Source organism: Nonomuraea soli, from assembly GCF_013761175.1.
GTDB lineage: Bacteria > Actinomycetota > Actinomycetes > Streptosporangiales > Streptosporangiaceae > Nonomuraea > Nonomuraea soli.
On record NZ_JACDUR010000005.1, the window covers coordinates 1 to 55,428 of the forward strand.

A 55,428-nucleotide genomic window follows, 5' to 3' on the forward strand; every position below is an offset into this window, starting at 1 on the left:
TTGCATGTGTTAAGCACGCCGCCAGCGTTCGTCCTGAGCCAGGATCAAACTCTCCATAAAAGGATTATTCGAAACCCAGCAACAAATGCCTAGAATGTTCTAGACGAGGTGTTGCAAGAAATAACTCTTGCACTGGCTTTTAAACACACTGTTGAGTTCTCAAGAAACGGACGCATACTCTCTCAGAACTTCAGAGAGGCGCACACTTCGCGTCTCAATCTTACCAGACTTGGGCGCTTCTTGTCAAACCGCCCGCCTGGTGAGATTTCAGGCAACCCCGCTAACTTACTCCGAAACCCGGCCGTTGTCCAATCGTGCGGACACGCCCGAGACTCGGGTTCGATCAGAGGGATGTGCAGAGCTTATCAGCCCCACCGAGGCCCTTCGGCCCCGCGCGGTCGGCCCGTGCCGCCCTGCGAGGAAAACACTAGCAGCCCGCGGACCGTGCCTGTGACCAACTTAGGTAACAACACAGCCTTCCCCACGAAGATTCCCTCCAAACCAAAGCCGGCCCCCACCCGTAGGTGGGAGCCGGCCGGCAACAGGAGATCAGCCTGACGGGAGGGCCGCGATCTGGGCCTCCAGGCGGGCGATGTCGGCAGCGGCCTGCTCGGCGCGCGCCCTGATCTTCGCCACGACGTCGTCCGGCGCCTTCGACAGGAACTGCTCGTTGCCCAGCTTGCCGGCGGCCTGGGCGGCCTCCTTCCGCGCACCGGCCAGGTCCTTCTCCAGCCGCTTGCGCTCGGCCACCACGTCGATCGCACCCGCGGTGTCGATCTCGACGCTGACCCCGGCGGCGGTGAAACTCGCCGTCGCGTTGAAGCTCTCGCCCGGCGCCTCGAGACGGAGCAACGACCGGATCGCCGCCTCGTGCCCGGCGACCATCGTTCCGGCGAGGCCCAGCCTGGCCGCCACCTTCTGTCCCGGCTTCAGTCCCTGGTCGGAACGGAAGCGCCTCACTTCGGTGACGAGCTCCTGCAGCGCGAGGATCTCCTTTTCGGCACCGGGATCGGTCAGGCGCGCGTCGACGACCGGCCATGATGCCACCACCACGGACTCGCCGCCCGTGACCGCGCGCCACAACTCCTCGGTGACGAACGGCACCAGCGGGTGCAGCAACCGCAGCAGGGCGTCGAGTACATGCCCGAGCACCACCCGGGTGTGCTCAAGCCCTTCCTGGATCTGGACCTTGGCCAGCTCCAGATACCAGTCGCAGACCTCGTCCCACGCGAAGTGGTAGAGCAGGTCGGAGACCTTGGCGAACTCGAAGTCGTCGAAGGCCGCGTCGACCTGACCGGTCACGGTCTGCAGGCGGGACAGGATCCACCGGTCGGCCGCGGTCAGCGGCGCCCCTTCGAGCGAGCCGACCGACGCGCCGTTCATGAGCGCGAAGCGGGTGGCGTTCCAGAGCTTGTTGCAGAAGTTGCGCGAGCCCGCCGCCCACTCCTCGCTGACCGCGACGTCGGAGCCGGGATTGGCGCCGCGCAGCAGGGTGTAGCGCGTCGCGTCGGCGCCGAACCTGTCGATCCAGTCGAGCGGGTCGACCACGTTGCCGAAGGACTTCGACATCTTCTTGCCGTACTGGTCACGCACCATGCCGTGCAGCGCCACCACCCGGAAGGGCGGCCGGCCGTCCATGGCGTACAGGCCGAACATCATCATCCGGGCGACCCAGAAGAACAGGATGTCGTAGCCGGTCACCAGGACCGAGGTCGGATAGAACCGTTCGAGCTCGGGGGTCTTCTCCGGCCAGCCGAGCGTCGAGAACGGCCACAGCCCGGAGGAGAACCAGGTGTCGAGGACGTCGGGGTCCTGGACGTAGCCCTCGGGAGCCTCCTCGTCGGGCCCGACGCAGACGACCTCACCTTCGGGCCCATACCAGACCGGGATGCGGTGGCCCCACCACAACTGCCGCGAGATGCACCAGTCGTGCATGTCGTCGACCCAGTCGAAGTAGCGCTTGGCCAGCTCCGGCGGGTGGATCCGGGTGCGTCCGTCGCGCACCGCGTCACCCGCGGCGGTGGCCAGCGGCTGCACGTTGACGAACCACTGCAGCGACAACCTCGGCTCGACGACCGTCTTGCATCGCGAGCAGTGACCGACCGAGTGGAGGTAGGGACGCTTCTCGGCGACGATCCGCCCGTCGGCGCGCAGGGCCGCGACGACGGCGGGGCGAGCCTCGAACCGATCGAGCCCCTCGAAGGGGCCGTGGGCGGTGATCAGACCGGTCTCGTCCATGATCGTGAGCGACGGCAGGGAGTGACGCCGGCCGATCTCGAAGTCGTTGGGGTCGTGCGCCGGGGTCACCTTGACCGCGCCGGTGCCGAATGACGGATCGACGTGCTCGTCGGCCACGATCGGGATGCGCCGCCCGGTCAGCGGCAGCTCCACCGTCTTGCCGATCAGGTGGGAGTAACGCTCGTCGGACGGGTGCACGGCCACCGCGGTGTCGCCGAGCATCGTCTCGGCCCGGGTGGTGGCCACCACGATCGACTCGTCGCCGCTGCCGTACCTGATCGAGACGAGCTCGCCCTCGTCCTCGCTGTGCTCCACCTCGATGTCGGACAGGGCCGTGTGGCAGCGCACGCACCAGTTGATGATGCGTTCTGCGCGGTAGATGAGCCCGTCGTCGAAGAGCTTCTTGAAGATGGTCTGGACGGCGCGCGACAGGCCCTCGTCCATGGTGAAGCGGTCACGCGACCAGTCGACGCCGTCGCCCAGGCGCTTCATCTGCCCCTGGATCTGCCCGCCCGACTCGGCCTTCCACTGCCAGACCCGCTCGACGAAGGCCTCGCGCCCGAGGTCGTGGCGCGAGAGCCCCTCGGCGGCGAGCTTGCGCTCGACGACGTTCTGCGTGGCGATGCCGGCGTGGTCCATGCCCGGCAGCCACAGGGTCTCCTTGCCCTGCATCCGCGATCGGCGCGTGAGCGCGTCCATGATCGAGTGGTCGAGGGCGTGGCCCATGTGCAGGACGCCGGTCACGTTCGGCGGCGGGAGGACGATGCTGTACGGCTCGCGAGAGCTGCCCGGGTCGGCGCCGAAGTACCCCTCGGATACCCACCGCTCGTAGCTCGGGGTCTCCACGTCGGCCGGGGTGTACTGGGTAGGCAGCTCTGGCTTCGTCACGGTATTCAAGTTTAGAGCCGCCCAACGCCCACCAGAGCCCAACTCGACCACCGGGCGCGCTCCCCCGGGTACGGCAGAGCGCCCCGACCCGGAGGTCGAGGCGCTCAGCGGTTGGCTCAGGCCGACTTCTCCCGCGGGGTGCGCTGCTGCTTGGCCGCGAGCTGGTCGCGCGGGACCAGCGTCGGGATGGCGTGCTCGAGCACGGCCGCCCGGTTGATGATCACCCGGGCGACGTCCTGGCGCGAGGGCACTTCGTACATCACGCTCAGCAGCACCTCTTCGAGGATCGCCCGCAGCCCACGGGCGCCGGTGCCGCGCAGGATCGCCTGGTCGGCGATGGCCTCGAGCGCGTCGTCGGTGAACTCCAGCTCCACCCCGTCGAGCTCGAAGAGCTTGCGGTACTGCTTCACCAGCGCGTTGCGCGGCTCGGTGAGGATCTGGATGAGCGCCTCGCGGTCGAGGTTGTGCACCGAGGTGATGACCGGCAGGCGGCCGACGAACTCGGGGATCATGCCGAACTTCAGCAGGTCTTCGGGCATGACGTCGGCGAAGATGTCGGAGGAGTCGATCTCCTCCTTGGAGCGGATGATGGCGTTGAAGCCGATGCCCTTCTTGCCGATGCGCGACTCGATGATCTTCTCGAGTCCGGCGAAGGCCCCTCCGCAGATGAACAGCACGTTGGTGGTGTCGATCTGGATGAACTCCTGGTGAGGGTGCTTGCGCCCGCCCTGCGGGGGCACGCTCGCCGTGGTGCCTTCCAGTATCTTCAGCAGCGCCTGCTGGACGCCCTCGCCCGAGACGTCGCGCGTGATCGACGGGTTCTCGCTCTTGCGGGCGATCTTGTCGACCTCGTCGATGTAGATGATGCCCGTCTCGGCCTTCTTGACGTCGTAGTCGGCGGCCTGGATGAGCTTGAGGAGGATGTTCTCGACGTCCTCGCCGACGTAGCCCGCCTCGGTGAGGGCGGTGGCGTCGGCGATGGCGAAGGGCACGTTGAGCATCTTCGCCAGCGTCTGCGCGAGCAGTGTCTTGCCCGAGCCCGTCGGGCCGAGCAACAGGATGTTGGACTTGGCCAGCTCAAGGCCGTCGTCACGACCCCGGTCGCCGGACTGCACCCGCTTGTAGTGGTTGTAGACCGCCACCGAGAGCGCCTTCTTGGCCTTGTCCTGGCCGATCACGTAGGCGTCGAGGAATTCGTAGATCTCCCTCGGCTTGGGCAGGTTGTCCCACTTGAGCTCGGAGGACTCGGAGAGCTCCTCCTCGATGATCTCGTTGCAGAGATCGATGCACTCATCGCAGATGTATACGCCGGGACCGGCGATGAGCTTCTTGACTTGCTTCTGGCTCTTTCCGCAGAACGAGCACTTCAGCAGGTCTCCCCCGTCGCCGATGCGTGCCACCCCAGATACTCCTTTGCGTGGGACCGCCCTGCTCCCGCGATCCGATTAGCCGGACCCGGTCCGAACCGCTCAGGTATCGACGTTACCGTCTTCTGGGCCCTCAGTGAGCCCCCTGGCGGCGAGTCGCACCGGAACATGCCTTGTTGGGCATGTTCCGGTGCGGTCCGCATCCCGTCAGGAAACCGCGGCCTGAGCTCGCTTCTTCCGCGACGGAATGATGTCGTCGATCAGACCATACGCCTTGGCATCGTCAGCGGTGAGAATTTTGTCGCGTTCGATGTCCTTGCGAATCTCGGACTGATCCTTGCCGGTGTGCTTGGCAACGATCTCCTCGAGCAGTCCGCGCATCCGGAGGATCTCGCGGGCCTGGATCTCGATGTCGCTTCCCTGGCCGCCGCCCTCGGTGGAGGGCTGGTGGATGAGGATGCGCGCGTTGGGCAGCGCGTAGCGCTTGCCCGGCGTGCCGCCGGCCAGGAGGACCGCCGCCGCGGAGGCGGCCTGGCCCAGGCAGACGGTCTGGATTTCCGGCCGGACGAACTGCATCGTGTCGTAGATCGCCGTCATGGCGGTGAAGGAGCCGCCGGGCGAGTTGATGTAGATGCTGATGTCACGGTCGGGGTCGAGCGACTCCAGCGTCAGCAGCTGCGACATGACGTCGTTGGCCGAGGCGTCGTCGATCTGCACGCCGAGGAAGATGATGCGGTCCTCGAAGAGCTTGGTGTACGGATCCATGGTCTTGGTTCCGTACGACGTGCGCTCGGTGAACTGCGGGAGCACGTAGCGGCTTTGGATGTTCACGTCAGCTCCCCCTAGGAAACGGCGCCCTGGGAGGGCACCTGCCGTGCGTTGCGCACGACATGATCGATGAAGCCGTAGTCCCTGGCCTCGTCGGCCGTGAACCAGCGGTCGCGGTCGGAGTCCTTCTCGATCTGGTCAAGCGGTTGACCGGTGTGGAAGGCGATCCGCTCGGCGAGCGTCTTCTTCACGTAGAGCATCTGCTCGGCCTGGATGGCGATGTCGGCCGCGGTGCCGCCGATGCCACCCGAGGGCTGGTGCATCATGACGCGGGCGTGGGGCAGGGCGTAGCGCTTGCCCTTGGCCCCGGCGCACAGCAGGAACTGGCCCATGGAGGCGGCCAGGCCCATGCCGACGGTGGCCACGTCGTTCGGCACGTATTCCATCATGTCGTAGATGGCCATGCCCGCCGTGACGGAACCGCCAGGCGAGTTGATGTACAGGTAGATGTCCCGATCGGGGTCATCCGCCGCCAGGAGCAGGAGCTCCGCGGCGATCCGGTTGGCGATGCCGTCGTTCACCTCCGACCCGAGCACAATGATGCGCTCGCGCAGCAGGCGCTGATACAGCTGGTCCTCAAGCCGGAAGGAGGCGTCTTCACGACCTCGCGACTCTGGGCTGAAGAAGGTCACAGCGTCACCTTCCGATGCGTCGTTCTCGATTGGCTTTGCTTGTGACCTTAACGCGGGTGGGCCCCAGGTCATGCCCCGTCCCCGCGCTGTTCGCTGTCGGCGCATGTCATCCCCCTTGAGTTCCGGACACACGGCGCCGCTCCTCGAGATCAAGCTCGTGCGCCAGCTTGCGCCGCGCGTCCGCGCTGATCTTGCGGCGCTCGTACAGGTCGTCCAGCTTCTTGCGCTGCGCGCGGATGAGTTCGCGGCGGATCCTGCCCTTGCCGTGCTCGGGTTCACGCTCGTCGTCGAGCACCTCGCGGACCCTGTCGAGCCTCAGCTCGAACAGCTGGCGGTAGACCTCGGCCGTGCGCTCGTCGACCTCGTCGTCTGCGGCCAGCTCGTCGATGCGTGCCAGGGCGCTCTCCAGCAGCGCCTCCCTGGCCACGGTCTCCTCCTTCATCTCCTTCTCGCTCTCGCCCATGCCCAGCTTGCGCAGCAGCGGCGCGAGCGTGGGCGCCTGGCCGAGCAGGGTCGCCAGCACGACGCAGGCGGCGATGAAGACGAGCAGGTTGCGTCCCTGGGCCTCGGCGGGGATGGACAGGGCGATCGCCAGCGTGATCGCGCCCCTGATGCCCGCCCAGCCCATCACGAACCGTTCCTTGAACTCGATGGTGGCGAACCGGCGGAAGCGCAGCAACGGCACGACCACGATCGTCCACACCATCCGGACCCCCACGACCACGCCGATCACCAGCAGCACGGTCAGCGGAACGTGGGGCCAGATCCTGTCGCCCTCGATGCCGTGGAAGACGTCGAGGATCTGCAGGCCCAGCAGGACGAAGAGGGTGGATTCCAGAAGGAAGACCAGAACCTCCCAGAACATCTCGCCGGTCAGCCTCGACGCCGGCTGGAGCAGGCCGTCACGACGCAGTCCCAGGTAGAACCCGACGACGATCGTGGCCAGCACGCCCGACAACCCCAGGTGCTCGGCGGGGATGTAGGCCAGGAAGGGCGTGGCCAGCGACAGGACGATCTGGGCGCCTGGGTCGCGGATGAGCGGACGGAGGCGGCCGATCACCCATGCCAGCGCCAGGCCGTACGCCAGCCCTCCCACCACGACGTGCAGGAGCTCCAGGGCGGCGAAGCCCGCGGTGATCTCCTGCTGCAGCATGGTCAGGGCCAGGGCGAACATGGTCAGCGCGACGCCGTCGTTGACCAGGCTCTCGCCCTCCAGGATGGTGACCAGCCTGCGCGGCGCGCCCAGTCGCTTGATCACCGAGGTGGCGGCCACCGGATCCGTGGGCGCCACCGCGGCGCCGAGCGCGAGCGCCGCTCCGACCGCCAGCCCTGGCACGGTGGCGCCGACCGCCAGTGCGACGCACAGCGCCGTCACGCAGGTGAGACTGAAGGCCATGATGACGATGGGCACCGCGTCCTCGCGGGTCTCGCGCGGCGCGCTGAAGAAGGCGGCGTGGTAGACCAGCGGCGGCAGGAAGACCGTGAGGACCAGTTCGGGCGGCACGTTGATGCTGCCGACCCCCGGGATGGCGCTGACCAGGAGCCCCAGGAGGACGAGCAGGATCGCCTCGGGCAGGTTGAAGCGCCGCGACAGTGTGCGCGCCACGACCAGCGCCACCGCGATCGCCGCGCCCAGGATGAACAGCTCGTCGGTCATCTCCACCCGCCCGCTCGAAAGTCCATCGCCCTACCCGGCCAGGAGCAGGTCAAGTCCGCCGAAAAACGAAAAACCCCCGACCAGGCGGTCGGGGGTCCTTTCGCAGAGCTTACTGCTGGGAGGCCTCGTCGTCGGCGATCTCCTGGGGCTCCTCACCGTTGATCTCGGTGTAGATCGCCTTCAGGTCGACCTCGTTGCCGTCGGTGTCGACGACCTTGGCGGCGTCGCCCACGACGGACTTCGCCTTGTCGCGGACGATCTCGACCATCGCCAGCGTGAGCTGGTCGTTGTCGGCCAGGTGCTGGGCCAGCTGGTTCGGCTGCACGCCCATCTGCATGGCGCGGCGCACGACGAAGTTGGTCAGCTCCTGCTCGGAGACGCCCAGCTCCTCGGTCTTGACGATCTTGTCGAGAACGAAGCCGGCCTTGATGGCCTTGGCGGAGTTGGTGTCGAACTCGGCGAAACGCTCGTCCTCGCTCGTCTGGTACAGACGGAAGAACGCGTCGCGCGACAGGCCGCTCTCGGCGATCTGGTGGTCGAGGTTGTGCTTGCGGGCGTCGACCTCGGACTTGAGCGCGCTGTCGGGGATCGGGATCTCCATCTTGTCGAGGAGGGTCTCGAGCGCCTTCTCGCGGGCCTGGACGACCTGGTCGACGAGCTTGTTGCGGCGAGCGGTCTCGCGGATGCTGTTCTTCAGCTCCTCGAGCGTGTCGAACTCGCTGGCCAGCTGCGCGAACTCGTCGTCGAGCTCGGGCAGGACCTTCTCCTTGACCTGCTTCAGGCTGATGATGACGTCGGCCTCCTGGCCGGCCTGCTCACCGCCGACGAGCTCGGTCTTGAAGCTCTTCTCGTCGCCCGCCGACATGCCTTCGAGGGCGTCGTCGAGGCCCTGGAGGACCGAGCCGGCGCCGACCTCGTAGGAGACCTCGCTGGCCTGCTGCTCCTCGATGTTCTCGCCGTCGATCTCGGCGCGCAGGTCCATGACGACGTAGTCGCCCTTGGCCGCGGCGCGCTCGACGCCCGCGAGGGTCGCGAAGCGCTGACGCAGACCGTCGAGCTGCTTGTCGATGTCGTCGTCGGTGACGGCGGCGGAGTCGACCGTGACCTCGATGCCGGAGAAGTCGGGCACCTCGAAGTTGGGGCGGATGTCGACCTCGGCGGTGAACTCGATCTGCTCGCCGTCCTCGATCTTGGTGACCTCGATGTCGGGCTGGCTCACCGGGAAGACGTCGGCCTCGTCGACGGCCTGGCTGTAGAGCTTCGGCACCGCGTCGTTGAGGGTCTCCTCCAGCACCACGGCGCGGCCGAAGCGCTGCTCGATGATGCGGGCAGGAACCTTACCGGGGCGGAAGCCGGGGACGCGGACCTGCTCCGCGACCCGCTTGTACGCCGCATCCAGACTCGGGCGCAGTTCCTCGAACGGCACCTCGACGGTGAGCTTCACCCGGGTCGGGCTGAGCTCCTCGACAGCGGTCTTCACGGGGTGGTCTCCTTGGATAAAGCTTTCGAGATGAACGGCGGCGCGCCTTTGGTCGGCTCACGCGCCGCTCATGTGGGCATGCTGCGCCACGCCGTCTGCCAGTCTAGGGCAGACAATTGTGCACTCAGAACTCTTCGGCGATAGACCTGAGCAGCTCGACGGTCTCGTCCGGAGTGGTGCTCACCGCGCACAGCCGTTCCATGACCTGGCTGTATCGATCCACCTCGTCCCGCTTGTCCAGGTAGAGCGCGCTGGCCAGCTGCTCCACGTAGACGACGTCGGGAAGGTCGGGATCGGGGAAGCGCAGGATGCTGAACGCGCCGCCCTCGGCGCTGTGCCCGCCGAAGCTGAACGGCATGACCTGGATGGTGATCCGAGGCTGGCGCATCAGGTCGATCAAATGCTCAAGCTGGGCCTTCATGACCTCGCCGCCGCCGATGGGCCGCCGCAGGGCCGCCTCGTCGATCACGGCCCAGAAGATCGGGCCGTCGGGCCGGTCGAGCACACGCTGGCGCTCCAGGCGCAGATCGACGCGGCGGGCGATCTCGTCCTGGCTGATGCCGGCCACGCCGGCGGTCACCACCGCCCGCGCGTACTCCTTCGTCTGCAGCAGGCCGGGCACGAACTGGACCTCGTAGGTCCTGATCCGGCTGGCCGCCTCCTCCAGCCCGACGTAGGACTGGAACCACGTGGGAAGCAGGTCGTTGAAGCGCTGCCACCAGCCGGGCTCGTTCGCCTGCACGACAAGGTCGAGGACGGCCTGGCGGGCCTTGGAGTCCGCGACGCCGTACAGCGTCAGCAGGTCGGAGACGTCACGCTCCTTGAAGGAGACCCTGCCGAGCTCCATGCGGCTGATCTTCGACTCCGAGCCGCGGATGAGGTGGCCTGCCTCCTCCCGCGTCACACCCTTGGCCTCCCGCAGCTTCCGCAGTTGGGAGCCCAGGAGGATGCGCAGGGCCGTGGGCCCCGCGTACGGGTGGTTCCGCTGGTTCGGCGTCACGCCTGCCTCCTTCCCGCACACACAGTGACACCCGATGAGCCGGTATGACAAGGTCTCAACCCCGTGTCCGTTTCGGCTTCTTCGGCCATCCGCGGGTTTTGCAGCTGCACGTGCATCTGGGTCTTGCAGATGCTCGCCTGGTAACCCATGATGGCCTAGTGCATATTGGGGCAAACAGGTAGCAGCAGGATGGATCCCGTGGTCACTGCCGAGTGCCTCCAGATCACTCGCGAGGTAGATTTCTCCCGCGTGTGCTCCTGGCCCCTCCCCTTTCAGGCCGACTCGGTCAAGACCGCACGCGACGTCACCCGCTCGACTCTGTCGGGTTGGGGACTGTCCGAATTGGGGGACGACGCCGCCCTGGTCGTGTCGGAACTGGTCACCAACGCTGTCCGATACACCCGCGGCGACCCCCAGATCACCCTTCTCCTCATGCTGGCGGACCCCCACGTGCTACTCGCCGTGACCGACCCCAGCGACGAGGCGCCGCTCCCCAAGGAGCCCGACTTCTGCTCCGAGAACGGCCGCGGGCTCTACATCGTCGAGACCTACAGCCAGCGGTGGGGCTGGGACTCCCTCACCGGCGGCGGCAAGGCCGTCTGGGCCCTCTTCCGCACCGGCTGATCCAGGTGTGTCGTTGAGGCCGTGCACGCCTCACCTCTTCTCCGTACGGCTCTCGCGGCCGCTCCCGTGTGGCACCCCGTCAGCCCGGTCCGCCCCCACTACCCTGGCTGATCACGATGGACATGTGGAATGACCTGCTCGTCACCGGCGTCCCCCTCCTCGACAAGGCGATCAGAACCGTCTGCGTCTACCTCGCCCTCGCCGTCCTGCTCCGCCTCGCGGGCAAACGCGAACTGGCCCAGCTCACCGGATTCGACCTCGTCGTCATGCTGCTGCTGTCGAACGTCGTCCAGAACGCCGTCATCGGGCCCGACAACTCGCTCTGGGGCGGGCTGTTCGGCGCGATCGTGCTCCTGGCCGCCAACGCGGTGACCGTACGGCTCGCCGAGGCCGTACCGCTGGTGGGGTGGTGGTTCAAGGGCAAGCCCACGGTCCTCGCATCGCACGGCGCCTACATCCCCTCGGCCCTGCGGCGCCTGGGACTGCGGCGCAGCGACGTCGACCAGGCGATCCTGCAGCAGGGCGGGTCGTCGGTGGCCGACACGCAGTCGGTGACCCTGGAGCCGGGCGGCGCACTGCTCGTACGGCTACGGCCGGAGGAGGAGAACGCGTCCGCCGGGGACATGGCGGAGATCCGGGAGCGCCTGGACCGCATCGAGCGACTGCTTCGCGAACAGGCATCTCGGGGCGAGAACACGAAAGGCCAGGCACCCTAGCGGGTTGACCTGGCCTTTCGCCGGTGGGAGCGGACGACGGGAATCGAACCCGCGTAGCCAGTTTGGAAGACTGGGGCTCTACCATTGAGCTACGTCCGCGCGAGCCGGTCGAAGTCTGGTCTAGACTTCATCCGGTCGTCAGGGCGTAAGCGTACCGGAGTCTCCGACAGCTTGCGCACGCGACGACACCGGGGCGTGGCGCAGCTTGGTAGCGCGCTTGCTTTGGGAGCAAGAAGTCGCAGGTTCAAATCCTGTCGCCCCGACTCCTCGTCTGAGCCCGGTCTTCGGGCGCGGGCGTCCGCCCTTAGCGTGGACGCATGCATGACCATCCACGACAGAGCCAGCTCGTCGTCGACTGCGCCGAGCCCGCGGTCCTGGCCGCCTTCTGGGGGGCGCTCCTGGGCGGGCTGCCCGTCGACAGGGATCCCGCCTGGTCGTCCGTCGATCCCCCTGGGGGGCTCCGGCTGGCCTTCCAGAAGGTGCCGGAGCCCAAGAGCCTCAAGAACCGCCTCCACCTCGACCTGGCCGTGCCCGACGTCGACACGGCCGCGGCGGACGCCGAGCGGCTCGGGGGGACGCGGGCGGGGGCGCTCCAGAAGGACGACCAGGGCGCGTTCCAGGTGATGCGGGACCCTGAGGGCAACGAGTTCTGTTTCGTGGAGGGCCCGGCCTAGGTGTCAGGGGCGCAGGCCCGCGAACAGGTCGTCCTCCTGCTCCGGCCCCTCCACGCGGCTCTGCTGCCGGATGAAGTGCTCCGTGGCGAACACCCGCCGCTGCGCCTCCTCCGGCAGCTGCAGCAGGAACATGCTCTCGGTCTGTGACGCGTGCGCCTTAAGCGCCGTCACCTTCTGCTCGATGAACGCCGACACGTCCACCGCGCTCGTCACCAGCTCGTCGGGGGTGCCGAACTCCTCCGGGAGCTCGCCGAAGTCCAGCCCGAGCGAGCGCACGAACTCGAACGTCTCCCGGATCCCCGACCGGGGGATCGCCGTGTAGTACAGCTTGTCGGGAATGCCGGTGGAGGTGAAGGCGTCCACGGCGATGCGGTGGGCCTGGATGTGGTCGGGGTGGCCGTAGCCGCCGTTCTCGTCGTAGGTGACGATCACCTGCGGCCGGTACTTCTCGATCAGCGCCGCGAGCGCGGCCGACGACTCCGCCAAGGGGATGTTCGCGAAAGCCGAGGGGTGCGCGTTGCCGTCCCACCCGTCCATTCCCGAGTCGCGGTAGCCGAGCAGCTCCACGTGGTGGATGCCGAGGTGCCCGGCCGACTCCTGGAGCTCGGCGAGGCGCTGGGCCACGACGGCGACCTCGTCGTGGCCGTCGTCGCCGGGCTTGACGCCTCCCGCGCCGTCGCCCTGATCGCCGTTGGTGCACGTGACCAGGACGGTGCGGATGCCCTCGGCCGCGTAGCGGGCCAGGATGCCGCCGGTGCTGATCACCTCGTCGTCGGGGTGGGCGTGGACAGCCATGAGCGTCAGTTCCGTCATGAGTCGAGGTTAGCCACCATTAGCGTGGAGTCGTGCGTGCGCGGGCGATTTCTCCAGAACACCTGATCGAGGAGCTGGCCGAGCGGATCGTGTCCGGCGGGGCGCGCCGGGTGGCGATCGACGGCGCGCCGGGGGCGGAGCCGGGCCGGCTGGCGGACGCGCTGGTGGAGCCGCTCAAGGCGGCGGGCAGGGCGCCCGTCCGGGTGTCTGCGGGCGACTTCCTGCGTCCCGCCTCGCTCAGGCTGGAGTACGGCAGGACGGACCCGGACGAGTTCTACGACTCCTGGCTGGATGCCAGGGCGCTCAGCAGAGAGGTGCTCGACCGCCGGGGAAGCGTCCTGACCAAGTTGTGGAACGCCGGGACCGACCGCGCCTACCGCGTGCCGTACACCCCTGTGCCGGAGAGCGGCGTGGTGCTCGTGGACGGCACGCTGCTCCTGGGCAGGGGGCTGGCGTTCGATCTGACCGTGCATCTGTGGCTCTCGCGGGCGGCGCTGCGCAGGAAGACCGAGGAGGCGCTCCAGTGGCGGCTCCCGGCCTACGAACGCTACGAAAGGGAGATAAGTCCGCTGAAAGCCTCGGATATCGCCGTCAAGGTCGATGACCCCCGCCACCCGGCGATAATCGAAGGATGAGAACTCCCCTGACCCCCGACGAGGAAGCCCGCTTCCACGTCGTCATGACGGAGCTCGTGGAGCAGAAGCTGGGCGAGCACGGCACCTTCCGCATCACCGCCGACACCGAGGAGGACCGGGCCCGGTGGCAGGAGGTCGCCAGACGGGTGGGTGAGCGGTCCGGGCACTCGATCGTGAGCTACTCCAACGGCCGGACGATCATGATCACCTCCCCCGAGCGGGTGGGCGTCATCGAGGAGTAGCGTCCCGGCCGCGGGAAGAGCCGAGCCCCGGAAACGGTTACGCCGGACATGACCGATTACGGACGTGACCTGCGCTTCGGCTACTTCCTCGTGCCGAACGCCGACGACCCGCTGATCGAGCGCGCCCGGCTCGCCGAGCGCCTGGGCCTGGACCTGATCGGCATCCAGGACCACCCCTACCAGCGCCGCTACGTCGACACCTGGACCCTGCTGACGACGATCGCCGCCAGGACCGAGCGGATCACACTCTTCCCCGACGTGGCGAACCTGCCGCTGCGCCCGCCCGCCGTGCTCGCCAAGGCCGCGGCCACCCTCGACCTGCTCAGCGGCGGCCGCTTCGAGCTGGGCCTGGGCGCCGGAGGGTTCTGGGACGCGATCGACGCCTACGGCGGGCCCCGCCGTACCGGCGGGCAGGCTCTCGGCGCGCTCGCCGAGGCGATCGAGGTGATCAGGCGGATCTGGAGCGGCGAGCGCAACCAGCGGTTCGAGGGCGAGCACTACCACCTGCGCGGCGCCCAGCCAGGCCCGGCGCCCGCGCACCCGATCGGCATCTGGATCGGCGCGAAGGGTCCCAGGGCCATGGCCCTGACAGGCGCCATGGCGGACGGTTGGGTGTCGTCGTCACCGTGGGCCACCACCGACACGCTCCCGGAGCTCCAGGACCGAATCGACGAGGCGGCCCGCCAGGCGGGCCGTGACCCGCGCGGCATTCGGCGCGTCCACAACATCAACGGCCTCATCACCGACAGGAGCACGAGCTTCCTGTACGGCCCGGCTGACCAGTGGGTCGAGGAGCTGACGGACCTGGCGATCTCGCACGGCCAGGACAGCTTCGTGCTGTGGCCGGAGCGCGACGACGAGCGCCAGTTGAAGATCTTCGCCGAGGAGATCGTCCCGGAAGTTCGCCGACAGGTAGCACGCGAGCGCAAGGAGTAGCAAACTCGGGAAATGACTCCCAGCCACTGGTACAACATCATTCCCGACCTGACCGCTCCCCCGCCCCCGCCGCTGCACCCGGCGACCATGCAGCCCGTGGGTCCCGACGACCTGGCCCCGCTGTTCCCCATGGAGCTGATCGGCCAGGAGGTGAGCACCGACAGGTTCGTCGAGATCCCGCAGGAGGTGCTCGACGTCTACCGGCTGTGGCGGCCCACTCCCCTCATCAGGGCGCACCGCCTGGAGAAGGCGCTGCAGACCCCGGCGCGTATCTACTACAAGTACGAGGGGGTCTCCCCCGCCGGGTCGCACAAGCCGAACACGGCCGTGCCGCAGGCCTACTACAACGCCCGCGAAGGCGTGCGCCGCCTGACCACCGAGACCGGCGCCGGGCAGTGGGGCTCCTCGCTGGCCTTCGCCTGCGCGCAGTTCGGCCTGGAGTGCCAGATCTGGATGGTGCGCGCCTCCTACGACCAGAAGCCGTATCGCAGGAGCCTCATGCAGGTCTACGGCGCGACCGTGCACGCCAGCCCGTCACCGGTGACGGGCGCGGGCAGCAAGATCCTCGCCGAGAACCCCGACTCCACCGGCAGCCTGGGCATCGCCATCAGCGAGGCGGTGGAGGTGGCCGGCCAGGACCCCGCCACGCGTTACGCGCTGGGCAGCGTGCTCAACCATGTGCTCATGCATCAGACGGTGATCGGCGAGGAGGCTCTCAAGCAGCTGCCCGAGCGTCCCGACCTGGTGATCGGGTGCACCGGCGGCGGCTCCAACTTCGCCGGGCTGGCCTTCCCCTTCATGCGCGAGCACCCCGACATCACCTTCAGGGCCGTGGAGCCCGAGGCGTGCCCGTCGTTCACCCGGGGTCGCTACGCCTACGACTTCGGCGACACCGCGGGCTTCACGCCGCTGCTGAAGATGCACACCCTGGGCCACTCGTTCGTGCCCGACCCGATCCACGCCGGAGGGCTCAGGTATCACGGCATGTCGCCGCTGCTGTCGCACATGTACGAGCTGGGCATGTTCGAGGCGGTCACCCGGTCGCAGACCGAGTGTTTCGAGGCGGGCGTGCGCTTCGCCAGGACCGAGGGCATCGTGCCGGCGCCCGAGCCGACCCACGCGCTCGCCGAGACCATCGCCGAGGCGTTGCGCTGCAAGGAGACGGGCGAGCCCAAGGTCATCCTCACCGCGTTGTGCGGGCACGGGCACTTCGACATGGCCGCCTACGACCGCTACCTGGCGGGCGAGATGCGCGACTTCGCACTGCCGCAGGAGCGCATCGACGAGGCGCTCAGCACCCTTCCCGTCACCGGTTAGAGGGCTCAGGCGAACGCCTTCTCCCTGAGCCCGGGGAAGCGCGCCGCCGTGCGCAGGAAGGCCTTGAAGCCCATCCTCGCCAGGCGCCTGTCCGACACGAACGACTGGGCGGCCTTCAGCGAGTCACGGACGGCCGCGAAGCCGTACTGGCGCATCTCCTGCTCGTAGCGGCCGATCGCCTCGACCGTGCCGTCGTCCAGCGCGGCGCACAGCAGCGCGGCGTCGCGCAGCGCGATGTTGGCGCCGATGCCGCGCATCGGCGTCATGCTGTGGATCGCGTCGCCGAGCAGGGTGATCGTGCTGGGTTCCCAGGCCTCGACCGGGACCGAGGTGCGGATCGGCAGCAGGCTCACGGTGTCGGGGTCGCTCAGCTCGACCAGGCGCCGCAGGTCGGGGTGCCAGGTCGCGACGAGACCTGAGACCGTGGCGCGAAGTTCCTCGCCCGGCATGCGCGCGAGCCCGCCGGGGAAGCGCTCCGCCGATGCGCCGACCGCCCACAGGATGTAGCTGGAGTTGTTGTCCATGAGGGCGCCCTCCTGCTCGGTGCGCCCGATCTCGCCCACCGCCTCGGCGACGTCGTGGGGTGCGCAGAACATGCCGAATCCGGGCGGCGGCAGGATCATGTTGGGCCCGTCGGCCAGGCGCGGAGCGATCAGCCCGCGGGTGCGTGGCGTCAGGGGGAACTTGCCGGCCACCGTCGTGATCCCGGTGTCGACGCGCTCGGCGTGAGGGAGGTACTGCCGTCGCACCCGCGAGGTGCCGCCGTCGGCTCCGACCACGATGTCGGCCACGCAGGTGCTGCCGTCGGCGAAGTGCAGCGTCGTGGTGCCGTCGGCGTTGCGCTCGTAGCGTTCGTACTTCTTGCCGAAGCGCACCACCTCCTCCAGGCCCGACAGCAGGACCTGCCGCAGCGTGATGCGGCTGACCGAGTAGTGCTCGGCGTCAGGGGGCGTCTCGACGAGCAGCAACTGGCCGAGCTGCTCGGTGAGGAAGCCGAAGTCCTGGCCGCCATGGCCGGTGGTGGCCAGGAACGTCCGCCACAGCGGCTCGGGCAGGCACTGGCGCAGCGCCCGCGCGCCCTGGGGGTCGATGTGCACCCGGTAGCCCTGGAGCCGGTCGGACGGGGTGCGGTCCCGCTCGAAGACCGCGACGTCGACGCCCTTGCCGTGCAGGCCCTGCGCCAGGCAGAGGCCGCCGATTCCGCCGCCGATCACGGCGATGTGGGTTCTCATGCCACCGACTATCAACCATATGGATAATTCTGTCAACCATCCGGATGGTTGATAAACTGCGGCGCATGAGAAGAGCGCCTCAGGACAAGCAGCGCGACGCCGAGCGCACCAAGGCACGCATCCTCGAAGCCGCCGTCGAGGAGTTCGGCGCCAAGGGCTTCGCCGGGGCACGGGTCAGCGAGATCGCCGCCCGCGCGGGCATCAACAAGCAGCTGATCTCCTACTACTTCGGCGGCAAGGAGGGCCTCTACCAGCACGTCGTGGCCCAGTGGCGAGGGCACGAGAGCGCCTTCGCCGAGCCGGGCCAGGACCTCGGCACGCTCATCGCCTCCTACGTACGGGCCAACGCGGCCAACCCCGACTTCGGCCGGCTGATGGTCTGGGAAGGCCTCGGTGAGGCGCCGCCCGACCCGGCGTTCGTCGAGGAGATGCGCCGCAACGTGGACGAGCTGCGGCAGCGGCAGGAGGCGGGCGAGCTGCCCGGCGACGTGGACCCGGGCGCGGCGATGATCGCGATGTTCGCCATGTCGGCGGCGGGGGTCGTCTTCCCCCAGCTCGCGCAGGCGGTCACCGGACTGGGGCGCGAGGAGTTCGGCGAGTTCTACGCCGAGCAGATGGCGCGGCTCGTGGGTGCCTGGCGCACCCCCTGACACCCGCGAGCCGTACGGCTAGCGCGAGGCGGGGCGCTTGCCGTGGTTGGCCTTCTTCTTCTTGCGTGCCCTGCTCTTGCGTGCTCGCTTGGCCATGGCACCTCCAGAGGGATGTGGTGTAGGTCACAACGTCTCGCGGGATCGGGGCCTGGTCAACCGCTCACACTTCAACACCGACGTGTCATAATTTGGTGGAATGTGTTGGAAGGAGGCCCCATGCTCGCACAGCAGCGCCAACAGACCATCCTGGAGCGTGTCCGGCGGCACGGCGCGGTCAGGGTCGCCGAGCTGGTGCGCGACCTGGGCGTCTCCGACATGACCATCCGCCGCGACCTGGAGGTGCTCGCCGAGCGCGGGCTCCTGGAGAAGGTCCACGGTGGAGCCACGATCACCGGTCCCGGCTCCACCGAGGAGCCGGGCTTCGCCGCCAAGACCAGCCGCCAGCAGGCCGAGAAGGAGGCGATCGCCCGCCGCGCGGCCCAGCTCGTCCGGCCAGGCACCGCGATCGCCCTGTCGGCGGGCACGACCACCTGGGCGCTGGCCCACCACCTGATCGACGTGCCGGAACTCACCGTGATCACGAACTCGATCCCCGTGGCCGAGGTCTTCCACCGCGACCAGCGCGACGACCGCACCGTGGTGCTGACCGGTGGCGTGCGCACGCCCTCCGACGCCCTCGTCGGCCCCGTGGCCGTGGCCGCCATCAGCAGCCTGCACGTCGACACGGTCTTCCTGGGCGTGCACGGCATGAGCCTGCGCGCCGGGTTCACCACCCCCAACCTGCTGGAGGCCGAGACCGACCGGGCGCTCGTGGCCTGCGCCGCCCGCCTGGTGGTGCCCGCCGACCACACCAAGTGGCAGACGGTCGGCATCAGCACGATCGCCGAACTGTCCCGCGCCGACGTCGTCATCACCGACGCCGGCCTGGACGAACAGGCGCGCCTGGAGCTCTCGGAGCGCGCCGGGGAACTCATCATCACCGGAACGGCGAACCGGGACGGAGAGAGCGAGACCATATGAACGGGGATTCGAAGTGAAGCGCACCATCACGCACCTGGCCGACGGCAGGGAGCTGATCTACTTCGACCGTCGCGACGACGCTGACCGCAGCGCCGTGGACCACCGTCCGCTGGACCCGCGGCCGCTCGCCTCGGAACTGCGCTTCGACCCGCTGACCGAGGAGTGGGTCGCCATCGCGAGCCACCGGCAGACGCGCACGTTCCTGCCGCCCGCCGACGAGTGCCCGCTGTGCCCGTCGAGCGAGGGCCGCGCGTCGGAGATCCCCGCCTCCGACTACGACGTCGTCGTGTTCGAGAACCGCTTCCCGTCGTTCTCCACCAACCTGGGCACCTATCCGGAAGGCTCCAGGCCCGGCGTGGGCCGCTGCGAGGTCGTCTGCTTCACCTCCGACCACGACTCCAGCTTCTCCCGGCTCTCCGACGAGCAGGTGGGGCTGGTCATGGAGGCCTGGGCCGACCGTACGGCGGAGCTGTCCGGCATCGAGGGCGTGGAGCAGGTCTTCTGCTTCGAGAACCGGGGCGAGGAGATCGGCATCACACTCCCCCACCCCCACGGGCAGATCTACGGCTACCCGTACGTGACGCCGCGCACCCGGCGCCACCTGGCGGCGGCAGCCAAGAACCCCACGCTCTTCGCCGACGTCCTGCGGGCCGAGCGTGCGGGACCACGGGTCGTGGCCGCCAACGAGCTGTGGACGGCGTTCGTGCCGCACGCCGCGCGCTGGCCGTTCGAGGTGCACATCTACCCGCACCGCCAGGTGCCCGACCTGCCCGCGCTCACGCAGGAGGAGCGTGCCGCCTTCGCGCCGCTCTACACCAGCGTCCTGCGCGCCTTCGACAGGCTCTTCGACGTGCGCATGCCGTACATCTCCGCCTGGCACCAGGCGCCGGTCCGTCAGGGCCGTGACCTGGCCTATCTTCACCTGGAGCTGTTCAGCGTCCGGCGCGCGCCCGGCAAGCTGAAGTATCTGGCCGGATCGGAGTCGGCGATGGGCGCCTTCGTCAACGACGTGCCCCCGGAGACGGCCGCCGATCTTCTGAGGTCTCAGGTAGATCTCTAAGCGGTCTCGGCTTGGAGTCGCGTTACCTCCGTTTTACCGTTAGTATCCCTCTCGCACCGGCTGTCACAGCCGTAGCACGCCTAATCCCGGGCGCGTCGCCCGGGAACCGGGGACCCATCGCACCTCGGGGTGAATCCACTTCGGTGGTAGGGCAGCTCTCCGCGCCCGAACCCGTCAGCTAACCCGGTCGGCAGGAGGAGAGGAAGGCTATTGGCGGCCAAGTCCGCGACTCTGACCGCCGTGCTCTGCACGGCGGTCGCGCTCGCCGTCGGCGGTTCCCCCGCCGCGGCCGACCCCAAGCCCAGCGAGTCGAAACTCCGCTCCGAGCTGACGGCACTCGACAAGAAGGTCGACAAGCTCCTCGAGAGCTACAACGCCAAGCGGGTCTCCCTGGCCAAGGCTCAGCAGGACGAGAAGGCCGCCAGAGACCGCCTCGCCCGGGCCGAGGCCCAGCTCGCCGACGCGCACAAGCTCATCAGCCAGATCGCCCAGCTCCACTACCAGGGCAACCCCGGCGTGACCCCCTTCCTCACCCCCGACTCCAGTGCCGGCGCCGCCGTGCTCAACGAGATCACCGAGGAGCAGAAGGCGGCCATCGCCGGCGTCAAGGCCGGCCGCGACGCCAAGCAGCAGGCCGCCGAGGAGGCGACCGCCCTGGCCGCGCAGATCAAGACCGAGACCTCCGAGCTGGCGAGCCAGCGCAAGGAGGCCGAGAAGCTGATCGACGAGATCAAGGACAAGCTCGAGGACCTCGTGCCGTACGGCACCGGCCGCCGCTCCGACGGCAGCTTCGCCCCCGAGCTGCCGAGCGGCTCCGACAACATCACCCCGCGCACCCGCCTGATGCGCGCGGAGGTCCAGAAGAACTTCAACCTCCAGTTCTCGGTCGGCTGCTACCGCGTCGACAACAGCGGCGAGCATCCGCTCGGCAGGGCGTGCGACTTCATGATGAGCTCCGGCGGCGCCATGCCGAGCGCTGCGGGCAACACACTCGGCGACCAGGTGGCCGCCTGGGCGGTGAAGAACATGGACAAGCTGGGCGTGAAGTACGTGATCTGGAAGCAGCGGATCAACCAGGGCAGCGGGTGGCGTGCCATGTCCGACCGGGGCAGCATCACCGCCAACCACTACGACCACGTGCACATCTCGATGCTCTGACCAGCCGTGCCCCACCCAGGTATCTGGCGCGGACGCCTGGGTGGGGTGCTCTTCTCGTACGGCACGCACGGGTCACGCGACGGGTCAGCTCGCAGTGAACCTGACCCCTTCGCCCCCGTTCACCGGGTGAAGCTGATCGCATGAAAGCTCGTTACGACGGCCTGGCCGACTGGTACGACACCTGGAACTCCTCCTTCTACCGCATGAACTACGCGCCGCTCGCCGAGATCCTGGGCCCGGGCGAAGGGCTCTGCCTCGACCTCGGGTGCGGCACCGGGCAGTACTTCGAGGTCATCCGCGACACCGGCCGTGTCCCGCTCGGCCTCGACCGGTCCGCCGACCAACTGCGCCTGGCCAGGACGAGGACAGGTGGGCCACTGCTCCAGGCCGACGCCGGGCGGCTTCCGTTGCGCGATGCGAGCCTGCCTGCCGTGGTGTCGGTGTGGACCTCCACCGACCTGCCCGACTTCCCCGCCATGCTGCGCGAGGCCGCCCGCGTGCTCCTGCCCGGCGGGGTCTTCGTCTTCTACGGCGTGCATCCCTGCTTCAACGGGCCGCACGTGCAGGTGATGGAGGACAGGGTCGTCGTCCACCACACCTACCGGCAGCGGGGCTGGCACGAGCGGGCGCCGTGGTGGAACGCCGAGGGTGTGCGCGACCGCGTGGGGATGAACCACCTGCCGCTGCCGGACTTCCTCAACGCCTTCATCGCCTCCGGGCTGACGATCGAGCGCGTCTACGAGCCACGCGAGCACGCCGTGCCGAACATCCTGGCCGTACGCGCCCGCGCCTGACTCACGATTCCGGGTGGTCGGCGTTCAGCCTCGCCACCAGCGTCTTGGGCGCCACGCAACGGTAGGCGTCGGCGACGATCTCGCCGATCTCCTTCCAGTCGACCTCGACGTCGAGGTAGACACCCAGCCAGCCGCGGTGCCCGACGTACGGCGGGCGGAAGTAGTGCTCGGGATCCTCGGCGATCAGCTCCTCCTGCACCCCCGAAGGCGCCGCGCACCAGAACGCCAGCCGGTCGTCATGATGGTGGTCGGCGTACATGACGAACGTCTTCTTACCGCGCACGAACCAGGTCGGCTCACCGTGGCTGACACGTTCCGTGGCCTCCGGCATCGCCATGCACCGTCGGCGGAGCTCCTCCAGCGGGTCCATAATCAAACGTTATGACACGCGCTGAGACCCCACACATCGCTCCCGAATTCGAGACGTTGAAGGCCTTCCTCGACCACCAGCGCGACACGCTGGCCTGGAAGTGCGAAGGGCTCGGCGACGAGGAGCTGCGGCAGCAGAACATCGAGCCTTCGCCGCTGTCGCTCATGGGGCTCCTGCGCCACATGGCCGACGTGGAGCGCGGCTGGTTCCGCCGCGTGATCGCCGGCGAGAACGCGCCCGCCCACTTCTGGCACCCCGACGGGAGCGAGAGCGACTTCACGCGGGCCGCCGACGACACCGGCGAGTCGGCCTTCGCCCTGTGGCGGGAGGAGGTCGCCGCCTCCCGCGCCATCGGCGAGAAGGTCACGCTCGACGACGTGGTCATCCACCCGCGTTCGGGAGGGCGGTACTCCGTACGGTGGATCTACGTGCACATGATCGAGGAGTACGCCCGCCACAACGGCCACGCCGACCTGCTGCGGGAGCGGATCGACGGGGCCACGGGCGAGTAGCGGCTCAGCCGGTCAGCTTGACCGGGTTGACCAGGTCGGCGTACACGAGCAGGCCGGCCATGAACATGAAGACGAAGGCCAGGGCGTAGGTGAGCGGGAGCACCTTGGCCACGTCGACCGGAGCGGGCTCGGGGCGCCGGGCGATCCGGGCGAAACCGCGCTTGAGCCCCTCCCACAGGCCTCCGGCGATGTGCCCGCCGTCGAGCGGCAGCAGCGGGATCAGGTTGAACAGGCCCACCGCCAGGTTGAAGCCAGCCAGCAGGTTGACGAACACCAGCAGCTTGTTCTCGACCGCGATGTCCATCGTGGCGATCTCGCCGCCGATGCGGCCGATGCCGACCACGCCGATCGGGCCGTTCGCGTCGCGCTCGTCACCCGAGAAGGCGGCGTTCCACACGCCCACCATGCGCTGCGGCAGGTTGATCAGCGACTCGCCGACGTGCGCCACGGTCTCCCCGAACTCGGTGACCAGGTAGGGGAAGTCCTTCTGCTCGATCACGACCTGCGGCACGACACCGAGGTAGCCCACGCCCTTGTCGATCTTCTTCGGGTCTTCGACGTTGGGCATGTCCTGCGCGATCAGCGCGACCTTCAGATCCTGGAGCTTGCCTTCACGCTCGATGCCGAGGGTGACCTGCGAGGCGCCCGCCGCGCGGATGCCGTCTCTGACCTGCTCCCAGCGGGTGATCGGCGTGCCGTTGAAGGAGACGACCTTGTCGCCCGGCTTCAGGCCCGCCTGCGCCGAAGGCGTCTTGGGATCCGCCGCCGTGCACGCCCGGTTCGGCTCCTTCTGCTGGACCTCCGCGGAAACCACGCACTGCTGCACCTGGGCGAGGACCGGCTTGAGCGTCTGCACGCCCATGACCATGTAGACGACGCCGAACAGCACGAACGCCAGCAGGATGTTCATGAACGGGCCGCCCGACATGATGATGACCTTCTGCCACCACTTCTTCCGGTAGAAGACCCGGTTCTCGTCGCCCGGCCGCACCTCCTCCTGGGCCAGGTCGCGAGCCTGCTCGATCAGGCCCTGAAACGGTCCGGTGGAGGTCTGGCGCACCTTGTTCGGGTCGTCGCCCGGGCGGGGCGGAAGCATGCCGATCATGCGGATGTAGCCGCCGAACGGCAGCCACTTGACGCCGTACTCGGTCTCGCCCTTCCGCTTGGACCACATCGTCGGCCCGAACCCCACCATGTACTGCGTCACCTTGACGCCGAAGAGCTTGGCGGGGACCAGGTGCCCGATCTCGTGCAACCCGATCGACACCATGAGCCCGACGAGGATGATGAGAATCCCCGCCAGGAAGATCAACCAGTCCATCCACACCCTCCCGTTGGCCACAGACTAGTCGAAGTCTCCACGCCTGAACCGCTTGCGCACGCTTTGCCAAGTCGAGAGACTTCGTTGACAGTGCGCAGTCACTCGATCACCCTGAGACATGTGGGGAGTGCTTTGATCCGGATCCTCGTCGCCGAGCACGTGCCGCTGGTGCGGCGTGGCCTGGTCGCCTCGCTCGAGGCCGAACTCGACCTCGTGGTCGTCGCCGACGTCGGCAGCGGGGAGGACGTCGTCCCCGCCGCCCTGACCCTGCGGCCCGACGCGGCGGTCATCGACCTGGAACTGCCGGGCGACGGCCTGGCCGTCACGGAACGGCTCCACGAGAAGGCGCCCGCATGCCGCGCGCTGATCCTCGCGGCCCAGCCCAACCCCGGTCTCGTACGGCGGGCCTTCGCCGCCCACGCGCTCGGCTTCCTCAGCCTGGACGTGGCACCCGAACAACTGGCGGAAGGGCTGCGGCAGGTCGCCGCCGGCCGCCGGGCCGTCGAGCCCGACCTGGCGATCGCCGCGCTCGAGTCGGCGTCGAACCCCCTCACCAGGCGAGAGCTCGAGGTGCTGCGGATCGCTGCGCGGGGTGCGCGCTCGGCGGAGATCGCGGACGCGCTGTTCCTGTCGGTCGGGACGGTGCGCAACCACTTCTCGCGCATCATGTGCAAGACGGGCGCGCGCAACCGCCTCGACGCGGTGCGGATCGCCAGCAGCTCGGGCTGGCTCTAGAGCTTCGAGCGGACTCGCTCCAGCCTCAACCGCATGCTCGACGGAATCGCCCACCTCATCGCCATTTCTCCAGGCAGGAGCGCGTTCTTCAGGCGCCCCCTCCGAGAGGACACGAGCTCCCTCGGGCGCCACTCTCCGGGAGGGGACGCGCTCCCTCGGGCGTCGGCCGGGACGATGTACGGCCAGCCCGCACGATGTGACCGAGCCCCGGGGGAACCGCGCCGCTCCCCCGGGACCCGGAGTCCACGAGGCCGAGTCAGCAGAGCAACAGGCTCAGCCAGCTCGCGCCTCCGCCACAACACCGGCTGTAGCAGCTGTCGAAGCCGCCGCCGGGAGTCTCGGGCTCGAGCCCTTGAAGATCGAGGAGCGCCATCCTCATGCCTCCGTCTCAGGGCCGGGAACCGCCATCAGGGGCAACGTCACGGGCGAATCGTGCAGCGCCGCGCCGACCGCGAGCAGGACGCCTGCCGTGCCCGTGGCCAGATCCATCGACAACCGCAACAACCGCTCGCCGGGAAAGGCCAGGTTGGCCTGGTGACGCAGGGCGTGCCAGCCCAGCGCCTGCAACTGCGCCTCGACATCGGGATCATCATCGAGGCCGCCAGCAGCGCCGACAGCACCGCCGACAGCAGCGCCACCCCCGAGGCCGCCAGCCAGCCCACCACCGGGACCACCACCCGAGCCCCCACCGGGACCGCCACCGAGGCCGCCACTGGAGCCGCCACTGAGGCCGCCGGGACCCCCGCTCGGGCCGCTAACGAGGCGGCCGTCGCCGCGATCCCCGGCCGCGTCGCCGCCGAGACCCCCGGCCAAGTCGCCGCCGAGGTCGCCAAGCGAGCCGCCGCCCAGACCCCCACCGGGGCCGCCAGCGAGGCCGCCGCCGAGGGGGCCGCTGGGGCGGTGGCGGGCGAGGTAGGCCAGGACGCCGGCTCGGCCGCTGAAGAGCCCCGACTGGACGTAGAAGGGCGACCGTGCGGCCAGGTCGAGCGCCTGGTAGGCGGACGACAGCTCCGCCGACGGGTGGCGGGCCAGGTGTTCACCCAGCACCCAGGCCAGCCCGACGCTGCCCCTGTCGAGGTAGGGCATGGTGCGCCAGCCCTCGTCGACCTGGAGGGAGCCGTCGTTCTGGGTGCGGCAGCGGGCCAGGTCGAGCCGGAGCGCGCGCTCGGCCAGCGCCGGCTCCCCGGCGCGCAGAAACAGCAGCGCCGGGCCGCTGGCGCCGTGCATCAGCCCCGCGTGGGGGAAACGCTCGGACTCGAGCCGGGAGGCGACCAGATCGACGACCTTCAGCGCCTGGGTGTGCAGGTCGGCAAGCCCCAGCAGGCCCGACAGCTCCAGGAGGCCGAGCCCGATCCCCGACAGCCCGCCGTACAGCCCGAGGCCGAGCGACTGCCAGTGTTCGCGCGCGACGATCTCGACGAGCTCCAGCGCGCGCTCGTGGTGGCCGAACCTGGCCAGCACGTGGGCGATGCCGTGCAGCCCGTCGTAGAAGCCGAGCCTGCTGCCCGGCCTGACGGCACGATCGGAAAGCCATGTTTCATACTCCGGATAGCGTCCTGCTCCGACGATGTCGAGAGCGTAGAGAACGCCTGCGGCGCCGTGGGCGAGGTTGAGCCCGCCTGTGGAAAACTGCTCGATGTCGCCGGGGAAGAGCCGGTCGTCGCGCTCGGGCGTGGCCGAGTCGAGGATCGCCCTGGCCATCGAGCGCCGCAGCACCGGCCAGCGGGCGGGGTCGGGCAGCGTGGCGGAGTGCCAGGCGGGGATGTGCCTGATGGCGCGGTCGCCGGTGATCGTGCGCACGGCGTCGTCGAGGAACTCGTCGCTCACCGGGAAGCCGTTCCTGATCACCTCGGCGAGCTCCACGGCCTTGACGCGGTCGATCTGGAACAGCTCGGTGACCGGCAGGAACAGTGCCAGCCGGAGGCACGCCATGGCGTAGCGGTCGATGTCGGCGCCGGTGACCCCGGCGGGTGCGGCGAAGCCGGGGCTGGCGAGCGCGGCCCTGTCGATGTCTTCCAGCGGCATCGCCAGCTCGTAGTCGACGAGGGCGATCCGTCCGTCCTGCCGTACCAGGACGTTGCTCAGGTGCAGGTCGCCGAAGACCAGCCCGCGCGCGTGGATGCCGGCGACGGCCTCCTCGACCTGGGCGCAGATCCCCATCGCCCACGCCGCGTAGGCGGCGCGGTCGCCGCCGGCCTGCCCGGCCAGGGGGTAGCGATCGCCGAAGACCTGGTTGAGCGGCCGGCCGTCGATGTGCTCCATGACCATGAAGCGGTGGTCGCCCACGGTGAACTCGTCGATCAGCTCCGGCACGGCGCCGAGGCCGGCCAGGCTGGACAGCGCGTCGCGCTCGCGGCTCAGCCGGGCCACCGCGTCGTGCCCCGCGAAGTCCAGCCCGGCATGCGGCCGGGCCTCCTTCAGCACCACGTCGCGTCCCGTGCGCCGGTCCTTGCCCTGGTAGACGCCGCCGCCGTTGGAGAAGTGCAGGACCTTGTCGATGCTGTACGGCACGCCGTCGAAGGTGGTGGCTCGCCGCGCGATCAGGTGGGGTTCGAGGAAGTGCGGCAGGTGCACCCAGGGCGGCGGCGCGAAGACGGGGCCGCGCCGGTCGGGCACCAGGGTTCCGTCGGGGGCGGCGATGGCGGGCTCGATCCTGCCTTCCGGGGTGAGGCAGTGGCGTTCGGCGATGCCGCCGTAGCGCACGTAGAGCGGCCCTTCGCCGATGCGCAGGTCGCTGAGGATGTACGGCCCGCGCCGCCCGGCCAGCAGCGTGCCCAGCTCCTCGGTGACGCGCTCCAGTTGCGCCTCGTCACGCGGGTAGATCGCGGCGAGCTTGCCGCTCGCGCCGCGGTCGGCGTACTTGGCGTTGCGCAGGTGCAGCAGGTGGCGGGCGCGCAGGAACTTGAAGGGCAGCTCGTGCTCGAAGCAGTACAGCCACACCTGCTCGAGGACCTCTTCCGCCTCGTCGAGGGTGGACGACACGTGGATCTTCCAGCCCTGGTCGGGCAGGACGGCCGCGATCGGCCGGTAGATCACCCAGTCGTCGCGCTCGGAGCGTTCCCAGGCGGCGGGGGCGGTTCGGGAGCTCTGGGAGAAGGCGGAGGGTCCGGTGGGGGCGTCGTAGAAGACCGGGTCGGACAGGCAGTAGAGCTCGTATCGCTTATCCACGGAAATTCCACCCCCTTCCGGCTGTTGTCATCATGAGGATTTCAGGCAGTCCTCACCCCAGCCAGTGACCATGCGCACAATCTGCACATGGTCCATTACATGGAGTAACCCGTGTGATTTGTCACGGGCGCCAGATGAGCACCAGCGCGCAGTCGTCGTTGTGCCCGGACGACATGGCGTTGACCAGCGCACGCGCGCCGTCGCGGAAGCCGGACGGCAGCAGCCGCTCCGCCTCGCCCAGCAGCTTGTCGAGCCCGGCGTCGATGTCGCGGCCCGGCTGCTCGATCAGCCCGTCGGTGTACAGCAGCAGCGCGTCGCCCTTGCGCAGCACGCCGCTGTCGGGCTCGCAGTGCAGGTCGGGCACGACACCCAGGACCACGCCCTTGGCCGAGGCGATCTGCCAGCTGCCGGTGCCAGAGTCGAACTTGACGACCGGCGGGTGGCCGGCGGAGGTGATCGTGTATTCGCCCGTGGACAGGTTCACCCGCACGTGCACGGCGGTGACGAAGCCCTCGTCGCCCTTCTGCCGGTGCAGGTAGGCGTTGCACGCCTGCAGGAAGTCGCCGACCGAGCCGAGCAGCCCGCCGAAGGTGCCCGACAGCAGCAACGCCCTGGTGCCCGCGTCGACGCCCTTGCCGGAGACGTCGACCAGCGCGATCTCGACCTGGTCGCCGTCGCGCATCGAGACGACGAAGTCGCCGCCGAACGACGACCCGCCCGCCTGCTTGAGCACGACCTTGCCGCCCCAGCTCTTGGGCAGCGCGGGCAGCTCGCTCTGCCTCTTCAGGCGGTCGCGCAGCTCCAGCAGCATCGCGTCGCCGCGCAGGCCCTGCACGCCGAGCTTGCCGCGGGTGCGCGCCATCAGCGCGGCCAGCACCGCCGTGAAGCCGATCGCGGCCATGAGCCCCACGCCGATCAGGCCGCCGCCCTTGGCGAAGGCGACGTAGCCCAGCGCCACCAGGACGACCACCAGCAGCTTGGCCAGGCTGCGCAGGCGCAGCTGCAGGCCGCCGATGAGGATCACCGGGATGAGCAGGGCCGGCGAGAACAACTCCAGGCTGACCCGCGCTCCGAGCCCGCCGATCAGCAGGGTCACCACGCACAGGGTGATCAGGAGGTTCCGGTCGCGCGCGAGAGGTCCCCGCCGCAGGAAGCGCACGACGGGCACCAGACCTGGCACCCGCACGAGGAACGCGCGGAGCCGTGGCGGGATCAGCGGCGCCGGACGGGAACTCATGATGCGCTCGACTGTATCGGTCTGGCCCCTCCTTGGGCAGCCCACTTGACCAACGCCTTGATCATTAAGCACGGATATTGGGTGGCCGTCCGTCTTTGTCCAGACCTACGGTGGTTGGATGACGTACCCGATTCGCCCGATCACCGAGGCGGAGTACCCGGCCTACAGCTCGGTGCTGACAGAGGCCTTCGGCTGGACCCCCCATCCCGACCAGCGGGCGCGCTGGCAGTCCGGCACCGAGTTCGATCGCACCCTGGCCGCTTTCGACGGCGACCTCATCGTCGGTGTCACCGGCATCTACACCTTCTCCATGTCGGTGCCCGGCGGCGCCGACCTGCCCGTGGCCGGTGTCACCGCGGTCAGCGTGCTGCCCTCGCACCGCCGCCGCGGCATCCTGGCGTCGCTGATGCGCAGGCAGCTGGCCGACGTGCACGAGCGCGGCGAGCCTCTCGCGGCGCTGTACGCCTCGGAATCGGTGATCTACGGCAGGTTCGGGTACAGCAGGGCGGCCGACGAGCTGTACCTCTCGATCCCCACCCACAAGGCCGCCTTCGTCCGGAACGCGCCCGTCGACCCGGCGCTTCGTATCAAGGTGATCGCGCCGGCCGACCACCGGGCCGACTTCGAGGCGCTCTACGAACGCGTACGCGCCCGGCGCCCGGGACAGTACGCCAGGAACGACCACTTCTGGGGCGCGGTCCTGGCCGACGAGGAGTACCACCGCCACGGCGCCAGCGACCTGCGCGGCATCCTCGCCGTCGACGACTCGGGCGTCAGGGGCTACGCCCTGTTCCGCGTCAGGAGCAACTGGAACGACGGCGTCGCCGCCAACGAGGTCCAGGTCAACGAGGTGTACGCCACCGACCCCGCCGCCTACGCCCTGCTGTGGCGCAACCTGCTCGACCGCGACCTCACCGTCACCGTCAGCGCCTGGGGCCGCCCCGTCGACGACCCGCTCACCCAGCTGCTCGCCGACAACCGCCAGCTGCGCGCCCGCTGGGGTGACGAGCTGTACGTCCGCGTGGTCGACGTCGAGAAGGCCCTCGCCGCCCGCGCCTACGCCGCGCCGGTGGACGTGGTCATCGACGTCACCGACGACCTGTGCCCCTGGAACGCCCGCCGCTGGCGCCTGACCGCCGACGTCTCGGGAGCCGAGTGCAAGCCCACCGAGGAGGAGGCCGACCTCACCCTCCCCGTCGTCTCGCTGGGCGCCGCCTACCTGGGCAAGGACGCGCTCCAGGCGCAGCTCGAGGCGGGGTTGCTCGCCGAGCACACCGCGGGCGCCGTACGGCAGCTGGCCGCGGCCATGGCGTGGAGCCCGAAGCCCTGGGCGGGACTCGTGTTCTAATCGGGGTATGGCTTTGCAGAGTTTGCAGATCACGCCGGTGATCGCCATGCGCGCCCGCGACGTGTCACGGCCCACCCCGGAGCAGCAGGAGGGCGCCGACCGGCGCCCTCTGCGTGATGAGATGCCGAAGGCGGCTCATCGCAAGAAGTGAACGGCCGGTCTCTGGGGGAGCCGGGCTCCCTCAGAGACCGCCCGCGATGAAGTTGATGACCTCGGCCATCTCCCATTCCTCCAGCCCGGTCCCGGCCTGGGAGGGGAAGAAGCCGACGTTGTTCCATTCGTCGGCGATCCTGTTCCAGGGCTCCTCGTCGGGCGCGAAGATCAGCATGCGTTTGGCCGCGTACTCCATGACCGCGTCCTGGCCGCTGGTGGCGCCCCATTGTGCGGCCAGTTCCTCCATGCTGGAGGCGATCCCGGCCGGGTAGGTGGAGGCCTTGCGTCCGGTGCCCAGGGGGTGAGCGGGGGCGTCGGTGAACATCACGACGACATGGCGCCGCTCCTCGAGTCCGCGTTCCCAGGGCGACCGCACGGCCATGGCGAGAGCCTCCAGCCCTGACTCCGGTGCGTCGCCGCCGTCCTCGGCGCGTAGCCCGCGGACGAACCTCTCGAACGTCTCGGACTGCTCCGGGATCGTCAGGAAGCCGGTCTGTTCGATGGCGTTGTCCGCCTTGTCGGCGAAGTCGCGGAAGGCGATCACCCGGATGCGCAGGCGGGCGATGGACGTGTTCTTGCGTGCCATGGCGTCGCCGAGCTGTTCGTGGAAGGACAGCGCGCCCTCTCGCACGGTGTCGATGACCGGCGCCATGCTGCCGGTGACGTCAACGCATAAGACGATGTCCACGGCGTACTGCGGGTTGCTCGACACGGCGTGCTCCTGTCTCCGGGCGTCCGGGCGGGCCGGGATGGCCAAGAGTGCAACGAACGGGAGCGAGCCCGAGTTCGTGTCGCGTTCGTGTCACGTTCGTGTCACGGAGGCAGGAGCACGGACGACGGCCGTCAGTTCTCCGGCAGCGGAGGCAGCTGGCCGATCGTCTCGTAGGCGGCCAGCTGCGCGATACGCCTGCTGTGGCGCTCGGCCCCCGAATACCGCGTCGACAGGAACACCTCGACGAACCGCGTGGATTCGTCGAGGGAGTGCATCCGCGCCCCGACGCTCACCACGTTGGCGTCGTTGTGCTCGCGCGCCAAACGGGCCGTCTCCTCGCTCCAGGCGAGGGCGGCGCGGATGCCGCGCACCTTGTTCGCGGCGATCTGCTCGCCGTTGCCCGAGCCGCCGATGACGACGCCGAGGCTGCCCGGGTCGTCGGCGACGCCCTCGGCGGCGCGCAGCACGAACGCCGGGTAGTCGTCCTCGGCGTCGTAGACGAACGGACCGCAGTCGGTCACCTCGTGGCCGTGCTCCTTCAACCAGGAGACGAGGTGGTTCTTCAGCTCATAGCCGGCATGGTCGGCACCGATGTACACGCGCACGCGGCAAGTCTTTCACAGTCGCTAGAGTAAGAGGCAGCAACCCTGGACGACCCTTACGGGAGCGACACATGCGTGAGATCCGCGTCATCGGCGACCCTGTCCTGCGGACCCCGGCCGAGCCCGTGACGGTCTTCGACAAGGAGCTGCGCCGCCTGATCGACGAGATGTTCGAGGCGATGTACGCCGCCGACGGCGTCGGGCTGGCCGGTCCACAGATCGGCGTGTCGCGGCGATTGTTCGTCTACGACTGCAGCGGGCGCAAGGGCCACCTGATCAACCCGGAGCTCACGATCGACGACACCGACGAGGTGCTCGACCACGAGGGCTGCCTGTCGGTGCCGGGACGCGACACGGGCAAGCCCCTGTACGCCTCCACACCGCGTGCGGCCGGGGTGCGCATCAGCGGGGTCGACCGGCTCGGGAAAACCGTGCAGCTGCGCGCTCGCGGCCTGCTGGCACGATGCTTCCAGCACGAGACCGACCACCTCGACGGCAAGCTGTACATCGACCACCTGCCGAAGGACGAGGCACGAAAGATCATGCTCAAGGCGTAGGTTCTTCCGCATGGGCACTCTCTCCGGCAAGCACGCGGTGGTCACCGGCGGTTCCAGAGGCATCGGCAGGGCGATCGTCGAGCGCCTGTGCGCCGAGGGCGCCCAGGTGGTCTTCACCTACCTGCGCAACGAGGCGGCCGCCGAACAGGTGTCCGTGCGCACCGGCGCGCAGGCCGTCCGTATCGACCTGGGACGCAGGGCCGACGTGGACCTGATGTTCGCCGAGGCGCGCAGGCGGCTGGGCCGGCTCGACATCCTGGTCAACAACGCGGCCATGAACGACACGGGCGTGGTGAGTGAGTACGGCGAGGAGCTGTACGACCAGATGATGGCGACCAACACCAAGGCGGTGTTCCTGGCGATGCAGTGGGCGGCCAGGACGATGCGCGAGGGCGGCAGGATCGTCAACATCTCGACGCTGAACACCGATCTGCCCGCGCCGGGCACGGCGGTCTACGCCGCGAGCAAGGCGGCCGTCGAGCAGTTCGCCCGCGTGCTGGCGCGCGAGGTCGGGCCGCGGGGCATCACGGTGAACTCGGTGTCGCCCGGCGCGGTCGACACCGAGCTGCTGCACTCGACGAACACCCCCGAGGCGCTGGCGCAGGTGCAGGACTTCACCGCCCTGCGGCGGATCGGGCAGCCCGACGACATCGCGGGCGTGGTCGCCTTCCTGGCGGGCCCGGACGGCCGGTGGATCACCGGTCAGACCATCCGGGCCACCGGAGGCCTGCTCCTGTAGCGGCGACGCTAGAGCTGGAGCGCCTTGGTCTCGAAGTACTCCTCCAGGCCTTCCTCGCCCAGCTCCCTGCCGATGCCCGACTGCTTGTAGCCGCCGAAGGGCGCCTGCGGGTTGAACGCCCCGCCGTTGATCGACACCTGGCCGGTGCGCAGGCGGCGGGCGACCGCGATCGCGGCCTGCTCCGTCTCGCCCCACACCGCTCCCGCCAGGCCGTACGGCGTGCCGTCGGCGATGGTGACGGCCTGGTCGACGCCGATGAACGGGATGATCGACAGCACCGGGCCGAAGATCTCCTCCTGCTCGATGACCATGCCGGGCTCGACCCCCGCGAACACGGTGGGCTCGACGTAGAAGCCGCGCTCGTGGACGGTCTCCGTGCCGCCGGTGACCAGGCGGGCGCCCTCCTCCTGGCCACGGTTGATGTAGCGCACGACACGGTCACGCTGGCGGGCCGAGACGAGCGGGCCGAGGCGGGTGCCCTCGTCGAAGGGGTCGCCCACGGTGTACTTGCGCGCGGCCTCGACGGCGAGCCGTACGGCCTGGTCGTAGTCGTCGCGGTGGACGATCATGCGCGACAGGGCCGAGCAGGTCTGCCCGGAGTTGACGAACGCGTTGGCGACGCCCACCTTGACCGCGGCGGCCAGGTCGGCGCCGGGCAGGACGAGGTTGGCCGACTTGCCGCCGAGCTCGAGCGCGACCTTCTTGACCGACTCGGAGGCCAGCGCGGCGACGCGGCGTCCCGCGAGGGTGGAGCCGGTGAAGGAGACCATGTCGACGGCCGGGTGGGAGGCGATCGCCTCGCCCACGACCGGGCCCGCGCCGCTGACCAGGTTGAACACGCCGGGCGGCAGGCCGATCTCGTGGAAGATCTCGGCCAGGGCGTAGGCGGCCAGCGGGGCCACCTCGCTGGGCTTGAGCACCACGGTGCACCCGGCGGCCAGGGCCGGGGCGACCTTGCAGACGATCTGGTGGAGCGGGTAGTTCCAGGGCGTGATCGCGCCGACCACGCCGACGGGCTCCTTGAGCACGAGCGAGTTGCCCACGCGCCGCTCACGCGGGTGCGACTCCGCCAGGTGGGCGTATCCGGCCATGACGGTGGCGGGCAGCAGGGTCTGGACCTTCAGCGCGAAGCCGTACGGCGCGCCCATGTCGGTGGCGATCACCCGGGCGATGTCGTCGGCCCGCTGCCGCAGCAGGTCGGAGGCGGTGGCCAGCAGCTTTCCGCGTTCTTCCGCGGCCGTGCCCGACCAGGAGCGGAAGGCGGCACGGGCTGCTGATGCGGCCGCGTCCACGTCTCCTGGGGCGCCTGCGGGCACCCGGTCGATGATCTCCTCGGTCGCGGGATTGACGACGTCTATCCCCTCACCCGAGACCGAGGCGGTCCATGTCCCGTTGATGTAGAGCTGCCGCATAGCCCCCATCCTGGCGTGCTGCCGGCGAAAAGACGAGCGTCAGTCGAAGGCCGGGTCGGTGGTCCTGCTGCGCTTCAGCTCGTAGAAGAATTCGTAGCCGGTGACGGCCAGGACGCCGTCCCACAGCCTGCCCGCGTCCTCGCCGCGAGGGATGCGGCTGAGCACTGGGCCGAAGAAGGCGTTGCCCTCCACGGCGACGACGGGGGTGCCCACCTCCTGGCCGACCAGCTCGATGCCGGCGTGGTGAGACTTGCGCAGCTGCTCGTCGTAGTCGGTGACGTGCGCGGCCTCGGCGAGCGAGGCGTCGAGCCCGGCGGCCTCCAGCGCCTCCACCAGGACGTCGCCCAGCTTCGAGCGGTCCTTGTTGCGTGCCTCGTTGTGCCAGCGGGTGCCGAAGGCGGTGTAGAAATCGGCCATGGCCTGCTGGCCGAAGCGCTGGTCGACGGCGGTGGCCACGCGCACCGGCTCGATGGCGCGCCTGATCATGCCGCGGTAGCTCTCGGGCACGTCCTTGTCCTCGTTGAGGACGTTGAGGCTCATGATGTGCCACTGGATCTCGATGGGGCGCACCTTCTCAACTTCGAGAAGCCATCGTGACGTGATCCATGCGAAGGGACAGAAAGGATCGAACCACAGGTCCACCGGAGTCTTGACAGTCATGTCAGGCCATAACCTTTGATGTGAACAGCGATATTCCATGAGCGACAACAGGAGCGGAACTTGGCAGGCAACCTGACCCGGGCGGAGGCGCGCGAGCGCGCCCGGCAGCTGACGGTCGAGTCGTACGCGGTCGAGCTGGACCTCAGGGTCGGGGAGGAGCGCTTCGACAGCATCACGACGGTCCGCTTCACCGGGCTGCAGCCTGGCGCGTCGACCTTCATCGACCTTCACGGGGCCACCGTCCACAAGGCCACCCTCAACGGCGAGGAGCTCGACGTCGCGTCCTACGACGCCGAGAAGGGCCGCCTCCCCCTGCCGGAGATCTCCGAGCGGAACGAGCTGCGCATCGAGGCCGACTGCGCCTACATGCGCACCGGGGAGGGCCTGCACCGCTTCGTCGACCCGGTCGACAAGAAGGTCTACCTTCACAGCCAGTTCGAGACGGCCGACGCCCACCGCATGTACGCCTGCTTCGACCAGCCCGACCTCAAGGCGACGTTCGAGCTGACCGTGCACGCGCCCGACGAGTGGAAGTGCATCTCCAACTCCCCCGCCGTCAAGAACGGCAACACGTGGAGCTTCGAGAAGACCCCGCGCATGTCGACGTACATCACCGCGCTGTGCGCCGGGCCCTACCACGAGGTGCGCAGCGAGCACGACGGCATCCCGCTGGGCCTCTACTGCCGCGAGTCGCTGGCGCAGTTCCTCGACGCCGACAACATCCTCGAGGTCACCCGCCAGGGGTTCGACTTCTTCCACAAGGTTTTCGGCGTTCGCTACCCGTTCGGCAAGTACGACCAGCTCTTCGTGCCGGAGTTCAACGCGGGCGCGATGGAGAACGCCGGCTGCGTGACCTTCCTGGAGGACTACGTCTTCCGCTCCCGCGTGACCGACGCCGTCGTCGAGCGCCGCGCCGAGACGATCCTGCACGAGATGGCGCACATGTGGTTCGGCGACCTGGTCACCATGCGCTGGTGGGACGACCTGTGGCTGAACGAGTCGTTCGCCACCTACGCCTCGGTGCTGTGCCAGGCCGAGGCCACCCGCTGGGGCCAGGGCGCGTGGACCACCTTCGCCAACGTGGAGAAGACCTGGGCCTACCGCCAGGACCAGATGCCCAGCACCCACCCGATCGCCGCCGACATCGTCGACATGCAGGCGGTCGAGGTCAACTTCGACGGCATCACCTACGCCAAGGGCGCCAGCGTTCTCAAGCAGCTGGTGGCCTACGTCGGGCTCGACAACTTCCTGGCCGGCGTGCGCGACTACTTCACCGAGCACGCCTGGGGCAACACCGAGCTCAAGGACCTGCTCGCGGCGCTGGAGCGCACCTCGGGGCGCGACCTGTCGAGCTGGTCGAAGGAGTGGCTGGAGACCTCGTGGGTCAACACCCTGCGGCCCTCCTTCGAGGTGGCCGACGGGAAGTTCACCAGCTTCGAGGTGATCCAGGAGGCCCCGGCCGACTACCCGACGCTGCGCTCGCACCGCATCGCCATCGGCCTCTACAACGGCGGCAAGCGCGTCAAGAGGGTGGAGCTCGACGTCGTGGGCGCCCGCACCCAGGTCGCCGAGCTGATCGGCGCCGAGCAGCCCGATCTGGTGCTGCTCAACGACGACGACCTGACCTACGCCAAGATCCGTCTCGACGAGCGTTCGCTGAACACCCTGGTCGAGGGCGGCATCAGCAGCTTCGAGTCGTCGCTGCCCGCCGCGCTGTGCTGGTCGGCCGCGTGGGACATGACCCGCGACGGCGAGCTGCGTGCCCGCGACTACGTGCAGCTGGTCTGCAAGGGCGTCGGCGCCGTCAAGGACATCACCGTCCTGCAGGCCCTGCTCAACCAGGCCCGCATGGCCACCCAGCAGTACGCCGACCCGGCCTGGGTGGGCGAGGGCCTGGCCCTGCAGGCCGCGACGCTGCGCTCGCTGCTCGACGGCGCCGAGCCCGGCTCCGACCACCAGCTGGCCTACGTCAACGCGCTGTCGCAGGTGGCCGTCTCCGACGGGGATCTCGACTTCCTGGCCGCCGTCCTCGACGGCTCGGCCGTGCCGCAGGGCCTGTCGGTCGACGCCGACCTGCGCTGGACGCTGATCCGCGCGCTGGTCGTGGGCGGGCGCCTGGGCGAGTCCGACATCGCCGCCGAGCTCAAGCGCGACGCCACCGCGTCGGGCGAGCGTTCTGCCACCACGTGCCGGGCGAGCATCCCGACGGCCGAGGCGAAGGCGGCCGCCTGGGAGACCATCCTGGAGTCCGACGCCGCCAGCACCACCTTGCGCGCCACGGTCGCCGGGTTCCAGGAGCCGCACCATGTCGAGCTGCTGGTGCCGTACCGGGAGCGCTACTTCGCCGAGGTCGGGCGCGTCTACAAGGAGTGGACCTTCGACTCCGCGGCGCGCTTCGCCAACGGCTGCTTCCCGGTCTTCCTGATCGAGCAGGAGACCGTCGACGCCGCCGAGGCGTTCCTGGCCGACGACGAGGTGCCCGCGGCGCTGCGGCGCATGATCGTCGAAGGTGTCGACGGCGTACGGCGGGCGATCCGCAACCGCGCCACCGACCAGGCGTGATCCAGGGGGCCCGGCCGCGAGGGCGGGCCCCCTACAACCAGGCCTGCTGCCAGGCGTAGCCGCAGGGGGCCAGGCGGGGCGCGATGCCGTTGCCCCACTCGCCCCGCGTGACCTCCAGGCACCGGCCCGCCGCGAGGTTGCGCAGCGACAACCAGCCGTCCTCGCGCAGCGCGAGCACCCAGCGCTGCGTGGGGGCCGCGGAGCAGGCGTTGATCACCACGGCGCCGCCGACCGCGTCGAGACACTTGCCCGCGGCCAGGACGTTCTCCAGGGAGATGGTGGAGCCCTGCGCCTGCCGCACCTTCCAGCGCTGGTTCTCCACGCCGTTGGGATGGTCCATCGCGCCGGGCACGCGGAACGACCACAGGTGCACGCGCGAGCCGTCGCCGGTGCCCCACTCGGCCACGTCGAGCACCCGGTTGCGGGCGTCGAGGCCGCCGGGCCCCTTGCTGAAGATGCCACCCGCCGCGAGCTCGCCCTGGAGGTAGCCGCTGAGCACGGCGCCCGCTCGGCGCACCGGCTCGCCCTCGCGCAGGTCGAGCTGCCAGTAGGCGAGCGCGGCCAGCAACACGACGACGCCGGTGACCCTGGGGAGCATGGGGCCATCATCGGGCAAAGCACCAGCACCGCGAAAGTCACACGGAGTTCTCACATGACAGCGGAGCGCAGTGCTAGCCTCTTCGGGTGCTCGGGGACGGGACCTTGCTCAACAACCGGTATCTGCTGACAGGCCGCATCGGCGGTGGCGGCATGGGCGAGGTCTGGCGGGCCGACGACGCCTTGCTCGGCCGCACGGTGGCGGTGAAGGTCCTCACCCACAATCCCGCCTCCACCCAGCGCTTCCTCAACGAGGCGCGGGCGATGGCCACGCTCAACCATCCGGGCGTCGTCGACGTCTACGACTACGGCACCGACCGGGTGAGCTTCCTGGTCATGGAGCTGGTCGACGGCGAGTCGCTCGACCGGCTGCTGGAGCGCGCGAAGCTGACCACCGAGGCGACGATGCGCCTGGTCGTCGAGGTGGCCGAGGCGCTGGCGGCCGCGCACGAACGCGGCATCGTGCACCGCGACGTCAAACCGGGCAACCTGATGATCCGCGCCGACGGCAGCGTGGTGCTCACCGACTTCGGCATCGCCCACTCGGCGTCGGCGGGGCAGCTCACGGCCACCGGCCAGATGCTCTGCTCGGCCGGCTACTGCGCGCCCGAGCAGGCCACCGCCAACCGGATCACCCCGGCGGTCGACCTCTACGCGCTGGGCGTCGTCGCCTACGAGTGCCTCACCGGGAGCCTGCCGTACGACGGCGAGACGCCGGTGCAGATCATCTTCAAGCACCTCAACGCGCCGGTGCCCGAGTTGCCCGCAGAGATCCCGCCGGGGCCGCGCCGCGTGATCGCCAGGGCCCTGGCCAAGCGGCCGGAGGAGCGCTGGGCGTCGGCCGAGGAGATGGCCGCCGCCGCCCGCGCCGCGCTCGACGATCCCGGCTGGGTGCCGCCGCGCCCGCAGCGGCGCCGCGCGGTCACGGCGATCGCGACCATCGGCGCGGCGTTGCTGGCCTCGGGGGCCATCGCCGCCTCGCTGCACCTGTGGCCGCCGCTGTCGGCGATCCAGCTGCCGATCATGCCGGGCGGCGCCACGGAACCGGCGGGCGAGGCCGGCAACCCGCCCGCCACCGGGGAGCAGATCCAGCCGGCCAAGCAGCGGCTGACCCCCGGACCCCGGCGTCCGTCGCCGTCGCCGGGCACCACCGCCGAGCCGAGCGGCACGCCCACGGCGCAGCCCACCACGCCGAACCAGCCGACGCAGCAGCCCACGACACCCGCCGAGCCGACGCCGACGCCCACCCAGGAGCCTCCGACCGAGGAGCCGACGCCCGAGCCGCCCACGCAGGAGCCCACCGTCGAGCCGAGCCACCAGAGCCTGCCCGCGGAGACCCCTGAGCCGTCGCAGACCCCGGGATGAGGCCCTGGGTCGCCTCCTGCACCGGAGCGAACACGTTCGATGAGATCATCGGCTTCTCTTAGAGTGTTCGCGTGAAGACCACGCGCGATCTGCTGATCGCTCTCGCCCGGCGCTACGCCTTCTCCGATCTCGGTGCGCTCGCGCCCACGCCGGAGATCGCCGACGTGTGCGAGTTCGGGCAGCGCCTGCTGACGCTCGACGCGGAGGACTTCAACGCCGAAGCGCGTGCCGTACCCGCCGACCTGCGCCGTCGCGCGCGGGCGCGCAGCATGCCGCAGACGCCGCGCGAGCAGCCGCGCGGCGCGCTGGAGTCGCTGCGGCCCGCCTACTCCCTGCTGCTGGAGGTCATCGCGATCAGGTGGCACCGGCGAGAGCTGAGCCCGATGATCGCCACGGTGCACATCGCCAGCGAATACCTCCCGCTGCTGGCCTTCGAGCCCGACCTCGGCCACGCGGGAGACCCCGCGCGCTGGCCGGAAGGGCTGAGCGCGCCCGGCAGCAGGTTCGGGGTGATCGGCGACCGCGAGTGCGACCACACCAAGGCCGAGCAGTCGGCCACCAATCGCACGCTGCGGGTGGCAGGCGAGCCCGCCGAGGGCTGGCGCGCCTACTTCGACCGCCAGCACAGCCAGGTCGCCGGGGCCATCGGCGTGTGCGTGGCCACCTGCCGCAATCCCTGCACGGCGATGGACTGGATCCCCGAGGAGGCCCGCGCGCTGCTCGCCGTACGCTCACGCACCGCGCTGGCCTTCGCCGAGACCCCTCTCGTACGGCTGCGCCATGCCGCTCCCGTCGGTCACGGGTTCGGCGTGCCCTCGCCCGAGGAGGTGCTCGACGCCTGGGATCGCAGCCGGTCCGCGCTCGACAAGAACGAGGTCGGCTCGGCTGCCAGGAAGGACGACGGCTTCCCTCTGGCGGGACTGCAGTCGGTCTTCTCCGCGATCGCCGACGCGCCCATCGTCCCCTCGACGCTGCTGGCCGACCTCAGCGAATACGTGGTGACGCTGCTGGAGCGCGACGCCTAGCGCCTGGCGACCGCGTGGTCGGCCAGGGCGGTCACGCCGTACAGCAGGCCGCCGATGAGGTCGCCCGCGCTGAAGGCGGTCGCCATCGACATGCCCACCAGGCGGCACGATCCGTCCGGGAGCCTGCGCCGCGCCGTCTCGCCGGTGACGATCTCCAGGGCGCGTCCGTGCACGTCGACGAAGACGACGACCGAGTCGGCGGCCTCATCACCGAGCGCGGCGTGCAGCTTCTCGGCGAAGTGGCGCCTGCTGCCCACGGGAGGGCCCAGGTAGACGCCGAAACGCAGCCTGCTGCGGCGCTCGGCCGTCTCGATCGCCCGGCGCAGGTCGTCGGCCTGGGCCGTGGTCAGAGTCGTTGGCATCGTTGTGTCACCATCCCGCCGACGCGCCGCCGATGTGCCTGCCCGGCTCGGCGACCTGCGCCACCTCCGGCCAGTCGGACCGTGGAGGCGGCGCCCAGTGCGCGGGCCGGTCGGCCAGCACCAGGCCCGAGGTGCTGACGCCGTACTCACTGCGCTCGGGGCCGCCCAGCCAGACGACTCCCGAGGCCGCCTTCTTGTCGGTGCCGCGTCCCGGGACCAGCACGATCAGGCTGATGAGCAGGAACAACCCCACGGACGTGCCGATGAGGAAACCGAGGATCTCCAGCGCGCTGTCCACCTTTTGACGTTAATCCCGGGCGGCGTGCCGTACCAGACCCAGGATCTACGCCTCCCACACCTGCGGCCGGCGGTTGCCCCAGAAGCCGCCGCGCGCCGCCTCGACCTGGGCCGACAGCGAGATGAGGGTGTTCTCGCCGCCGATGCGCCCGGCGAGCATGACGCCGATCGGAAGGCCCTGCTCGTCCCAGTGCAGCGGCAGGTTGACGGCGGGCTGGCCGGTGACGTTGTAGATCGCGGGGAAGGCGGCGAAGCGCTTCATGCGCTCGAAGCCCTCCTCCGGTGTGATGCCCTCCTCGAACCAGCCGACCGGCCGGGGCGGCAGGGTGACGGTGGGGGTCAGGACGGCGTCGTAGGCGTCGGTGACGATCAGCGCGGTCCGCGTCGCGAGCTGGAGCGCCGCCTGGGCCTGCAGGAAGGACGGCGCAGGTACGGCGAAGCCGCGCTCGCGCAGCCAGGCGGTCATGGGACGCAGCAGGTCCTGCTTGTCCAGGGCGACCGGGTGCATGCAGGCGAAGGTGAACCACAGCGTGGTGAACGGCTCGACCACAGCCGAGGTGAAGGGCGGGTCGATGTCGACGATCTCGTGGCCGAGCGAGGCGAGGGTCTTGGCCGCCTCCTCGTAGGCGGCCAGCACGGCCGGGTCGAGCTCGGTGCCGGGTACGGCGGGCTGGGCGTAGCGGGCGATCCGCAGGCGGCCGGGCTCGCGGCGGGCGGCCTGCAGGAAGGCGCCCTCGCGTGGCGGTGCCAGGAACAGGTCGCCCGGCGAGTTGTGCGTCATGACGTCGAGCAGGGCTGCGGCGTCGGCCACGGTCCTGGCGATGGGGCCGTTGGTGGACATGCCGGCCAGGTCGGGGATGATCGGCGCCCAGCTGATGCGTCCGCGGGTGGGCTTGATGCCGAACAGGCCGCAGACGGACGAGGGGATGCGGATCGATCCGGCGCCGTCGCTGCCCTGGGCGGCGGGGGCGAGCCCTGCCGCGACGGCCGCCGCGGCGCCGCCGCTGGAGCCGCCCGCCGAGCGCGTCAGGTCCCATGGGGTGCGGGTGGGCGGGGAGACGGCGGTCTCGGTGTAGCAGGGCAGGCCGAACTCGGGGGTGGCGGTCTTGCCGAGCATCACCGTGCCGGCCTCGCGCAGGCGCTCCACGACCGTGTCGTCGACGGGGGCGACGAAATCGGCATAGGTCGCCGAGCCGAAGTGGATCGCGACGTCCTTGACGAGGTTGAGGTCCTTGATCGGGATGGGCACGCCGTACAGCTCGCCCTCGGGGGTGCCCTGCTCCAGCGCGCGGGCCTGCTCGATGGCACGGTCCCGTGCGACCGTGACGTAGGCGCCCACCTGCGGGTCGAGGCGTTCGATGCGGTCCAGGTAGTGCTCGGCGATCTCGACTGGTGAGATTTCCCTGCGCCTGACGGCTTCCGCCTGCTCGATGGCGGTGAGATCGTGTATGTACGCCACGTACCGGACAGTAGTTGTCTAGAGAGGAAAAGGGTAGATACCCGGAAATCCGGCAACCTATCCGTTGACCTGGGCCATAAAACTATGGACGGGTCATGACTAGGCACTCCTCGAGCGTTCGAGCTACCGTGAGTTACGTGGATTCCGCCAAGCAGCGAGACGACGGTCACACTGCGTCACCAATCTGGGTGAGCGAACGGCCCGAGGCCGCACGCCCCGAGCCCGAGGCCCTTGAGCCTGCCTTCGCTCCCATCGAGCGGGCAAACGTCCGCGGACTCCTCCAGCAACCCCGCTTCAAGCGCCTGCGCAACCGCCTTCTGGTGGCGCTGGCCGTGGGGGTGGCGGTCGGTTTCCTGACCGGCAACTGGCAGGTCGGAGTGACGGCGGCCGTGGTGGCCGCGATCGTCGACACCGTGTACCGCGCGCGCAAGTCCTCGTCCGTGCCCGCCTGGCGCCGATCGTCGGTGGCCGAGCGCAGGACCGAGGCGCAGCTGCGCAAACTGGAGCGCAACGGCTACCGCACCCTGCACGCCAGGGCGATCCCGGGCAGCGAGGCGCAGATCGACCACCTGGTCATCGGACCGACCGGCGTCTACGCCGTCGACTCCGAGAAGTGGGACAAGCGCCTGTCCGTGCGCGTGCAGATGGGCAAGAAGCTCTTCCACGGACCCTTCGACATGAAGGCCCGCCTCGCCGAGGCCCACTTCGAGGCCGCCGAGGCGAGCAAGTACATCTCCGAGGTCTACGGCCGCGAGGTCTCCGTGGTGCCCTCACTGGCGATCTACGGCCCGGCGGTGCCCTGGAAGATCATGACGATCAAGGGCGTCGACGTCTACGAAGGCGGCCGGGCGCGCAAGTGGATCACCAAGCGGGAGAAGGCGCTCACCGAGACGGAGATCGACCGCCTCTACGAGATCGCCGCCGAGGTGCTCCCGCCGCGCTACGGCGACGGCTAGCGGTATTCACAGCGGTCCATCGCGGGCGGCTGGCAGGCAGAGGATCGGCGGGCGCCAGGTGGGCGACGAGGAAGTCGCGCCAGGCGCCCTCCGCCAGGCCCATGCTCGATCCCCATCGGGACGAACACTTCACCTTCAGCCGGTTCTCCAGCCGCTTGGCCAGGGCGATGTCGAAGCCGGCGCGCTGGGTCGTGCCCGGCTTCTCCACGGTGATCGTTGATCACTCCGGCGTGCAGCACCGCGGCGCCGGGGCGGAAATCCACCATGGCCCCCTGCTGTGCGCCACCCATCCATCTTCACGGTGATCTTCGCTCGCTGTCCATCGCGTGGACGGGCGTCTCATCCAGCGGTCGCGGGCCGTACGATGTGAAGACTCGCAAGTGATGGGAGATAGGTAATGCCCGCCCTCAGGTCTCGCACAGTCACCCACGGCAGGAACATGGCCGGCGCCCGGGCCCTCCTCCGGGCGACTGGTGTAGCCGGGAGCGACTTCGGCAAACCGATCATCGCCGTGGCCAACAGCTACACCCAGTTCGTCCCAGGCCACGTGCATCTCGCCGAGGTGGGCAAGGTGGTGGCCGACGCGGTGCGCGAGGCCGGCGCCATCCCGCGCGAGTTCAACACGATCGCCGTCGACGACGGCATCGCCATGGGCCACGGCGGCATGCTCTACTCCCTGCCCTCGCGCGAGCTCATCGCCGACGCGGTCGAGTACATGGTCAACGCCCACTGCGCCGACGCGATGATCTGCGTCTCCAACTGCGACAAGATCACCCCGGGCATGCTGCTGGCCGCGATGCGGCTCAACATCCCGACCATCTTCGTCTCCGGCGGCCCGATGGAGGCCGGCAAGACGCCGGGCAAGAAGCTCGACCTCATCGACCCGATGATCGCCGCGGCCGACGAGAACGTCTCCGACGAAGAGCTCCTGCAGATGGAGGAGAACGCCTGCCCGACCTGCGGCTCCTGCTCGGGCATGTTCACCGCCAACTCGATGAACTGCCTGGCCGAGGCGATCGGCCTGGCGCTGCCGGGCAACGGCACGATCCTGGCCACCCACAGCGCGCGCAAGGAGCTCTTCCAGCGCGCCGGGCGCCGCATCGTCGAGCTGACCCGGACCTACTACGACGACGATGACGCCTCGGTGCTGCCGCTGAACATCGCCACCAAGGACGCCTTCGAGAACGCCATGGCACTCGACGTGGCCATGGGCGGCTCCACCAACACGATCCTGCACATCCTGGCCGCGGCCCGCGAGGCAGGCGTCGACTTCGGGCTCAAGGAGATCAACGAGATCTCCCTGCGGGTGCCGTGCCTGTGCAAGGTGGCCCCCGCGACCGACAAGTACCACATCGAGGACGTCCACCGGGCCGGCGGCATCCCCGCCATCCTGGGCGAGCTCGGCCGCGCCGGGCTGCTTCACAGCTCCAGCCCCACCGTCGCGGGCGGCAGCCTCGGCGAGGTCATCGCCGCCTGGGACCCGGTCTCCCCGACCGTGCTGCCCGAGGCCGTCGAGCTGTGGCACGCCGCGCCCGGCAACGTGCGCACGGTCAAGCCCTACTCCCAGTCGAACCGCTGGGACTCCCTCGACGTCGACCGCTCCGCGGGCTGCATCCGCGAGCTCGAGCACGCCTACACCAAGGACGGCGGCCTGGCGGTGCTCTACGGCAATCTCGCCCGCGACGGCGCCGTGGTCAAGACCGCCGGCGTCGACGAGTCGATCTGGCGCTTCTCCGGGCCGGCCGTGGTGTTCGAGTCGCAGGAGGACGCCGTCGACGGCATCCTCAACGACCGCGTCAAGGCCGGCGACGTGGTCGTCGTGCGCTACGAGGGGCCCAAGGGCGGTCCCGGCATGCAGGAGATGCTCTACCCGACCTCCTTCCTCAAGGGCAAGGGACTGGGCAAGGCGTGCGCGCTCATCACCGACGGGCGCTTCTCCGGCGGCACCTCCGGCCTGTCGATCGGCCACGCCTCCCCCGAGGCGGGCGAGGGCGGCATCATCGCCCTCGTCGAGGACGGCGACACGATCGAGATCGACATCCCGGCGCGCTCGATGGAGCTGCGGGTCTCCGACGAGGAGCTGGCGGCGCGGCGCGAGCGGCTGCTGTCGGAGCTGGGTCGCTACCGGCCGCGCGACCGTCACCGTCCGGTGACCGCCGCGCTGCAGGCGTACGCGGCGATGACCACGTCGGCGTCGACCGGAGCCTCGCGCGACCTGTCGCAGCTGGCTCACTGACCACTCCCGGGTGCCGCCGTTACCGGCGGCACCCGGGCTCTGGGGCGAGCCGCCGTTTCCGGGCGGTCGGGACTCTCGGGTGAGCCGCCGTATCCGGACGGTCGGCGCTCCCGGGTGCCGCCGTTACCGGCAGTCGGGACTCTCGGGTGAGCCGCCGTTTGCGGCGGCTCACCCAGACTTGATCCCGTACAGGCTTTCGAAAAGTGTCGGTGGCGACGTCTATTCTTTGGGTATGACGACAGTCGTGAAGCCCTCCACCCGCTCACTGACGACCGCCGAGATCGCCGCCCTCGCCCTGTCCCTGGCCCACCTCGGAGCCGGGCCCCAGGCCGTCACCGCACGGCGCGGCCTGCGCCTGGCCTTCGAGCACCTGGAAGTCGACGACGACGCCATCGCCACCACGCTGGCGACCCTCACCGAGCCCCTGCCCGCCGACGTGGCCTCACGCGCGCGGGTCATCGCCGACGCCATCACCAGCCGCCTCATGATCCGCCTGCACTACCGCGACGCGGCGGGCACCATCACCACCCGCGACGTCGAGCCGGTCACGTGCCTGGTCCACAAGGACTTCTGGTATCTGGTCGGGGTCTGCCGGATGCGGCGCGGCATCCGCGCCTTCCGGTTCGACCGGATCATCGCCGTCGAGCCGACACTCACCCCCGCCCGGCCGCACATGGCTGAGCGGTTCCTGCCGTTCCAGCGCAGGCGCGTGGCGTGATGTGATCATGGTCGGTGCTTGACCGTCCGCCACCCCGATTGTTGGGGTGGCGGGTGACAAGCTCCGGTTTATGCGCATTCGTGCCTGCTGCCTGCTCGCCTCGCTCACCCTGGTGACCGGCTGCGAGCAGGCCCCCACCACCCGCGCCCTGCCCTCGCCGACGAGGCCAGGGCCGGACGCCTCACCTGGGGCACAGGCTCTGCCCGGGTCACCGGGGGCGGCTGCAGCAGGGTCGCCGGTCGCGACGTCTCTGCCGGGGGCGCCAGGAGCGGCGGCTCTGGCGGCGTCGCCTGGCGCGGAGGCGCATCCGAGGTCGTCCGACCCGGCGGCTCTGGCGGCGTCGCCCGGCGCGCCGTCTCTGCTCGGACCGTCCGGCGCTGGGGCCTCGGCGGAGACACCGGGCGCGGGGTTCCTGGCCGGGCCACGTGGCATGGGGTCGCGCGACACGAACGGCTTCCCGGGGTCGCCTGGCGCGGCGGCCTGGGCGGGGTCGCCCGGCGCGCCGTCTCTACCGGAGGCGACGGCTCTGCCGGGGGCGACGGCTTGGGCGAGGGCGCCTGGCACGGAGGCTCTGCCCAGGTCGCCTGGTGCAAGGGCTCTGCCTGGGTCGCCCGGCGCGAGGGCTCTGCCCGGGTCGCCCGGCGACGAGGCTCCTCCCGGGTTGTCCGGCGATCGTGGTTTGGCTGGCGTGGTGCCGGGGTTGACCGTCGGCGGGGGCTCCGGGGTGGTGCGTGGGCGGGCGCCTGCCGTCCCCTCGGCCGTGGCCGGGAGCCGGGTGGCTCCGGACGGTGACGCGCGACCGGGCGACGGGTGGCGGCAGCGGCTCGACCGCTCGCTCTCCCGCTATCTGCGCCAGCGCCCCGGCCGCGCGGCCGTCGCCGTCTACGACCGCACCAACGGTGCCCGTTACGACTACGGCGAGGACGAGCACTTCCTGCTGGCCAGCGTCGCCAAGGTCGACATCCTCCTGGCCCTGCTGCTGAAGGCCCAGCGAGAGCACCGGCAGGTGGCGAGCTGGGAGCGCTCGCTGGCCACCAGCATGATCCGCCGGAGCGACAACTCCAGCGCCCACCGCCTCTACGACCGCATCGGCGGCCAGGGCGGGCTGAAGCGCACTCTGCGCGGCCTCGGCATCCGCGACACCTGGCCGGGCTCCGGCTACTACTGGGGCTCGACCCGCAGCTTCCCCTCCGAGCAGGTCGAGGTGCTCGATCGGCTCACCGATCCCGGCGGGCCGCTCACCGCCGGCAACAGGAAGCTGGCCATGCGGCTGATGTCGACGGTGGTGAGGGAGCAGCGCTGGGGTGTGGGGTCGCTCGACCGGCACGCGCAGGTGAAGAACGGCTGGCTGCCCGCGCGTGTGCACGGTGGGTTGTGGACGGTCAACAGCGTGGGGAGGCTGACCGTCGGCGGGCACGAGCTGCTGGTAGCCGTGTTGTCGGATCACAGCCCTTCGATGGGCGCGGGGATCTCGACGGTGGAGCAGGTCGCGCGGATGGTGGTGCGAGAGGCACGCGCCGCGACCCGCTGACCTCCGGCAGGCCGACATGACGCCAGCGGGCTAGCCGCGGTAGCGGACGGAACGACGCGGGAGCCAGCGGGGGGTAAGACCGGAACGACACCGGCCGCTCAGAAGCGGTAGGGGCTGGAACGACACCGGCCGCTCAGGGGCGGTAGGGGCTGGAACGACACCGGCCGCTCAGGGGTGGGTGGTGAGGGCCGGAACGACACCGGCCGCTCAGGGGTGGTAAAGGCCGGAACGACGCCGGCGATTCGGCCGTGGTGAAGCCGGGACGGCGTCGGGTCAGCCGCAGCAACCTCCGCCGCAGCAGCCGCCACCGCCTCCACCGCCACCGCCTGCCGGGGCGCCGGCGTTGCCTGTCATCGCGACCGTCGACAGCAGCTTGACCGTGTCGTCGTGCCCGCCGGGGCAGGTCGCGGGGTCGCCGGAGGCGGACATGGGACGGGAAACCTCGAAGGTGGAACCGCAGGAGCGGCAGCGGAAGTCGTATCGCGGCATGCGGCCAGTTTAGAAGGTGATGTGGGCGTAGTCGGAGACGGGAAGGTATCCGATCGCCTGGTAGATCTTGTTGCTCGTCGGGTTCCCGAGGTCGGTGAAGAGCACGACGTGCTGGGAGCGCGTGTCGAGGGCGTAGCGGCTGCCGAAGGCGGTGACGGCGCTGCCGTACCCTCGCCCTCTGGCCTCGGGCGGCGTGTAGACGGGTCCGATGCGGGAGACGCCGCCGGCCGGGAGGGAGACGCCGGCGAAGGCGACGGGGGCTCCGCCGTCCTCCCACAGCACGAGGTCGCCGCGGGCGGTGCGGCGTTCGACGGTCTGCCGTACGCCGTGGCCGGGGTCGGAGGTGGCCTCGGCGAGGAAGGCCGTCACCCAGCCGGTCAGCAGGTCGAGGTCGGCGGCGGTGGCGACGCGGCCGTGGCCGGGCACGCCGGCGGGGACGGTCAGCTCGCCGAGGCGGTAGAGGCGCTCGGCGCGGTTGTGGGTGATCCGGCGTCCGGCGGCGACGGCCTCGGCGATGGGCAGCGGCCCCTGGGTGGCGTCGATCTCGCGCCCGCCGAGCGCTTCCAGCAGCGCGGGCACGGCCTCGAGCGGCATCCCGGCGAGGCCGAGCGCGAACGGCGGGGTGCGGAAGACGGCGCCGCGCACCTCGCCGTCGACGGTGTACCAGCCGAAGTAGGCGCCGTCGCGCGGCATCCCCGCCCGGAGGTTGGCCAACACGGTCAGCGGGACCGTGTTGGCCACCGGGTCGGTCAGAAGGTACGGCTCGGCATGCTTGGTGTACTCATCGAGGTCTTCGCTGATCGTCCACATGCCGAAATGGTGTCATCCCCGGTCAGGCGGCCGCCTCCAAATATTGTGCCCACTGCGGGTCGCCCAGCAGTTGCGCGCCGATGAGCCGCCAGTGCGCCCCGCGGGGGACGGCGGGTGCGACCCGCAGGGACCAGCCGAGTTCCTCCAGGAACTTGTCGGCCTTGCGGTGGTTGCAGGTCATGCACGACGCGACGCAGTTCTCCCACGTGTGGGGCCCGCCCTTGGAGCGCGGGATCACGTGGTCGATGGTCTCCGCTCGCTGGCCGCAGTAGGCGCAGCGGTAGTCGTCGCGGCGCATGAGCGCGGCTCTGGTGAGGGGGATCCGCGACCGGTAGGGGATGCGGACGTATCTTCGCAGCCGGATGACCGAGGGAACGTCGAGCGTGCAGGTCGCGGAGCGGAGGACCGCTCCTCTTCCGTCGCGGTGCACGACGTCGGCCTTCTCGCGCAGAACCAGAATGACCGCCCGGTGCAGTGACAGGGTGGTCAGTGGCTCGTAGGTGGCGTTGAGCAGCAGGACTTGGCGCATCAGAGGTCACCCCTCTGATGCCCGCGTATCAGAAACCAGGGGGACATGCCGCGGCATGCCCCGAATTGCGGCCCCTCCTGGGACCCGGGCGACTCCATCACGTGGACCTCCGCCGGACGGCCCGACGGATGGGTACCACGGCACCGTCCTTCCCCAAGTCTGTCGTTACACGAGGGGTCCCCGCCACCGTTTATGCCATTGGAGACAGGTGCCCTGGGGTTTTATGCCCTGCCGACCGCACATTTACGCGCGCCCGACCAACGAGGTTCTGATAGCGTCTTGAGCCCTTTACCGCCACTTTACGGGGGTTACGATCATGCGTCATTCTTTGGCGGCCGCCGCGATCAGCCTGGCCGTGCTGACGGGATGCGGGTCGCAGACGGGCGGAGGGCCGCAGATCAGCGCCACAACGGCACCCACCTCCCAGCCGCCGGTGGCCGCGGCCGAGCTGAAGAGCGCCGCCGAGGTCTCCGGTGTCATGGCCAGGAAGCTCGAGGAGCTCAAGAGCTTCCGCGCGACCATGAGCGGCACCAACGCGGGCCAGCCCACCAGCGCCTCCATGGCCCTGGAGCTCGTGAGCCCCGGCACGTTCAACATCGAGACGACCACCGAGGTTCAGCCCGGCAAGAAGATGCGCATCCTGATCCTGCAGGAGGCCATCTACATCGAGACCCCGGCGGGCGAGCCCGAGCCCGAGCCCGGCAAGCCGTGGGTCAAGCTGCCCGCCGACAATCCGATGAGCAAGCTGTTCTCGCAGATCGGCAAGATGGCCGACCCGAGCCAGAGCGCCAGGATGGCCGGCGTGGGCGAGCTCACCGCCGCCGCGCCCGACGGCGACGACACGCGCTACACCATCAAGATCGACATGTCGAAGGCCATGGCGACGCCCGAGATGGAGAAGATCCTCGAGGAGATGGTCGGCGGCGTCGCGGGCGGTACCTCCGGCGCCGACCCCAAGGCGGCGCTGGAGGCGATGAAGAAGTCGCTCGCAGGGGTCGTCATGACCTACGACGTGTGGATCGACGGGCAGGGGCTGCCCACCAAGGTCGCCACCAGGATGCCGATGGCCGGAGCGGAGCAGAACATCGAGATGACCTTCTCCGACTGGGGCAAGGTTCCGCCGATCACGGCGCCCCCGGCGGACAGGATCTCCTCGGTCAATCCGTTCCAGCAGTAGTGTCGCAACCGGGCAGTAGGGTGCTGGCATGTACCCAACTGCCCGCCGCGACGAGATCGTCGACACCCTGCACGGCACGCCTGTCCCCGACCCCTACCGCTGGCTCGAAAACCCCGACGACCCCGAGGTCAAAGGGTGGCTGATGGCGCAGGAGGCGCTCTACCGGCAGGAGTTGGGTCCGCAGCGCTTCAAGGAGCGCATCGCGGAGTTGCTGAAGTCGGGTTCCGTGGGCGTGCCGGCTTGGCGGGGAGAGCGTCACTTCTTCTCCCGGCGCACTCCTGAGCAGGAGCACGCGGTCTACTACGCCGTGGAGGCCGACGGCACGGAGCGGGCGCTCATCGACCCGATGGCGCTCGACTCCTCCGGGCTGACCACGCTCGACGCGGTGCAGCCCGACAAGGAGGGGCGCCTGCTGGCCTACCAGATCTCGGTGGGCGGCAACGAGGAGTCGGTGCTCTACGTCATCGACGTCGCCACCGGCGCCCAGGTCGAGGGCCCGATCGATCGCTGCCGCTACTCCCCGGTGGCGTGGCTGCCGGGCGGCGAGGCGTTCTACTACGTGCGCCGCCTGCCCGCGACCGAGGTGCCCGAGGGCGAGTCGCAGTTCCACCGTCGTGTCTACCTCCACCGGGTGGGCACCTCGACGGAGGACGACGTCATGATCTTCGGCGAGGGCCTGAAGATGACGAACTACTACGGTGTCTCGGTCTCCATGGACGGCCGCTGGCTGCTCGTCCAGGCCCACGAGGGCACCGCCCCGCGCAACGACGTGTGGGTGGCCGACCTGACGGCCTCGCCGATCGACCGCCCCGAGCTCGTGGTGGTGCAGGAGGGCGTCGACGCCCAGACCGGGCTGCACTTCGGCCGCGACGGCAGGCTCTACGTCTACACCGATCGCGACGCGCCGCGCGGGCGGGTCTGCGTCGCCGATCCGGCCTCCCCGACCGAGTGGACCGATCTCATCGCCGAGGACTCCGAGGCGGTGCTGACCGACTTCGCGATCATGGACGACCTCGACCGGCCGGTCATGCTGGTCGGCTGGACCCGTCACGCCCTGTCCGAGATCTCCGTGCACGACCTGGCGACCGGCGAGCGCCTCGGCGAGGTGCCGACCCCCGGCCTCGGCACGATCGGCGGCATCTCCGAGCGCCCCGAGGGCGGCCACGAGGCGTGGTTCGGCTACACCGACAACACCACCCCGCCCACCATCCAGCGCTACGACGCCCGCACCGGCGAGACGAGCCTCTGGGCCGCCTCCCCCGGAGCGGTCGAGGTGCCCGAGGTCCGCACCGAGCAGGTGGCCTACCGCTCGAAGGACGGCACCGAGGTGCGCATGCTGGTGATCTCCCCGGTCGACGGCGAGGGACCGCGCCCGACGATCCTCGACGGCTACGGCGGCTTCGGCATCTCCATGACGCCCGGCTACTCCGCCACCATCCTGACCTGGGTCGAGGCCGGCGGCGTCTACGTCATCTCCCAGCTGCGCGGCGGCGGCGAGGAGGGCGAGGAGTGGCACCGCGCGGGCATGCTCGGCAACAAGCAGAACGTCTTCGACGACTTCCACGCCGCCGCCGAGCACCTGATCGCCACCGGCGTCACCACCCGCGACCAGCTCGCCATCAACGGCGGCTCCAACGGCGGCCTGCTCGTCGGCGCCGCCCTCACCCAGCGTCCCGACCTGTACAAGGCGGTGGCCTGCTCGGCGCCGCTGCTCGACATGGTGCGCTACGAGCTGTTCGGCCTGGGCGCCACGTGGAACGTGGAGTACGGCTCGGCGGAGGACCCCGAGGGATTCGGGTGGCTGCACGCCTACTCGCCCTACCACCACGTGCGCGAGGGCGTGGCGTACCCCGCGGTGCTCTTCACGGTCTTCCAGTCCGACACCCGGGTGCACCCGCTGCACGCGTGGAAGATGTGCGCGGCGCTGCAGCACGCCACCTCGGGCCAGGGTCCGATCCTGCTGCGCAGCGAGACCGAGGTGGGTCACGGCGCCCGCTCGGTCAGCCGTACGGTTGACCTGTCCGCCGACCGGCTCACCTTCCTCGCCCGGCACACGGGCCTGTGACCGGGCGCAAGCGCAGGATGGCGGCCTACGCCGTCGTCCTGCGCGGGCAGGAGATCCTGCTGACCCGTTACGTCGGCATCGACGAGAAGCACTGGACCATGCCCGGCGGCGGGGTGGAGTTCGGCGAGCATCCGCACGACACCGTGGTGCGCGAGCTCGCCGAGGAGACCGGCTACCGGATCGAGGTCGACGGCCTCCTGGGCGTCGACTCGATCGAGTGGGAGATGCCCAGCGGCGCCGGCAGGCTCCACAGCCTGCGCCTCTACTACGCCGCCCACATCGTGGGCGGCGAGTTGCGCAACGAGGTGGGCGGCAGCAGCGACCTGGCCGCCTGGTTCCCGCTCGACCAGATCACCGGCCTCGACCGGTCGTCGTCGGTGGAGAGCGCCCTGCGTTTCCACGCCGAGCGGCCCCCGACCGGGCAGCTGGCTTTCGACAGGCCGCAGGAAAGAGTCATCCTGGGAACATGAGCGAGTTGCGTATGGTCGCACGCACGCCGGGTCCGGCGCTGCGGCCGTACGTGACGGACCTGGTGGCCTATCGCGAGGAGTATCCGGAGCCTCGGGCGCGCACCGAATACCCCTTCCCGGGGGCGGTGCTGATCATCGGGCTGGCGGCGCCCATGCACGTCGGCGGCGTGCCGTACACCTCGTTCACCGGCGGGCTGAGCGACCGCGCGTCCGGCACGCTGGTCAGCGGCGCGGCCGAGGGCGTGGAGGCGCGGCTCAGCCCGCTGGGCGCGCGCCGGCTGTTCGGGGTGCCGATGGGCGAGCTGACCAACGTGATCCTTCCCGCCGAGGACCTGCTCGGGCCCTGGTTCCGTACGGCTGCCGCCAGGCTGGCCGAGACCGGCTCGTGGGAGCGGCGGCTGGAGCTGGCCGAGCGTATGCTCACCGCGCACATCCACGAGCGGCCGGAGCTGGGGCCGCAGGTTCCGTGGGCGTGGGCGCAGTTGCTCGGGTCGGCGGGCGGGGTCTCCATCGCCTCGCTCGCCGAGTCGCTGGGCTGGAGCCACCGGCATCTGGTGGCGCGTTTCCACGACGAGGTCGGGCTGACGCCGAAGACCGCGGCCCGGATGATCAGGTTCAGCAGGGCGATGCGGCTGCTGCGTGCCGGGCTGCCGCCGGCGCTGGTGGCGGCCGAGGCGGGCTTCTACGACCAGGCGCACCTCAACCGCGACTTCCGCGCGTTCGCCGGGGCGCCGCCCGGAGTTGTCGCGGCGGGCTTCACCGCGGTGCCTCAGCCGGTCTGACGGCACGGGGGCTCCAGGCGAAGGCGAAGGTCGTCTCCGGCGGGATCAGCCCGTGGAGCCGGATCTCGTTGCTGTACAGCCCGATGGTCGAGCGCGAGGTGGGCCCGAAGACCGGCACCAGGGTGTAGTCGTCGAAGTTGAGCATGCGGAAGGTGAGGTCGGTGGTGCGCGCCGAGGCGTGCCACACGTAGGCGTCGTGGGTTTCGGCCAGCTGCCGGTGGGTGTAGACGATCCTGGCCTTCTCCTGCGGGTGCAGTTGCAGCGAGCAGTAGAGGTCGAAGCGCATCGAGACCTTGCCGTGCAGGCTCTCCGAGAGCACGACGTTGCGGATCTCCGGGTTGATGTGCTCGCGTTCGTGCCCGGGCACCTCCACCTGCAGCGTCGGCGTGATCATCTCCTCGATCCAGCGCATCTGCTGCTGGAAGGTCAGCTGCCCGGCCCGGTAGCGGCGGGTCAGCTCGGTGTCGTGCGGCACCAGCGCGAAGAAGGAGTGGATGATGCCGCTGCCGTT

The 55,428-nt window shown here is 69.8% G+C and carries 56 protein-coding genes, 2 tRNA genes, 1 rRNA gene and 1 riboswitch (1 of these 60 only partly in view); of the genes, 30 read left to right on the forward strand and 29 right to left on the reverse strand.

All coding sequences use genetic code 11. The features are described 5' to 3' along the window. The 8 genes from HNR30_RS23545 to HNR30_RS23580 form a co-directional block, all read right to left on the reverse strand. A 16S ribosomal RNA gene (locus HNR30_RS23545) occupies positions 1-60 on the reverse strand; the annotation flags it as partial. A 489-nt stretch (positions 61-549) separates the two neighbouring features. Beyond that, on the reverse strand, positions 550-3,135 hold the full coding sequence (locus tag HNR30_RS23550) for a valine--tRNA ligase (protein ID WP_181612206.1): 2,586 nt from the start codon (positions 3,133-3,135) through the stop codon (positions 550-552). A 107-nt stretch (positions 3,136-3,242) separates the two neighbouring features. Further along, entirely contained in the window at positions 3,243-4,526 is a 1,284-nt protein-coding gene (clpX, locus tag HNR30_RS23555) for an ATP-dependent Clp protease ATP-binding subunit ClpX (RefSeq protein ID WP_181612207.1), read from the reverse strand. Positions 4,527-4,700: 174 nt separating this feature from the next. Next, positions 4,701-5,324, reverse strand: coding sequence for an ATP-dependent Clp protease proteolytic subunit (locus HNR30_RS23560; protein WP_181612208.1), 624 nt, complete (start codon positions 5,322-5,324; stop codon positions 4,701-4,703). Between the two features lie 11 nt (positions 5,325-5,335). Continuing rightward, positions 5,336-5,953, reverse strand: coding sequence for an ATP-dependent Clp protease proteolytic subunit (locus HNR30_RS23565; RefSeq protein WP_181612209.1), 618 nt, complete (start codon positions 5,951-5,953; stop codon positions 5,336-5,338). Between the two features lie 106 nt (positions 5,954-6,059). Further along, positions 6,060-7,610, reverse strand: a complete 1,551-nt coding sequence (locus HNR30_RS23570; protein ID WP_181612210.1) for a Na+/H+ antiporter — start codon at positions 7,608-7,610, stop codon at positions 6,060-6,062. Positions 7,611-7,719: 109 nt separating this feature from the next. After that, entirely contained in the window at positions 7,720-9,090 is a 1,371-nt protein-coding gene (gene tig, locus HNR30_RS23575; RefSeq protein ID WP_181612211.1) for a trigger factor, read from the reverse strand. Positions 9,091-9,214: 124 nt separating this feature from the next. After that, a complete protein-coding gene (locus tag HNR30_RS23580) occupies positions 9,215-10,090 on the reverse strand; it encodes a Sco1979 family transcriptional regulator (RefSeq protein WP_181612212.1) in 876 nt (291 codons plus the stop codon). 249 nt (positions 10,091-10,339) lie between these two features. Here HNR30_RS23580 and HNR30_RS23585 point away from each other — a divergent pair, with 249 nt between their 5' ends. Both HNR30_RS23585 and HNR30_RS23590 read left to right on the forward strand, forming a co-directional pair. Then, entirely contained in the window at positions 10,340-10,714 is a 375-nt protein-coding gene (locus HNR30_RS23585) for an ATP-binding protein (protein WP_312894592.1), read from the forward strand. Positions 10,715-10,830: 116 nt separating this feature from the next. Next, positions 10,831-11,430, forward strand: coding sequence for a DUF421 domain-containing protein (locus HNR30_RS23590; RefSeq protein ID WP_246379132.1), 600 nt, complete (start codon positions 10,831-10,833; stop codon positions 11,428-11,430). A gap of 28 nt (positions 11,431-11,458) precedes the next feature. On the opposite strand, the gene HNR30_RS23595 is transcribed toward HNR30_RS23590, so the two are convergent. Then, a tRNA-Gly gene (locus HNR30_RS23595) sits at positions 11,459-11,529 on the reverse strand. A gap of 90 nt (positions 11,530-11,619) precedes the next feature. Between HNR30_RS23595 and HNR30_RS23600 the strand changes: the two genes are divergently transcribed. Both HNR30_RS23600 and HNR30_RS23605 read left to right on the forward strand, forming a co-directional pair. Then, a tRNA-Pro gene (locus HNR30_RS23600) sits at positions 11,620-11,693 on the forward strand. A gap of 54 nt (positions 11,694-11,747) precedes the next feature. After that, on the forward strand, positions 11,748-12,104 hold the full coding sequence (locus HNR30_RS23605) for a VOC family protein (protein ID WP_181612214.1): 357 nt from the start codon (positions 11,748-11,750) through the stop codon (positions 12,102-12,104). Positions 12,105-12,107: 3 nt separating this feature from the next. Here HNR30_RS23605 and HNR30_RS23610 read toward each other — a convergent pair whose 3' ends face one another. Further along, positions 12,108-12,917 carry a PIG-L family deacetylase gene (locus tag HNR30_RS23610; protein ID WP_181612215.1) on the reverse strand — a complete coding sequence of 270 codons (810 nt, stop codon included), beginning with the start codon at positions 12,915-12,917 and terminating at the stop codon, positions 12,108-12,110. Positions 12,918-12,949: 32 nt separating this feature from the next. Between HNR30_RS23610 and HNR30_RS23615 the strand changes: the two genes are divergently transcribed. Genes HNR30_RS23615 through HNR30_RS23630 form a run of 4 tightly spaced genes read left to right on the forward strand, consistent with a single transcriptional unit; the run spans position 12,950 to position 16,047 of the window. Further along, a complete protein-coding gene (locus HNR30_RS23615; protein WP_181612216.1) occupies positions 12,950-13,552 on the forward strand; it encodes a nucleoside/nucleotide kinase family protein in 603 nt (200 codons plus the stop codon). Continuing rightward, a complete protein-coding gene (locus HNR30_RS23620) occupies positions 13,549-13,794 on the forward strand; it encodes a hypothetical protein (RefSeq protein ID WP_181612217.1) in 246 nt (81 codons plus the stop codon). The genes HNR30_RS23615 and HNR30_RS23620 overlap by 4 nt, the downstream gene beginning before the upstream one ends. Positions 13,795-13,842: 48 nt before the next feature. Continuing rightward, positions 13,843-14,730 (forward strand): LLM class flavin-dependent oxidoreductase, encoded by an 888-nt coding sequence (locus tag HNR30_RS23625; RefSeq protein WP_181612218.1) that lies wholly within the window; start codon positions 13,843-13,845, stop codon positions 14,728-14,730. 12 nt (positions 14,731-14,742) lie between these two features. Beyond that, positions 14,743-16,047, forward strand: coding sequence for a TrpB-like pyridoxal phosphate-dependent enzyme (locus HNR30_RS23630; RefSeq protein ID WP_181612219.1), 1,305 nt, complete (start codon positions 14,743-14,745; stop codon positions 16,045-16,047). Positions 16,048-16,052: 5 nt separating this feature from the next. On the opposite strand, the gene HNR30_RS23635 is transcribed toward HNR30_RS23630, so the two are convergent. Next, positions 16,053-17,279: an FAD-dependent oxidoreductase gene (locus tag HNR30_RS23635; protein WP_181612220.1), complete on the reverse strand. Its 1,227-nt coding sequence runs from the start codon at positions 17,277-17,279 to the stop codon at positions 16,053-16,055. A 65-nt stretch (positions 17,280-17,344) separates the two neighbouring features. Between HNR30_RS23635 and HNR30_RS23640 the strand changes: the two genes are divergently transcribed. Further along, complete coding sequence (locus HNR30_RS23640) at positions 17,345-17,929, forward strand: TetR/AcrR family transcriptional regulator (RefSeq protein WP_181612221.1); 585 nt, start codon at positions 17,345-17,347, stop codon at positions 17,927-17,929. Between the two features lie 18 nt (positions 17,930-17,947). On the opposite strand, the gene HNR30_RS50660 is transcribed toward HNR30_RS23640, so the two are convergent. Continuing rightward, a complete protein-coding gene (locus HNR30_RS50660; RefSeq protein ID WP_376771764.1) occupies positions 17,948-18,025 on the reverse strand; it encodes a 50S ribosomal protein bL37 in 78 nt (25 codons plus the stop codon). A gap of 120 nt (positions 18,026-18,145) precedes the next feature. Between HNR30_RS50660 and HNR30_RS23645 the strand changes: the two genes are divergently transcribed. The 4 genes from HNR30_RS23645 (at position 18,146) to HNR30_RS23660 (ending at position 21,961) form a co-directional block, all read left to right on the forward strand. Further along, positions 18,146-18,949 (forward strand): DeoR/GlpR family DNA-binding transcription regulator, encoded by an 804-nt coding sequence (locus HNR30_RS23645; protein ID WP_181612222.1) that lies wholly within the window; start codon positions 18,146-18,148, stop codon positions 18,947-18,949. A gap of 13 nt (positions 18,950-18,962) precedes the next feature. Beyond that, the gene (gene galT, locus HNR30_RS23650; protein ID WP_181612223.1) at positions 18,963-20,009 is read left to right on the forward strand and encodes a galactose-1-phosphate uridylyltransferase; all 1,047 of its coding nucleotides are present in this window, start codon (positions 18,963-18,965) and stop codon (positions 20,007-20,009) included. A gap of 67 nt (positions 20,010-20,076) precedes the next feature. Continuing rightward, a riboswitch (cyclic di-AMP (ydaO/yuaA leader) is annotated at positions 20,077-20,216 on the forward strand. A gap of 3 nt (positions 20,217-20,219) precedes the next feature. After that, positions 20,220-21,167: a coiled-coil domain-containing protein gene (locus tag HNR30_RS23655; protein WP_181612224.1), complete on the forward strand. Its 948-nt coding sequence runs from the start codon at positions 20,220-20,222 to the stop codon at positions 21,165-21,167. Between the two features lie 140 nt (positions 21,168-21,307). Continuing rightward, positions 21,308-21,961 carry a class I SAM-dependent methyltransferase gene (locus tag HNR30_RS23660; protein ID WP_181612225.1) on the forward strand — a complete coding sequence of 218 codons (654 nt, stop codon included), beginning with the start codon at positions 21,308-21,310 and terminating at the stop codon, positions 21,959-21,961. Position 21,962: 1 nt separating this feature from the next. On the opposite strand, the gene HNR30_RS23665 is transcribed toward HNR30_RS23660, so the two are convergent. Next, positions 21,963-22,331 carry an MmcQ/YjbR family DNA-binding protein gene (locus HNR30_RS23665; protein WP_181612226.1) on the reverse strand — a complete coding sequence of 123 codons (369 nt, stop codon included), beginning with the start codon at positions 22,329-22,331 and terminating at the stop codon, positions 21,963-21,965. An 11-nt stretch (positions 22,332-22,342) separates the two neighbouring features. Between HNR30_RS23665 and HNR30_RS23670 the strand changes: the two genes are divergently transcribed. Next, positions 22,343-22,843 (forward strand): DinB family protein, encoded by a 501-nt coding sequence (locus tag HNR30_RS23670; RefSeq protein WP_181612227.1) that lies wholly within the window; start codon positions 22,343-22,345, stop codon positions 22,841-22,843. 4 nt (positions 22,844-22,847) lie between these two features. Here the strand turns inward: HNR30_RS23670 and HNR30_RS23675 are convergent, their stop codons facing one another. Further along, the gene (locus HNR30_RS23675) at positions 22,848-24,164 is read right to left on the reverse strand and encodes a M50 family metallopeptidase (RefSeq protein WP_181612228.1); all 1,317 of its coding nucleotides are present in this window, start codon (positions 24,162-24,164) and stop codon (positions 22,848-22,850) included. A gap of 132 nt (positions 24,165-24,296) precedes the next feature. Between HNR30_RS23675 and HNR30_RS23680 the strand changes: the two genes are divergently transcribed. Beyond that, positions 24,297-24,899 carry a response regulator transcription factor gene (locus tag HNR30_RS23680; RefSeq protein WP_181612229.1) on the forward strand — a complete coding sequence of 201 codons (603 nt, stop codon included), beginning with the start codon at positions 24,297-24,299 and terminating at the stop codon, positions 24,897-24,899. 256 nt (positions 24,900-25,155) lie between these two features. Here HNR30_RS23680 and HNR30_RS50665 read toward each other — a convergent pair whose 3' ends face one another. From HNR30_RS50665 to HNR30_RS23695, 3 genes are all read right to left on the reverse strand, one after another. Next, entirely contained in the window at positions 25,156-25,278 is a 123-nt protein-coding gene (locus HNR30_RS50665) for a SapB/AmfS family lanthipeptide (RefSeq protein ID WP_181612230.1), read from the reverse strand. Then, the gene (gene lanKC, locus HNR30_RS23690; protein WP_181612231.1) at positions 25,275-28,067 is read right to left on the reverse strand and encodes a class III lanthionine synthetase LanKC; all 2,793 of its coding nucleotides are present in this window, start codon (positions 28,065-28,067) and stop codon (positions 25,275-25,277) included. Before lanKC ends, HNR30_RS50665 begins: the two co-directional genes overlap by 4 nt. A gap of 121 nt (positions 28,068-28,188) precedes the next feature. Continuing rightward, entirely contained in the window at positions 28,189-29,304 is a 1,116-nt protein-coding gene (locus HNR30_RS23695) for a PP2C family protein-serine/threonine phosphatase (RefSeq protein WP_181612232.1), read from the reverse strand. 118 nt (positions 29,305-29,422) lie between these two features. Here HNR30_RS23695 and HNR30_RS23700 point away from each other — a divergent pair, with 118 nt between their 5' ends. Beyond that, entirely contained in the window at positions 29,423-30,652 is a 1,230-nt protein-coding gene (locus HNR30_RS23700) for a GNAT family N-acetyltransferase (protein ID WP_181612233.1), read from the forward strand. Between the two features lie 7 nt (positions 30,653-30,659). Beyond that, complete coding sequence (locus tag HNR30_RS23705; protein ID WP_181612234.1) at positions 30,660-30,803, forward strand: hypothetical protein; 144 nt, start codon at positions 30,660-30,662, stop codon at positions 30,801-30,803. Between the two features lie 30 nt (positions 30,804-30,833). Here the strand turns inward: HNR30_RS23705 and HNR30_RS23710 are convergent, their stop codons facing one another. Continuing rightward, positions 30,834-31,517 carry a vWA domain-containing protein gene (locus HNR30_RS23710; protein ID WP_181612235.1) on the reverse strand — a complete coding sequence of 228 codons (684 nt, stop codon included), beginning with the start codon at positions 31,515-31,517 and terminating at the stop codon, positions 30,834-30,836. Between the two features lie 131 nt (positions 31,518-31,648). Then, entirely contained in the window at positions 31,649-32,122 is a 474-nt protein-coding gene (locus HNR30_RS23715; protein WP_181612236.1) for a ribose-5-phosphate isomerase, read from the reverse strand. Positions 32,123-32,190: 68 nt separating this feature from the next. Here HNR30_RS23715 and def point away from each other — a divergent pair, with 68 nt between their 5' ends. Together def and HNR30_RS23725 are read left to right on the forward strand one after the other, a co-directional pair. Beyond that, the gene (gene def / locus HNR30_RS23720; protein ID WP_181612237.1) at positions 32,191-32,676 is read left to right on the forward strand and encodes a peptide deformylase; all 486 of its coding nucleotides are present in this window, start codon (positions 32,191-32,193) and stop codon (positions 32,674-32,676) included. Positions 32,677-32,686: 10 nt separating this feature from the next. Next, the gene (locus tag HNR30_RS23725; RefSeq protein WP_181612238.1) at positions 32,687-33,415 is read left to right on the forward strand and encodes an SDR family oxidoreductase; all 729 of its coding nucleotides are present in this window, start codon (positions 32,687-32,689) and stop codon (positions 33,413-33,415) included. Between the two features lie 8 nt (positions 33,416-33,423). Here HNR30_RS23725 and HNR30_RS23730 read toward each other — a convergent pair whose 3' ends face one another. Beyond that, positions 33,424-34,827, reverse strand: a complete 1,404-nt coding sequence (locus HNR30_RS23730) for an aldehyde dehydrogenase family protein (RefSeq protein ID WP_181612239.1) — start codon at positions 34,825-34,827, stop codon at positions 33,424-33,426. 39 nt (positions 34,828-34,866) lie between these two features. Beyond that, positions 34,867-35,487 (reverse strand): mycothiol-dependent nitroreductase Rv2466c family protein, encoded by a 621-nt coding sequence (locus tag HNR30_RS23735; protein WP_181612240.1) that lies wholly within the window; start codon positions 35,485-35,487, stop codon positions 34,867-34,869. A 60-nt stretch (positions 35,488-35,547) separates the two neighbouring features. Between HNR30_RS23735 and pepN the strand changes: the two genes are divergently transcribed. Further along, positions 35,548-38,049 (forward strand): aminopeptidase N, encoded by a 2,502-nt coding sequence (gene pepN, locus HNR30_RS23740; RefSeq protein ID WP_181612241.1) that lies wholly within the window; start codon positions 35,548-35,550, stop codon positions 38,047-38,049. Positions 38,050-38,080: 31 nt separating this feature from the next. Here the strand turns inward: pepN and HNR30_RS23745 are convergent, their stop codons facing one another. Continuing rightward, on the reverse strand, positions 38,081-38,647 hold the full coding sequence (locus HNR30_RS23745; RefSeq protein ID WP_181612242.1) for an RICIN domain-containing protein: 567 nt from the start codon (positions 38,645-38,647) through the stop codon (positions 38,081-38,083). A gap of 86 nt (positions 38,648-38,733) precedes the next feature. Between HNR30_RS23745 and HNR30_RS23750 the strand changes: the two genes are divergently transcribed. Next, complete coding sequence (locus tag HNR30_RS23750) at positions 38,734-40,011, forward strand: serine/threonine-protein kinase (RefSeq protein WP_181612243.1); 1,278 nt, start codon at positions 38,734-38,736, stop codon at positions 40,009-40,011. Between the two features lie 71 nt (positions 40,012-40,082). Beyond that, positions 40,083-41,036: a hypothetical protein gene (locus tag HNR30_RS23755; protein WP_181612244.1), complete on the forward strand. Its 954-nt coding sequence runs from the start codon at positions 40,083-40,085 to the stop codon at positions 41,034-41,036. On the opposite strand, the gene HNR30_RS23760 is transcribed toward HNR30_RS23755, so the two are convergent. Genes HNR30_RS23760 through HNR30_RS23770 form a run of 3 tightly spaced genes read right to left on the reverse strand, consistent with a single transcriptional unit; the run spans position 41,033 to position 43,154 of the window. Then, positions 41,033-41,398 carry a DUF5130 family protein gene (locus HNR30_RS23760; protein ID WP_181612245.1) on the reverse strand — a complete coding sequence of 122 codons (366 nt, stop codon included), beginning with the start codon at positions 41,396-41,398 and terminating at the stop codon, positions 41,033-41,035. The genes HNR30_RS23755 and HNR30_RS23760 overlap by 4 nt on opposite strands. A gap of 7 nt (positions 41,399-41,405) precedes the next feature. Then, a complete protein-coding gene (locus tag HNR30_RS23765) occupies positions 41,406-41,696 on the reverse strand; it encodes a hypothetical protein (protein WP_181612246.1) in 291 nt (96 codons plus the stop codon). A 45-nt stretch (positions 41,697-41,741) separates the two neighbouring features. Next, complete coding sequence (locus tag HNR30_RS23770; protein ID WP_181612247.1) at positions 41,742-43,154, reverse strand: amidase; 1,413 nt, start codon at positions 43,152-43,154, stop codon at positions 41,742-41,744. 188 nt (positions 43,155-43,342) lie between these two features. On the opposite strand from HNR30_RS23770, the gene HNR30_RS23775 reads away from it, so the two are divergent. From HNR30_RS23775 to HNR30_RS23790, 4 genes are all read left to right on the forward strand, one after another. After that, a complete protein-coding gene (locus HNR30_RS23775) occupies positions 43,343-44,110 on the forward strand; it encodes a nuclease-related domain-containing protein (RefSeq protein WP_312894593.1) in 768 nt (255 codons plus the stop codon). A 397-nt stretch (positions 44,111-44,507) separates the two neighbouring features. Then, positions 44,508-46,346, forward strand: a complete 1,839-nt coding sequence (ilvD, locus tag HNR30_RS23780) for a dihydroxy-acid dehydratase (RefSeq protein WP_181612249.1) — start codon at positions 44,508-44,510, stop codon at positions 46,344-46,346. 232 nt (positions 46,347-46,578) lie between these two features. Then, positions 46,579-47,064, forward strand: a complete 486-nt coding sequence (locus HNR30_RS23785; RefSeq protein WP_181612250.1) for a helix-turn-helix transcriptional regulator — start codon at positions 46,579-46,581, stop codon at positions 47,062-47,064. A gap of 691 nt (positions 47,065-47,755) precedes the next feature. Continuing rightward, entirely contained in the window at positions 47,756-48,595 is an 840-nt protein-coding gene (locus HNR30_RS23790) for a serine hydrolase (RefSeq protein WP_220133959.1), read from the forward strand. Positions 48,596-48,868: 273 nt separating this feature from the next. Here HNR30_RS23790 and HNR30_RS23795 read toward each other — a convergent pair whose 3' ends face one another. From HNR30_RS23795 to HNR30_RS23805, 3 genes are read right to left on the reverse strand one after another with little or no spacing between them, the layout of a single operon-like run. Next, positions 48,869-49,084, reverse strand: coding sequence for an FmdB family zinc ribbon protein (locus HNR30_RS23795; RefSeq protein WP_181612252.1), 216 nt, complete (start codon positions 49,082-49,084; stop codon positions 48,869-48,871). 9 nt (positions 49,085-49,093) lie between these two features. Next, positions 49,094-49,894, reverse strand: a complete 801-nt coding sequence (locus HNR30_RS23800; RefSeq protein ID WP_181612253.1) for a GNAT family N-acetyltransferase — start codon at positions 49,892-49,894, stop codon at positions 49,094-49,096. A gap of 22 nt (positions 49,895-49,916) precedes the next feature. After that, positions 49,917-50,423: an HNH endonuclease gene (locus tag HNR30_RS23805; protein WP_181612254.1), complete on the reverse strand. Its 507-nt coding sequence runs from the start codon at positions 50,421-50,423 to the stop codon at positions 49,917-49,919. A 316-nt stretch (positions 50,424-50,739) separates the two neighbouring features. Here HNR30_RS23805 and HNR30_RS23810 point away from each other — a divergent pair, with 316 nt between their 5' ends. From HNR30_RS23810 to HNR30_RS23825, 4 genes are read left to right on the forward strand one after another with little or no spacing between them, the layout of a single operon-like run. Then, positions 50,740-51,600: an SCO4651 family lipoprotein gene (locus HNR30_RS23810; protein WP_181612255.1), complete on the forward strand. Its 861-nt coding sequence runs from the start codon at positions 50,740-50,742 to the stop codon at positions 51,598-51,600. Positions 51,601-51,628: 28 nt separating this feature from the next. Then, positions 51,629-53,665: a prolyl oligopeptidase family serine peptidase gene (locus tag HNR30_RS23815; protein WP_181612256.1), complete on the forward strand. Its 2,037-nt coding sequence runs from the start codon at positions 51,629-51,631 to the stop codon at positions 53,663-53,665. Then, positions 53,662-54,135, forward strand: a complete 474-nt coding sequence (locus HNR30_RS23820; RefSeq protein ID WP_312894594.1) for an NUDIX hydrolase — start codon at positions 53,662-53,664, stop codon at positions 54,133-54,135. Before HNR30_RS23815 ends, HNR30_RS23820 begins: the two co-directional genes overlap by 4 nt. Continuing rightward, on the forward strand, positions 54,132-54,917 hold the full coding sequence (locus HNR30_RS23825; RefSeq protein ID WP_181612257.1) for a helix-turn-helix domain-containing protein: 786 nt from the start codon (positions 54,132-54,134) through the stop codon (positions 54,915-54,917). The genes HNR30_RS23820 and HNR30_RS23825 overlap by 4 nt, the downstream gene beginning before the upstream one ends. Here the strand turns inward: HNR30_RS23825 and HNR30_RS23830 are convergent. Next, positions 54,892-55,428: the 3' portion of a hypothetical protein gene (locus HNR30_RS23830; protein WP_181612258.1), read on the reverse strand. The gene runs 531 nt beyond the window's last position; 537 of the gene's 1,068 nt are visible here — the last part of the coding sequence; the start codon falls outside the window, past its right edge — the gene reads right to left on this strand; the stop codon is at positions 54,892-54,894. The genes HNR30_RS23825 and HNR30_RS23830 overlap by 26 nt on opposite strands.

Excerpts from the sequence above, each read along its gene's own strand:
- HNR30_RS23570 (WP_181612210.1), bottom strand. The coding sequence starts at position 7,610 with ATGACCGACGAGCTGTTCATCCTGGGCGCGGCGATCGCGGTGGCGCTG.
- HNR30_RS23590 (WP_246379132.1), top strand. The coding sequence starts at position 10,831 with ATGGACATGTGGAATGACCTGCTCGTCACCGGCGTCCCCCTCCTCGAC.
- HNR30_RS23605 (WP_181612214.1), top strand. The coding sequence starts at position 11,748 with ATGCATGACCATCCACGACAGAGCCAGCTCGTCGTCGACTGCGCCGAG.
- HNR30_RS23610 (WP_181612215.1), bottom strand. The coding sequence starts at position 12,917 with ATGACGGAACTGACGCTCATGGCTGTCCACGCCCACCCCGACGACGAG.
- HNR30_RS23620 (WP_181612217.1), top strand. The coding sequence starts at position 13,549 with ATGAGAACTCCCCTGACCCCCGACGAGGAAGCCCGCTTCCACGTCGTC.
- HNR30_RS23625 (WP_181612218.1), top strand. The coding sequence starts at position 13,843 with ATGACCGATTACGGACGTGACCTGCGCTTCGGCTACTTCCTCGTGCCG.
- HNR30_RS23630 (WP_181612219.1), top strand. The coding sequence starts at position 14,743 with ATGACTCCCAGCCACTGGTACAACATCATTCCCGACCTGACCGCTCCC.
- HNR30_RS23635 (WP_181612220.1), bottom strand. The coding sequence starts at position 17,279 with ATGAGAACCCACATCGCCGTGATCGGCGGCGGAATCGGCGGCCTCTGC.
- HNR30_RS23640 (WP_181612221.1), top strand. The coding sequence starts at position 17,345 with ATGAGAAGAGCGCCTCAGGACAAGCAGCGCGACGCCGAGCGCACCAAG.
- HNR30_RS50660 (WP_376771764.1), bottom strand. The coding sequence starts at position 18,025 with ATGGCCAAGCGAGCACGCAAGAGCAGGGCACGCAAGAAGAAGAAGGCC.
- HNR30_RS23645 (WP_181612222.1), top strand. The coding sequence starts at position 18,146 with ATGCTCGCACAGCAGCGCCAACAGACCATCCTGGAGCGTGTCCGGCGG.
- HNR30_RS23660 (WP_181612225.1), top strand. The coding sequence starts at position 21,308 with ATGAAAGCTCGTTACGACGGCCTGGCCGACTGGTACGACACCTGGAAC.
- HNR30_RS23665 (WP_181612226.1), bottom strand. The coding sequence starts at position 22,331 with ATGGACCCGCTGGAGGAGCTCCGCCGACGGTGCATGGCGATGCCGGAG.
- HNR30_RS23670 (WP_181612227.1), top strand. The coding sequence starts at position 22,343 with ATGACACGCGCTGAGACCCCACACATCGCTCCCGAATTCGAGACGTTG.
- HNR30_RS23675 (WP_181612228.1), bottom strand. The coding sequence starts at position 24,164 with ATGGACTGGTTGATCTTCCTGGCGGGGATTCTCATCATCCTCGTCGGG.
- HNR30_RS50665 (WP_181612230.1), bottom strand. The coding sequence starts at position 25,278 with ATGAGGATGGCGCTCCTCGATCTTCAAGGGCTCGAGCCCGAGACTCCC.
- HNR30_RS23695 (WP_181612232.1), bottom strand. The coding sequence starts at position 29,304 with ATGAGTTCCCGTCCGGCGCCGCTGATCCCGCCACGGCTCCGCGCGTTC.
- HNR30_RS23700 (WP_181612233.1), top strand. The coding sequence starts at position 29,423 with ATGACGTACCCGATTCGCCCGATCACCGAGGCGGAGTACCCGGCCTAC.
- HNR30_RS23705 (WP_181612234.1), top strand. The coding sequence starts at position 30,660 with ATGGCTTTGCAGAGTTTGCAGATCACGCCGGTGATCGCCATGCGCGCC.
- def (WP_181612237.1), top strand. The coding sequence starts at position 32,191 with ATGCGTGAGATCCGCGTCATCGGCGACCCTGTCCTGCGGACCCCGGCC.
- HNR30_RS23725 (WP_181612238.1), top strand. The coding sequence starts at position 32,687 with ATGGGCACTCTCTCCGGCAAGCACGCGGTGGTCACCGGCGGTTCCAGA.
- HNR30_RS23730 (WP_181612239.1), bottom strand. The coding sequence starts at position 34,827 with ATGCGGCAGCTCTACATCAACGGGACATGGACCGCCTCGGTCTCGGGT.
- HNR30_RS23735 (WP_181612240.1), bottom strand. The coding sequence starts at position 35,487 with ATGACTGTCAAGACTCCGGTGGACCTGTGGTTCGATCCTTTCTGTCCC.
- HNR30_RS23745 (WP_181612242.1), bottom strand. The coding sequence starts at position 38,647 with ATGCTCCCCAGGGTCACCGGCGTCGTCGTGTTGCTGGCCGCGCTCGCC.
- HNR30_RS23760 (WP_181612245.1), bottom strand. The coding sequence starts at position 41,398 with ATGCCAACGACTCTGACCACGGCCCAGGCCGACGACCTGCGCCGGGCG.
- ilvD (WP_181612249.1), top strand. The coding sequence starts at position 44,508 with ATGCCCGCCCTCAGGTCTCGCACAGTCACCCACGGCAGGAACATGGCC.
- HNR30_RS23785 (WP_181612250.1), top strand. The coding sequence starts at position 46,579 with ATGACGACAGTCGTGAAGCCCTCCACCCGCTCACTGACGACCGCCGAG.
- HNR30_RS23795 (WP_181612252.1), bottom strand. The coding sequence starts at position 49,084 with ATGCCGCGATACGACTTCCGCTGCCGCTCCTGCGGTTCCACCTTCGAG.
- HNR30_RS23800 (WP_181612253.1), bottom strand. The coding sequence starts at position 49,894 with ATGTGGACGATCAGCGAAGACCTCGATGAGTACACCAAGCATGCCGAG.
- HNR30_RS23805 (WP_181612254.1), bottom strand. The coding sequence starts at position 50,423 with ATGCGCCAAGTCCTGCTGCTCAACGCCACCTACGAGCCACTGACCACC.
- HNR30_RS23810 (WP_181612255.1), top strand. The coding sequence starts at position 50,740 with ATGCGTCATTCTTTGGCGGCCGCCGCGATCAGCCTGGCCGTGCTGACG.
- HNR30_RS23815 (WP_181612256.1), top strand. The coding sequence starts at position 51,629 with ATGTACCCAACTGCCCGCCGCGACGAGATCGTCGACACCCTGCACGGC.
- HNR30_RS23825 (WP_181612257.1), top strand. The coding sequence starts at position 54,132 with ATGAGCGAGTTGCGTATGGTCGCACGCACGCCGGGTCCGGCGCTGCGG.